Source organism: Mycobacterium persicum (assembly GCF_002086915.1).
GTDB classification, from domain to species: Bacteria; Actinomycetota; Actinomycetes; order Mycobacteriales; family Mycobacteriaceae; genus Mycobacterium; species Mycobacterium persicum.
Genome location: NZ_MWQA01000001.1, coordinates 3,107,919 through 3,165,122, shown reverse-complemented (window position 1 = coordinate 3,165,122; position 57,204 = coordinate 3,107,919). Strand labels below are relative to the sequence as shown.

At 65.9% G+C, this 57,204-nt stretch carries 53 protein-coding genes, 3 tRNA genes and 1 pseudogene (2 of these 57 running past the window's edge); 31 read left to right on the top strand and 26 right to left on the bottom strand.

Features of this window, described 5'->3' with window-relative positions; all coding sequences use genetic code 11:
- Both B4U45_RS14480 and B4U45_RS14475 read left to right on the top strand, forming a co-directional pair.
- Positions 1-232, top strand: the end of a protein-coding gene (locus tag B4U45_RS14480; RefSeq protein ID WP_075545942.1) for a PadR family transcriptional regulator. The gene continues 311 nt to the left of window position 1, outside the view; only the last 232 of its 543 coding nucleotides appear in the window; its start codon lies beyond the left edge, outside the window; the stop codon is at positions 230-232.
- Between the two features lie 73 nt (positions 233-305).
- Complete coding sequence (locus tag B4U45_RS14475) at positions 306-1,415, top strand: inositol-3-phosphate synthase (protein ID WP_075545941.1); 1,110 nt, start codon at positions 306-308, stop codon at positions 1,413-1,415.
- Between the two features lie 522 nt (positions 1,416-1,937).
- Here the strand turns inward: B4U45_RS14475 and B4U45_RS14470 are convergent.
- Positions 1,938-2,963 carry a hypothetical protein gene (locus tag B4U45_RS14470; RefSeq protein ID WP_131808265.1) on the bottom strand — a complete coding sequence of 342 codons (1,026 nt, stop codon included), beginning with the start codon at positions 2,961-2,963 and terminating at the stop codon, positions 1,938-1,940.
- Between the two features lie 601 nt (positions 2,964-3,564).
- Between B4U45_RS14470 and B4U45_RS14465 the strand changes: the two genes are divergently transcribed.
- From B4U45_RS14465 to B4U45_RS14435, 7 genes are all read left to right on the top strand, one after another.
- Positions 3,565-4,479, top strand: coding sequence for an alpha/beta fold hydrolase (locus B4U45_RS14465; protein ID WP_075545940.1), 915 nt, complete (start codon positions 3,565-3,567; stop codon positions 4,477-4,479).
- A 36-nt stretch (positions 4,480-4,515) separates the two neighbouring features.
- A complete protein-coding gene (locus tag B4U45_RS14460; protein WP_075545939.1) occupies positions 4,516-5,304 on the top strand; it encodes an LLM class F420-dependent oxidoreductase in 789 nt (262 codons plus the stop codon).
- Between the two features lie 121 nt (positions 5,305-5,425).
- Positions 5,426-6,190, top strand: a complete 765-nt coding sequence (locus B4U45_RS14455) for a GntR family transcriptional regulator (RefSeq protein WP_075545938.1) — start codon at positions 5,426-5,428, stop codon at positions 6,188-6,190.
- A 37-nt stretch (positions 6,191-6,227) separates the two neighbouring features.
- Complete coding sequence (locus B4U45_RS14450; protein ID WP_075545999.1) at positions 6,228-8,045, top strand: ABC transporter substrate-binding protein/permease; 1,818 nt, start codon at positions 6,228-6,230, stop codon at positions 8,043-8,045.
- Positions 8,042-8,788: an amino acid ABC transporter ATP-binding protein gene (locus tag B4U45_RS14445; protein ID WP_075545937.1), complete on the top strand. Its 747-nt coding sequence runs from the start codon at positions 8,042-8,044 to the stop codon at positions 8,786-8,788. The genes B4U45_RS14450 and B4U45_RS14445 overlap by 4 nt, the downstream gene beginning before the upstream one ends.
- A gap of 48 nt (positions 8,789-8,836) precedes the next feature.
- Positions 8,837-9,334: a MarR family winged helix-turn-helix transcriptional regulator gene (locus tag B4U45_RS14440; RefSeq protein ID WP_075545936.1), complete on the top strand. Its 498-nt coding sequence runs from the start codon at positions 8,837-8,839 to the stop codon at positions 9,332-9,334.
- 40 nt (positions 9,335-9,374) lie between these two features.
- Positions 9,375-10,040, top strand: a complete 666-nt coding sequence (locus tag B4U45_RS14435; RefSeq protein ID WP_075545935.1) for an SDR family oxidoreductase — start codon at positions 9,375-9,377, stop codon at positions 10,038-10,040.
- An 88-nt stretch (positions 10,041-10,128) separates the two neighbouring features.
- On the opposite strand, the gene leuS is transcribed toward B4U45_RS14435, so the two are convergent.
- Positions 10,129-13,056: a leucine--tRNA ligase gene (leuS, locus tag B4U45_RS14430; protein ID WP_219859420.1), complete on the bottom strand. Its 2,928-nt coding sequence runs from the start codon at positions 13,054-13,056 to the stop codon at positions 10,129-10,131.
- Between the two features lie 195 nt (positions 13,057-13,251).
- Between leuS and B4U45_RS14425 the strand changes: the two genes are divergently transcribed.
- Together B4U45_RS14425 and B4U45_RS14420 are read left to right on the top strand one after the other, a co-directional pair.
- Positions 13,252-14,310: an LpqN/LpqT family lipoprotein gene (locus B4U45_RS14425; protein WP_075545933.1), complete on the top strand. Its 1,059-nt coding sequence runs from the start codon at positions 13,252-13,254 to the stop codon at positions 14,308-14,310.
- A 65-nt stretch (positions 14,311-14,375) separates the two neighbouring features.
- Positions 14,376-14,726, top strand: a complete 351-nt coding sequence (locus tag B4U45_RS14420) for a hypothetical protein (protein WP_075545932.1) — start codon at positions 14,376-14,378, stop codon at positions 14,724-14,726.
- A 76-nt stretch (positions 14,727-14,802) separates the two neighbouring features.
- Here the strand turns inward: B4U45_RS14420 and B4U45_RS14415 are convergent, their stop codons facing one another.
- Positions 14,803-15,411, bottom strand: coding sequence for a YqgE/AlgH family protein (locus B4U45_RS14415; RefSeq protein WP_089025136.1), 609 nt, complete (start codon positions 15,409-15,411; stop codon positions 14,803-14,805).
- A 99-nt stretch (positions 15,412-15,510) separates the two neighbouring features.
- Here B4U45_RS14415 and B4U45_RS14410 point away from each other — a divergent pair, with 99 nt between their 5' ends.
- Positions 15,511-16,839, top strand: coding sequence for an MFS transporter (locus B4U45_RS14410; protein WP_240316725.1), 1,329 nt, complete (start codon positions 15,511-15,513; stop codon positions 16,837-16,839).
- 11 nt (positions 16,840-16,850) lie between these two features.
- Complete coding sequence (locus B4U45_RS14405) at positions 16,851-17,624, top strand: TIGR03084 family metal-binding protein (protein ID WP_075545931.1); 774 nt, start codon at positions 16,851-16,853, stop codon at positions 17,622-17,624.
- A gap of 69 nt (positions 17,625-17,693) precedes the next feature.
- Here the strand turns inward: B4U45_RS14405 and B4U45_RS14400 are convergent, their stop codons facing one another.
- The gene (locus tag B4U45_RS14400; RefSeq protein WP_089025135.1) at positions 17,694-18,014 is read right to left on the bottom strand and encodes a DUF2710 family protein; all 321 of its coding nucleotides are present in this window, start codon (positions 18,012-18,014) and stop codon (positions 17,694-17,696) included.
- Positions 18,015-18,071: 57 nt separating this feature from the next.
- Positions 18,072-19,304: a DUF5632 domain-containing protein gene (locus B4U45_RS14395; protein WP_083154497.1), complete on the bottom strand. Its 1,233-nt coding sequence runs from the start codon at positions 19,302-19,304 to the stop codon at positions 18,072-18,074.
- A gap of 80 nt (positions 19,305-19,384) precedes the next feature.
- Between B4U45_RS14395 and B4U45_RS14390 the strand changes: the two genes are divergently transcribed.
- Entirely contained in the window at positions 19,385-19,528 is a 144-nt protein-coding gene (locus tag B4U45_RS14390) for a hypothetical protein (protein WP_162877312.1), read from the top strand.
- Between the two features lie 4 nt (positions 19,529-19,532).
- Here B4U45_RS14390 and B4U45_RS14385 read toward each other — a convergent pair whose 3' ends face one another.
- The 6 genes from B4U45_RS14385 to B4U45_RS14360 form a co-directional block, all read right to left on the bottom strand.
- Positions 19,533-19,838 (bottom strand): DUF2694 family protein, encoded by a 306-nt coding sequence (locus tag B4U45_RS14385; protein WP_075545929.1) that lies wholly within the window; start codon positions 19,836-19,838, stop codon positions 19,533-19,535.
- Positions 19,839-19,845: 7 nt separating this feature from the next.
- On the bottom strand, positions 19,846-20,163 hold the full coding sequence (locus B4U45_RS14380; protein WP_075545928.1) for an ESX-1 secretion-associated protein: 318 nt from the start codon (positions 20,161-20,163) through the stop codon (positions 19,846-19,848).
- A 40-nt stretch (positions 20,164-20,203) separates the two neighbouring features.
- Positions 20,204-21,466 carry a DUF4226 domain-containing protein gene (locus B4U45_RS14375; protein WP_075545927.1) on the bottom strand — a complete coding sequence of 421 codons (1,263 nt, stop codon included), beginning with the start codon at positions 21,464-21,466 and terminating at the stop codon, positions 20,204-20,206.
- A gap of 62 nt (positions 21,467-21,528) precedes the next feature.
- Positions 21,529-21,891 carry a DUF4226 domain-containing protein gene (locus B4U45_RS14370; protein WP_075545926.1) on the bottom strand — a complete coding sequence of 121 codons (363 nt, stop codon included), beginning with the start codon at positions 21,889-21,891 and terminating at the stop codon, positions 21,529-21,531.
- Positions 21,892-21,936: 45 nt separating this feature from the next.
- Positions 21,937-22,758: a C40 family peptidase gene (locus tag B4U45_RS14365; protein WP_075545925.1), complete on the bottom strand. Its 822-nt coding sequence runs from the start codon at positions 22,756-22,758 to the stop codon at positions 21,937-21,939.
- The gene (locus B4U45_RS14360) at positions 22,755-23,561 is read right to left on the bottom strand and encodes a helix-turn-helix domain-containing protein (protein ID WP_075545924.1); all 807 of its coding nucleotides are present in this window, start codon (positions 23,559-23,561) and stop codon (positions 22,755-22,757) included. Before B4U45_RS14360 ends, B4U45_RS14365 begins: the two co-directional genes overlap by 4 nt.
- 155 nt (positions 23,562-23,716) lie before the next feature.
- Here B4U45_RS14360 and B4U45_RS14355 point away from each other — a divergent pair, with 155 nt between their 5' ends.
- The 4 genes and pseudogenes from B4U45_RS14355 (at position 23,717) to B4U45_RS14340 (ending at position 26,934) form a co-directional block, all read left to right on the top strand.
- Positions 23,717-24,133 carry a WhiB family transcriptional regulator gene (locus tag B4U45_RS14355; protein ID WP_075545923.1) on the top strand — a complete coding sequence of 139 codons (417 nt, stop codon included), beginning with the start codon at positions 23,717-23,719 and terminating at the stop codon, positions 24,131-24,133.
- 83 nt (positions 24,134-24,216) lie between these two features.
- A pseudogene (locus B4U45_RS14350) lies at positions 24,217-25,599 on the top strand (acyl-CoA dehydrogenase family protein).
- A gap of 52 nt (positions 25,600-25,651) precedes the next feature.
- Complete coding sequence (locus B4U45_RS14345; protein WP_075545922.1) at positions 25,652-26,638, top strand: pirin family protein; 987 nt, start codon at positions 25,652-25,654, stop codon at positions 26,636-26,638.
- Positions 26,635-26,934, top strand: coding sequence for a GNAT family N-acetyltransferase (locus B4U45_RS14340; RefSeq protein ID WP_075545921.1), 300 nt, complete (start codon positions 26,635-26,637; stop codon positions 26,932-26,934). Before B4U45_RS14345 ends, B4U45_RS14340 begins: the two co-directional genes overlap by 4 nt.
- Before the next feature lie 2 nt (positions 26,935-26,936).
- Here B4U45_RS14340 and B4U45_RS14335 read toward each other — a convergent pair whose 3' ends face one another.
- The 4 genes from B4U45_RS14335 to B4U45_RS14320 form a co-directional block, all read right to left on the bottom strand.
- Positions 26,937-28,472: a PPE family protein gene (locus tag B4U45_RS14335; RefSeq protein ID WP_083154494.1), complete on the bottom strand. Its 1,536-nt coding sequence runs from the start codon at positions 28,470-28,472 to the stop codon at positions 26,937-26,939.
- Positions 28,473-28,710: 238 nt separating this feature from the next.
- Entirely contained in the window at positions 28,711-29,952 is a 1,242-nt protein-coding gene (locus tag B4U45_RS14330; RefSeq protein ID WP_371686681.1) for an ammonium transporter, read from the bottom strand.
- Positions 29,953-30,235: 283 nt separating this feature from the next.
- Positions 30,236-30,502 carry a YdeI/OmpD-associated family protein gene (locus tag B4U45_RS14325; protein WP_075545918.1) on the bottom strand — a complete coding sequence of 89 codons (267 nt, stop codon included), beginning with the start codon at positions 30,500-30,502 and terminating at the stop codon, positions 30,236-30,238.
- 97 nt (positions 30,503-30,599) lie between these two features.
- Positions 30,600-30,682 (bottom strand) — tRNA-Leu (locus B4U45_RS14320).
- Positions 30,683-30,963: 281 nt separating this feature from the next.
- On the opposite strand from B4U45_RS14320, the gene B4U45_RS14315 reads away from it, so the two are divergent.
- From B4U45_RS14315 to pknB, 7 genes are all read left to right on the top strand, one after another.
- Entirely contained in the window at positions 30,964-32,643 is a 1,680-nt protein-coding gene (locus B4U45_RS14315; RefSeq protein WP_083154493.1) for a DUF3662 and FHA domain-containing protein, read from the top strand.
- 136 nt (positions 32,644-32,779) lie between these two features.
- A complete protein-coding gene (locus B4U45_RS14310; protein ID WP_023369070.1) occupies positions 32,780-33,247 on the top strand; it encodes an FHA domain-containing protein FhaB/FipA in 468 nt (155 codons plus the stop codon).
- A 97-nt stretch (positions 33,248-33,344) separates the two neighbouring features.
- Positions 33,345-34,880, top strand: a complete 1,536-nt coding sequence (locus B4U45_RS14305; protein WP_219859418.1) for a PP2C family protein-serine/threonine phosphatase — start codon at positions 33,345-33,347, stop codon at positions 34,878-34,880.
- Positions 34,877-36,286: an FtsW/RodA/SpoVE family cell cycle protein gene (locus tag B4U45_RS14300; RefSeq protein WP_075547706.1), complete on the top strand. Its 1,410-nt coding sequence runs from the start codon at positions 34,877-34,879 to the stop codon at positions 36,284-36,286. Before B4U45_RS14305 ends, B4U45_RS14300 begins: the two co-directional genes overlap by 4 nt.
- Positions 36,283-37,758 (top strand): D,D-transpeptidase PbpA, encoded by a 1,476-nt coding sequence (gene pbpA / locus B4U45_RS14295; protein ID WP_075547705.1) that lies wholly within the window; start codon positions 36,283-36,285, stop codon positions 37,756-37,758. Before B4U45_RS14300 ends, pbpA begins: the two co-directional genes overlap by 4 nt.
- Entirely contained in the window at positions 37,755-39,101 is a 1,347-nt protein-coding gene (locus B4U45_RS14290) for a serine/threonine-protein kinase (RefSeq protein WP_371686651.1), read from the top strand. The genes pbpA and B4U45_RS14290 overlap by 4 nt, the downstream gene beginning before the upstream one ends.
- Positions 39,098-40,978: a Stk1 family PASTA domain-containing Ser/Thr kinase gene (gene pknB, locus B4U45_RS14285; protein ID WP_075547704.1), complete on the top strand. Its 1,881-nt coding sequence runs from the start codon at positions 39,098-39,100 to the stop codon at positions 40,976-40,978. The genes B4U45_RS14290 and pknB overlap by 4 nt, the downstream gene beginning before the upstream one ends.
- On the opposite strand, the gene B4U45_RS14280 is transcribed toward pknB, so the two are convergent.
- Complete coding sequence (locus B4U45_RS14280) at positions 40,956-41,654, bottom strand: aminodeoxychorismate/anthranilate synthase component II (RefSeq protein ID WP_075547703.1); 699 nt, start codon at positions 41,652-41,654, stop codon at positions 40,956-40,958. The two genes, pknB and B4U45_RS14280, sit on opposite strands and share 23 nt — an antisense overlap.
- A 22-nt stretch (positions 41,655-41,676) precedes the next feature.
- Positions 41,677-42,420 (bottom strand): DUF881 domain-containing protein, encoded by a 744-nt coding sequence (locus tag B4U45_RS14275; RefSeq protein WP_075547702.1) that lies wholly within the window; start codon positions 42,418-42,420, stop codon positions 41,677-41,679.
- Between the two features lie 127 nt (positions 42,421-42,547).
- On the opposite strand from B4U45_RS14275, the gene crgA reads away from it, so the two are divergent.
- Entirely contained in the window at positions 42,548-42,829 is a 282-nt protein-coding gene (crgA, locus tag B4U45_RS14270; RefSeq protein WP_023369055.1) for a cell division protein CrgA, read from the top strand.
- Positions 42,830-42,984: 155 nt separating this feature from the next.
- On the top strand, positions 42,985-43,410 hold the full coding sequence (locus B4U45_RS14265; RefSeq protein WP_075547701.1) for a PH domain-containing protein: 426 nt from the start codon (positions 42,985-42,987) through the stop codon (positions 43,408-43,410).
- 10 nt (positions 43,411-43,420) lie between these two features.
- Here the strand turns inward: B4U45_RS14265 and B4U45_RS14260 are convergent, their stop codons facing one another.
- Positions 43,421-43,969 (bottom strand): peptidylprolyl isomerase, encoded by a 549-nt coding sequence (locus B4U45_RS14260; RefSeq protein WP_075547700.1) that lies wholly within the window; start codon positions 43,967-43,969, stop codon positions 43,421-43,423.
- Between the two features lie 155 nt (positions 43,970-44,124).
- Between B4U45_RS14260 and cwsA the strand changes: the two genes are divergently transcribed.
- On the top strand, positions 44,125-44,559 hold the full coding sequence (gene cwsA / locus B4U45_RS14255; RefSeq protein ID WP_075547699.1) for a cell wall synthesis protein CwsA: 435 nt from the start codon (positions 44,125-44,127) through the stop codon (positions 44,557-44,559).
- A 28-nt stretch (positions 44,560-44,587) separates the two neighbouring features.
- Complete coding sequence (locus tag B4U45_RS14250) at positions 44,588-45,571, top strand: amidohydrolase family protein (RefSeq protein ID WP_075547698.1); 984 nt, start codon at positions 44,588-44,590, stop codon at positions 45,569-45,571.
- Positions 45,572-45,620: 49 nt separating this feature from the next.
- On the opposite strand, the gene B4U45_RS14245 is transcribed toward B4U45_RS14250, so the two are convergent.
- From B4U45_RS14245 to B4U45_RS14235, 3 genes are all read right to left on the bottom strand, one after another.
- Positions 45,621-45,693, bottom strand: a tRNA-Ala gene (locus tag B4U45_RS14245).
- Positions 45,694-45,856: 163 nt separating this feature from the next.
- Positions 45,857-45,930, bottom strand: a tRNA-Ile gene (locus B4U45_RS14240).
- Positions 45,931-45,989: 59 nt separating this feature from the next.
- A complete protein-coding gene (locus B4U45_RS14235) occupies positions 45,990-46,871 on the bottom strand; it encodes a DUF3566 domain-containing protein (protein ID WP_075547697.1) in 882 nt (293 codons plus the stop codon).
- A gap of 320 nt (positions 46,872-47,191) precedes the next feature.
- Between B4U45_RS14235 and B4U45_RS14230 the strand changes: the two genes are divergently transcribed.
- On the top strand, positions 47,192-49,063 hold the full coding sequence (locus tag B4U45_RS14230) for a potassium transporter Kup (protein ID WP_083154548.1): 1,872 nt from the start codon (positions 47,192-47,194) through the stop codon (positions 49,061-49,063).
- 159 nt (positions 49,064-49,222) lie between these two features.
- A complete protein-coding gene (locus tag B4U45_RS14225; protein ID WP_075547695.1) occupies positions 49,223-49,465 on the top strand; it encodes a DUF1918 domain-containing protein in 243 nt (80 codons plus the stop codon).
- Positions 49,466-49,499: 34 nt separating this feature from the next.
- On the opposite strand, the gene gyrA is transcribed toward B4U45_RS14225, so the two are convergent.
- The 5 genes from gyrA to dnaN all read right to left on the bottom strand — a co-directional run.
- Positions 49,500-52,013 carry a DNA gyrase subunit A gene (gyrA, locus tag B4U45_RS14220; RefSeq protein ID WP_075547694.1) on the bottom strand — a complete coding sequence of 838 codons (2,514 nt, stop codon included), beginning with the start codon at positions 52,011-52,013 and terminating at the stop codon, positions 49,500-49,502.
- 34 nt (positions 52,014-52,047) lie between these two features.
- On the bottom strand, positions 52,048-54,075 hold the full coding sequence (gene gyrB, locus B4U45_RS14215) for a DNA topoisomerase (ATP-hydrolyzing) subunit B (RefSeq protein WP_075547713.1): 2,028 nt from the start codon (positions 54,073-54,075) through the stop codon (positions 52,048-52,050).
- Positions 54,076-54,331: 256 nt separating this feature from the next.
- On the bottom strand, positions 54,332-54,886 hold the full coding sequence (locus B4U45_RS14210; RefSeq protein WP_075547693.1) for a DUF721 family protein: 555 nt from the start codon (positions 54,884-54,886) through the stop codon (positions 54,332-54,334).
- A complete protein-coding gene (gene recF / locus B4U45_RS14205; RefSeq protein ID WP_075547692.1) occupies positions 54,883-56,049 on the bottom strand; it encodes a DNA replication/repair protein RecF in 1,167 nt (388 codons plus the stop codon). The genes B4U45_RS14210 and recF overlap by 4 nt, the downstream gene beginning before the upstream one ends.
- Positions 56,050-56,069: 20 nt before the next feature.
- Positions 56,070-57,204 carry the 3' portion of a DNA polymerase III subunit beta gene (gene dnaN / locus B4U45_RS14200; protein ID WP_075547691.1) on the bottom strand. The gene runs 65 nt beyond the window's last position, so the window shows 1,135 of its 1,200 coding nt (coding positions 66-1,200); the start codon falls outside the window, past its right edge; it ends in the stop codon at positions 56,070-56,072.

Here is a 57,204-nt window from a genome sequence, read left to right as displayed (position 1 = left end):
CAACCGCACTCCGGCCGAGGCGCGGATGCGCATCCTGGAAGGCCGTCGCCGCCAGGTCGAAGAGCGCCGAGAAGGCCTGCGCGAAGCGGTGGCACGGGCCAGCAGCTCGTTGGACCGCTACACCCGGCAACTGCACCAGCTCGGGCTCGAGTCCAGCGAGCGTGAAGTCAAGTGGCTCAACGAGCTCATCGCCGCAGAACGGGCAGCGCCCAATCACGCCGAACAGACGTGAACTCTGCACACCAGCCCCTGCACACAACCACACAAGACACTGCCCAAAGCTATGAGGTTAGGAGAACGCCCGAATGAGTGAGTACAAGCCGTTAGGGGCGCCGGAGGCGCAGCCTGAGGTACGGGTCGCGATTGTCGGCGTCGGCAACTGCGCGTCCTCGCTGGTCCAGGGCGTCGAGTACTACCACAACGCCGACGACTCCTCCACGGTGCCCGGGCTGATGCACGTGCGGTTCGGTCCGTACCACGTCCGTGACGTCAAGTTCGTGGCCGCGTTCGACGTGGACGCCAAGAAAGTCGGGTTCGACCTGTCGGACGCGATCTTCGCCTCGGAGAACAACACCATCAAGATCGCCGACGTGGCGCCGACCAACGTGACCGTCCAACGCGGTCCGACATTGGATGGCATCGGCAAGTACTACGCCGACACCATCGAGCTCTCCGACGCCGAGCCCGTTGACGTGGTCCAGGTGCTGCGGGACGCCAAGGTCGACGTGCTGGTCTCCTACCTTCCGGTGGGCTCGGAAGAGGCCGACAAGTTCTATGCCCAGTGCGCGATCGATGCCGGGGTGGCGTTCGTCAATGCGCTGCCGGTGTTCATCGCCTCCGACCCGGTGTGGGCCAAGAAGTTCGCCGACGCCGGAGTGCCAATCGTCGGTGACGACATCAAGAGCCAGGTCGGGGCGACGATCACGCACCGGGTGCTGGCCAAGCTGTTCGAGGACCGCGGCGTCCAGTTGGACCGCACGATGCAGCTCAACGTGGGCGGCAACATGGACTTCCTCAACATGCTCGAAAGGGAGCGCCTGGAATCGAAGAAGATTTCCAAGACCCAGGCGGTCACCTCCAACCTGCAGCGCGAGTTCAAGACCAAGGATGTGCACATCGGCCCGTCCGACCATGTCGGCTGGCTCGACGACCGCAAGTGGGCCTATGTGCGACTGGAGGGTCGTGCCTTCGGTGACGTGCCGCTCAATCTGGAGTACAAGCTCGAGGTGTGGGATTCGCCGAACTCGGCGGGCGTCATCATCGACGCGGTGCGCGCGGCGAAGATCGCCAAGGATCGCGGCGTCGGCGGACCGGTGATCCCGGCATCGGCCTACCTGATGAAGAGCCCGCCGCAGCAGTTGCCGGACGACATTGCGCGCGCCCAACTCGAAGAGTTCATCATCGGGGCCGACTAGTTCGGTCGGTTGGTGCCGAATGGACTTGGTGGGATAGGCGGTAAGCACGCTGCGGTCAGCTTGACGTGGCGGTTGGTGTTGGTGCAGTGGCCGGTTAAGGCCGGTCGCTAGCCATCGTCACGCGACCGCCGCGCACCCAACCGGGGCTGCAACGCACCATCGACCACTGCACCAGCCCCGGATTGCCGCAGCGGGATTAGCGTGGTCGTGTTCCATCGTGGCCATCGCGTCGTACGGGTTGAGTCCAGCACCCGCCGCTCGCCTCGGCCGCTCGCGGCGTCACCTCCCGGATCCGGTTCGGCCGCGTCGAGCACGCCAGCCCAGCGCGTATGTCCGCCAGCACGTCACCGCGCCAGGCCCGAACCAATTCCGAACCCTGATCATCAACCGTCGATAGAAACGGTTTTGCTAACGCCGGCCATACGCTACTCAGTCATGTTCCGAATATTATGGCCAGCAGCAGAAGTAGCCAAAGACGCAAGGGGCTGGTTGCTTGTTCATCGACTGTCCTGCGTGAAGCTTCTAATCGTCTTCACCTGCATCATCATCACGATAACGTGGATCATTATAATTGGGACGAATAATGTTATCGATATTTTCGGGAGAATATCTTTCTTCATCTGAGGCGGTCCATTGTGGTTGGTTTGGCTGCTCCCGTACAAAATCACGAAGCATGTCTAGTCTTTCTGGATCATATACTCTGTGCATAGTCCAGCGACTGTTCTGGGAATTGCTAACCACCTCGTTGTACCAATCTTGGTTTAGATCGTCGATATCTGCACCTGATCTAACAATGGAACGCGGCAGCAGTCCTTCCTCTGTCGTTACGACGAAATATTCCTGAAGTAGGTCGCCCGCACCGGGATCTTCTCTCCCAACGCCTTGCGAAGAAAATGGGTTGACCTGCCCTGAATCGGAATCGCGTACGCTACCATTCGCGTAGCCAGAGTCAAAGCTATCCGGCTCGCGTTCAATGTAGACCTCGGGCACACTCACTTCCATCAAGCGGGACGGATCAACGGACGAAATGGTAGGAGCTGAAGCTAGTACATCGAAATTGGTTGCTCCATTATTGCTTTCCTCGACCTGAGGATGGTAATGGCTATTCGGATCGTAGCTTGTGTCGTTGGGATTATAATCAGTGTAAATAAAGACCTGTATTCGCTCGGGCTCTGGGTTATGGCCTTCACCGTTGATTTCTTTGAGATTGCTCCCGCCGCCGCTGGGACTCACTGAGTCTGAGTTTCCGCCGGAGCCGCTACGGTCGGTAGAGCTAAAGTCGCCGCTCGAGCAAGTGTCTAACTTGAAGCCATCGTAGGCAGTTAATGCAATATCGAGTCTGCCAACATTAAACCGATCGAAATTGGCGGCATCAACTGCGGCGCTCCCACAGCACAAAGTCAGCGCCCCCAAAGTTGCAACTGCAACACCAATCTTCCGACGCTGTGTGACCGTCGCCTCTTCGGCCGTAGACCAATTGAACAGAACGGAATGGGATTCGGCCGTTGTCACATCGATAAAGTTGGCTGCTTTAATGTCCTCGGACATTAATGACTAATAGCCTTTCTAATAATGTTAGCTCTGCGGCCGGTTGTTGAATGGTTAAACGTAACCACTCCCGGACAGGGGTGCAAGCCGGATTGCGAGCCAGTCCGACTTTGCCTGTACAAAATGGCTACAGGTATGAACTCGTGGCCATTGGCGTCCGCAGTAAACGTAGGTAAAGCTGGATTTGCTGTTCGAATCCGGCAAGGGGCCACAACATTATGGGACAAATGCTCATTTACGTCAATTGCGATCAACGATCGATTCATATTCATAGCTTATGAAACTGCGCCTTGTCGACCCCAGCGTCTTTCCGGAAAGGTTGGCGCGGGGCTCGGTGGCCTTGATATAACCGCCAACCACAGCCAAATATCGACGCCAGCCGTCACCGGCGACCAGCGCGAACGGACACAAAGTGATCTGTCCACTTCAAAGGTTGCATGCGCTACCGGCCTAGATCTCTGCGCGCAGCGCATTGCCGAAACCCACGCAGCGTCCGGCATCACATAGCAGGCGGTCCGGCGGGTAGGTCGAACGAAGCGAACGACGGGACGTCAGAGTCATCCCCGCCTGGCACTTGGGCATGACTCGTAGAGTCAGAGCCGTGACCGAGATTTCCGACGACGAACTGGCCGGACTCTCCGAGTTCGATCTGCTGGCCGAAAACGCCGAGCAGGCCGGTGCCACCGGCGCGCTGCCGGAAGTAGCGCGGGTGGACGCCGACACCGCTGCCGGCAGAATCAGCGCGCTGCGCTGGGGCGGCGCGGCGCCGCGAGTGATCTTCCTCCACGGCGGCGGCCAGAATGCGCACACCTGGGACACGGTGATCGTCGGCCTTGGCGAGCCGGCGCTGGCGGTAGATCTGCCGGGGCACGGTCACTCCGGTTGGCGCGAGGACGGCGACTATTCGCCGCAGCACAATGCCGACGCCCTGGCCCCGGTGCTGCGGGAGCTGGCACCGGCGGCCGAATTCGTCGTCGGGATGTCGCTGGGCGGGCTCACCGCGATCCGGCTGGGCGCGGTCGCCCCCGAACTCGTCGACGAACTCATCGTCATCGACGTCACCCCGTCGGCGCTGCAGCGGCACGCCGAAATGACCGCCGATCAGCGCGGCACGGTCGCGCTGATGCACGGTGAGCGAGAATTCCCCAGCTTCCAGGCGATGCTCGACGTAACCATCGCCGCGGCGCCGCATCGCGAGGTGAAGGCATTGCGCCGCGGCGTGTTCCACAACTCCCGTCGACTCGACAACGGCAACTGGACCTGGCGCTACGACGCCATCCGCAGCTTCCCGGACTTTGCCGGCTTGTGGGATGACGTCGACGCCTTGTCGGCACCGATCACGCTCGTGCGCGGCGGCAAGTCGGGCTTCGTCAGCGACCAGGATGTCGCCGAATTGAGCAGGCGCGCAAGGCATTTCCGTGGTGCGCACACCGTTCCGGATTCGGGCCACTCGGTGCAAAGCGACCAACCGCGCGCGCTTGTCGACATCCTGCGCGCAGTGTTCGGCAGACGCTGAGCGTTTCGCCCAGAGCACCGGGCCTACCGTGGTCGTATGACCTCAGCCGTGCATCCCGATCTACCCATCCGCATCGGCGTGCAGCTCCAGCCGCAGCACGCCCCGCACTACGGCCACATCCGCGACGCCGTCCGCCGCTGCGAGGACATCGGCGTCGACATCGCCTTCAACTGGGACCACTTCTTCCCGCTCTTCGGCGATCCCGACGGTGCGCACTTCGAGTGCTGGACCATGCTCGGGGCGTGGGCCGAGCAGACGTCGCGCATCCAGATCGGCGCCCTGGTGACCTGCAACTCCTACCGGAATCCGGAGCTGCTGGCCGATATGGCCCGTACCGTCGACCATATTTCCGACGGCCGACTCGTGTTGGGCATCGGTTCCGGCTGGAAACAAAGGGACTACGACGAATACGGCTACGAATTCGGCACCGCCGGCAGTCGACTCGACGACCTGGCCGCCGCGCTCCCGCGAATCAAGGCCCGACTCGCAAAACTGAACCCACCGCCCACCCGTGATATCCCGGTGTTGATCGGCGGCGGCGGCGAACGCAAGACGCTGCGCCTGGTGGCCGAATACGCCGACATGTGGCACAGCTTCACCGCCGCCGACGAGTTCCCGGCCAAGGCCGCGGTATTGAACCGGCACTGCGCCGACGTCGGCCGGGATCCGGCCACGATCGAACGCTCGGCCGCGGTAACGGGCGGGATCGCTGACGCCGAAGCTCTGGTCGAGCTTGGGGTCACGCTGCTAACGGTCGGCTGCGACGGTCCCGATTACGACCTCACCGCCGCCGAGGCGCTCTGCAGATGGCGTGGCAGCCGTTAGTTGGCGTTTGCGTCGATTTCATCTGCCAAACGCCCGATAGCGCGCTGCCAGTCATGAGAAACTTGCCAGCGCCGATAGCCGGAGCGGCTGGAAGAGACTCGACGGAAACCGACGGATAGTGATGCCTAAGAAATATGGGATCAAAGAAAAAGACCAGGTTGTTTCGCACATCCTCGACCTGATCCTGACTGGCAAACTGCGCAGCGGCGACCGTGTCGACCGCAACGAAATCGCGCAGGGCTTGGGAGTCAGCCGCGTCCCGATACAAGAGGCACTGGTGCAACTCGAACACGACGGCGTCGTGTCGACTCGCTATCACCGCGGGGCGTTCGTCGAGCGGTTCGACGAAGCGACCGTCCTCGAACATCACGAGCTCGACGGCCTGCTCAACGGCATCGCTTCGGCGCGGGCCGCGGCCAACCCCACACCGCGGATTTTGGGCCAGCTCGACGCGTTGATGCGCTCGTTGCGCACGTCGAAGGAGCCGCGGACTTTTTCCGAAGTCGCGCACGAATACCGGCGAACGGTCAACGACGAGTACGCGGGGCCGCGGCTGCACGCCAGCATTCGTGCCTCGCAAAACCTTATTCCCCGCGCCTTTTGGCTGACCTACCAGAACGGCCGCGACGACATGCTGTCGTTCTACGAAGACGAGCACTCGGCAATACATCGGCGTGATCCGGAAGCCGCGCGGGCCGCATGTATCGGGCGATCCCAGCTGATGGCGCACACGATGCTGGCCGAACTATTCCGTCGCCGGGTGTTCACGCCGCACGGCGGGATCGGGCCGGACCAGTTTCCGGTACGCCTGACGGCCATGGTTCCGGAGCCGTCGGCTGTCGGCGCTCTGGCCGGCACTCGCGAGCCGTCGTCGATCGTGCTCTGAGCGACGCGCCATCCGGTCGGCCGATACGGTGGCGGTGATGAGTCCACGCGTGGGTCCCCGCACCAGAAGCGGGCTCAGGCTATTGGCCGCGGCCGCGACAATGCTGATCCTCGCCACCGCTAGCCTGGCAACCGCCGCGCCCGCGGCGGCAGACCGCCATCAGTGCGCCCCCGCCGGGGTGGAGAGTGCCACGGTTCTGCCCGGCAACCTGTCGAGGCCCGGTATGGCGGGCACCGACGACGACACCGACACCACCGCCACCGTCGTGCCGCTCAGCTCAATTGATGTCAACGCGCTGGGGCTGGGCACCCCCGGGGCGCTGACGGTGGGCACGCTCTCGGACGCCCCGCCGAACGTCTGCATCAACTCGACCGGACGGTTCACCGGCTTCGACAATGAGCTGTTGCGCGCCATTGCCGCCAAACTTGGCTTGCACGTGCGCTTCGTCGGCACCGACTTCTCCGGGCTACTTGCCCAGGTGGCATCGCGACGTTTCGACGTCGGCTCGGCATCGGTCAAGACCACCGATGCTCGCCGTCGCACGGTCGCTTTCACCAACGGCTACGACTTCGGCTACTACTCGCTGGTGGTGCCTCCCGGTTCGGCGATCACCAGTTTCACCGACCTCGCCGCGGGTCAGCGCATCGGCGTCGTCCAAGGCACGGTCGAGGAGTCCTACGTCGTCGACACCCTGCACTTGCAACCGGTGAAGTATCCCGACTTCGCCACCGTGTACGGGAGTCTGAAAACCCACCAGATCGACGCGTGGGTGGCACCGGCTAACCAAGCAGCGGCCGCCATGCGGCCGGGCGATCCGGCGGTGATCGTCGCGAACACCTTCAGCACCGACGATGTCGTGGGCTATGCGGTCGCCAAGGACAATCCCGCGCTCGTCGACGCGCTGAACTCGGGGCTGGACGCGGTGATCGCCGACGGAACCTGGTCGGATCTCTACAGCAACTGGGTTCCCCGCACGTTGCCGGCCGGCTGGAAACCCGGCTCGAAAGCCGTCGCTGCCCCGACGTTGCCGGATTTCGCCGCAATCGCGGCCAGTCAACACCGCAAGTCGCTCCAGCCCGCCGCGCCCAAGTCGACACTGGCGCAGCTTCGGGAATCCTTTTTCGACTGGGACATGTACCGGCAGGCCATCCCGACGCTGTTCGCTACGGGGCTACCCAACACATTGATCCTGAGTGTCAGCGCCAGCGCGATCGGGCTGGCAATCGGCATGGCGCTGGCCGTCGCCGGGATCTCGCAGAAGCGCTGGCTGCGGTGGCCGGCGCGGGTGTACACCGATATCTTCCGCGGCCTGCCCGAGGTGGTGATCATCCTGATCATCGGGCTGGGTGTCGGCCCGATCGTGGGCGGGCTGACCAACAACAACCCCTACCCGTTGGGCATCGCCGCGCTGGGATTGATGGCCGGCGCCTACGTCGGCGAGATCCTGCGTTCCGGAATCCAAAGCGTGGACCCCGGCCAGCTCGAGGCCGCTCGTGCCCTGGGTTTCAGCTACTCCGCGGCGATGCGATTGGTGGTGGTGCCGCAGGGAATACGGCGAGTGTTGCCGGCATTGGTCAACCAGTTCATCGCACTGCTGAAAGCCTCTGCCCTGGTGTACTTCCTGGGCCTGGTGGCCAGACAGCGCGAACTGTTCCAAATCGGCCGCGACCTCAACGCGCAAACCGGTAACCTGTCGCCGTTGGTGGCCGCGGGCATCTTCTATCTGCTGTTGACTATCCCGTTGACCCACCTGGTGAACTACATCGACGCGCGGCTTCGGCGCGGCCGCGCCAGGATCGATCCGCAGGATCCCTCCGAGGTCGTCAGCTCGACTATCGGCCAGGAGATGACGTGACCAGCGAGGCGCGCCGTTCGCCGGTTTCGTTGGTTGCCAAGGATATTCATCAGACGTTGGGCGGTAACGCGGTGCTGCGCGGTGTTGATATCGACGTACCGGCGGGCACCACCGCGGCGGTGATCGGCCCGTCGGGCTCCGGCAAGTCGACGTTGCTTCGCACCCTCAACCGATTGCACGAGCCGGACAGCGGCGACATCCTCCTCGATGGACGATCGGTGTTGCGGGACAACCCCAACGAACTGCGCCAGCGCATCGGCATGGTGTTCCAGCATTTCAACCTGTTCCCGCATCGCAGCGTGCTCGACAACGTGGCTCTGGCGCCGCGCAAGCTGCGCGGGCTGTCCGCCGGTGCGGCGAGGGACCTGGCGCTGCGCCACTTGGAGCGAGTTGGCCTGAAACACAAGGCCGCTGCGCGTCCCGGCATGCTATCGGGCGGCCAACAGCAACGTGTTGCGATTTCGCGCGCACTGGCCATGGCCCCGCAGGTGATGTTCTTCGACGAAGCGACCTCTGCGCTGGATCCCGAAATGGTCAAGGACATCCTGGGACTGATTGCCGACCTCGGCGCCGACGGAATGACAATGGTGGTCGTCACCCACGAAATGGGCTTCGCCCGCTCGACATCGGATGCGGTCGTCTTCATGGATCACGGCAAGGTCGTGGAAGCCGGTCCCCCGGAGCAGATCTTCGAGGCCGCACAGACCGATCGACTGCAGCGGTTCCTGGCCCAGGTGCTTTAGGCACCGCTGGCAGTCAGCTACCGCGATGTCGGGTTAGACTGCCGACTTATGGCGGACAGCGGATCCACCGCACCTGAGGTGACGGAATTGGCGGAGGGCCTGCACCGCGCACTGTCCAAGTTGTTCTCGATCTTGCGCCGCGGGGATCCCAATGGCGCGGTCGCCGGGGAGTTGACGCTGGCGCAGCTGTCGATTCTGGTCACGTTGCTCGATCGCGGTCCGATCAGGATGACTGACCTGGCCGCACACGAACGGGTGCGGACCCCGACCACCACCGTGGCTATCCGCCGGCTGGAAAAGATTGGGCTGGTGAAGCGCTCCCGCGACCCGTCCGATCTGCGGGCGGTGCTGGTCGACATCACGCCGCAGGGGCGGGCGGTGCATGCCGAGTCGCTGGCCAACCGGCATGCCGCCCTTGCCGCGATGCTCAGCCAGCTCCCCCACTCGGACCTCGACACGTTGATGAAAGCGCTGGCGCCGCTGGAACGCCTGGCCAGCGGTGAGCCGGCCAATGCCGCCGCCGGCGATGCCCGTGAACAGGCGTGAAAGCAACCGACCGGCAAGCTGATTGGTAACCGCTGCAGCCATGCCCACCGCACTCATCACCGGCGCCAGCCGCGGCATCGGTTCGGCGATTGCCACCGCCTTGGCGCCGACACACACCCTGCTGCTGGCCGGTCGGCCCTCCGAGTGTCTCGACGCTGTCGCGGAACGGTTGGGCGCCACCACTTTTCCACTCGACCTGGCCGATGCCGGCACGATCGAGGCCAGCTGCGAAGTGGTCGACGAACTCGACGTGCTGGTGCACAACGCCGGACTATCCATCCCCGGCCACGTCGGCGATTCGCACGTCGACGAGTGGCGTGCCACCTTCGACGTCAACGTCTTTGGCCCGGTGGCACTCACACTGGCACTGTTACCGGCGCTGCGGCACGCCCACGGCCAGGTGGTGTTCATCAATTCCGGTGCCGGGCGCAATGTTTCGCCGGGCATGGCGTCTTACTCGGCCAGCAAGTTCGCCTTGCGGGCCTTCGCGGACTCACTACGCGCCGACGAACCCGGCCTGCGGGTGACGACGATCTTCCCGGGCCGCACCGACACCGAGATGCAGCGCGAACTTGTCGAGTTCGAAGGCGGCAACTACGATCCCGCCAGGTTCCTGCGGGCCGAAACCGTCGCCGCGGTGGTCGCAAACGTGATAGCCACCCCGGCCGATGGTCACGTCCACGAGGTGGTCGTCCGGCCCCGCTAGCGCTCTAGCTGTAGCGGGCCGCCGAGCGTGCATTGCACGACGGATTTTCGGCGTGTCGCGTCGACCAATTCACATTCGGCGCGGGGATCTAGACCACCAGGTTGATCAGCCGGCCCGGAACCACAATGACCTTGCGGGGCGTGGCACCCGCCAGGAACGCCCGCACCTTCTCGTCGGCCAGCGCGGCGGCTTGGACCGCCTCGTCGTCCGCCTCGGCGGCCACCACGATCCGGCCACGCACTTTTCCGTTGACCTGCACCGGGTATTCGACGGTCTCGTCGACAAGGTAGGCCGGATCTGCCTCGGGGAAAGGGCCGTGCGCCAACGAGACGGTGTGGCCCAGCCGCAACCAGAGCTCCTCAGCCAGATGCGGAGCCAGCGGAGCCAGCATCAACACCAATGGCTCGACCGCCGTGCGAGGCACCGCATCACGATGCTCCTTGGTGAGGTGATTGGTGTATTCGATGAGTTTGGCGGCCGCGGTGTTATTACGAAGTGCCGCATAGTCTTCGGACACACCCGCGATCGTGCGGTGCAGTGCCCGCAGCGTGTCGGTGCCCAAATCGGTCCCGTCGACCACCCGCGTCTCGCCGGTGTCCTCCTCGACCACCAGCCGCCACACCCGTTGTAGAAAGCGGTGAGCTCCGACGACATCCTTGGTGGCCCACGGACGCGACGCCTCCAGCGGGCCCATCGACATCTCGTACACCCGCAACGTGTCGGCGCCGTACGCGTCGCAGATCTCGTCGGGCGATATCGAATTCTTCAGGCTCTTACCGATTTTGCCGAATTCCTGGAAGACCTCGATCTCGCCGCCGGAATCAGGGTAGAAAAAGCGCCCGTCGCGTTCGATCACTTGATCTGCCGGCACGTAGGATCCGCGTGCGTCGGTGTAGGCGAACGCCTGAATGTAGCCCTGGTTGATGAGCTTGCGATAGGGCTCCCGTGAGCTCACGTGACCCAGGTCGTACAAGACCTTGTGCCAGAACCGCGAATACAGCAGATGCAGCACCGCGTGCTCGGCGCCACCGACGTACAAGTCGACGCCGCCGGGGTCCTGCGGACCGTGTTCGGCCGGCCGCGGGCCCATCCAGTACGCCTCATTTTCCCTGGCGCAGAACCGCTCCGAGTTATGCGGATCGGTGTAGCGGAGCTCGTACCAGGAGCTGCCGGCCCATTGCGGCATCACGTTGGTGTCACGACTGTACCGCTTGAGGCCGTCGCCGAGATCCAGTTCCACGTGGACCCACTCGGTCGCCTTGGCCAGTGGCGGCGACGGCTCGCTGTCGGCGTCGTCGGGATCGAACAGCACCGGTGAATGGTCGGCCACCTCTGGCAATTCGACCGGCAGCGCGGCGTCATCGAGCGCATGCGGACGTCCGTCGCTGTCGTAGACGATCGGGAACGGCTCACCCCAATAGCGTTGCCGCGCGAAAAGCCAGTCCCGCAACTTGAATTCAATTCGGGCCCGGCCACGTGCCTCGGACTCCAGCCGCGCGGTGATAGCCTGCTTGGCTTCCGCGACGTCCATCCCGTCGAGGTGACCCGAGTTCACCAAGACACCGTCTCCGGTGTATGCGGCCTCCGAAATGTTGCCACCGCCAATGACTTCCACGACCGGCAGGCCGAACGCCCGGGCGAAGTCCCAGTCCCGCTGATCGTGGCCCGGGACCGCCATGATCGCCCCGGTGCCGTAGCCGGCCAGCACATAGTCGGCGATGAAGATCGGCACCGGTTCGCCGTTGGCCGGGTTGATCGCATAGCTTCCCAGAAAGACGCCGGTCTTCTCCCGGCTTTCCTGACGCTCCAGGTCCGACTTGGCCGCGATCGCATCACGGTACGCGGCGACGGCCTCGGCCGGTGTGGCGGCGCCGTAGGTCCACGAGGGGTTGACGCCGGCGGGCCAGGCGGGCACGACCAGTTCGTCGACCAGCTCATGCTCGGGCGCCAGCACCAGGTAGGTGGCGCCGAACAAGGGGTCGGGCCGGGGGGTGAACACCTCGATGTCGACTCGCGAACCGATCCGGTCACCCGTCGCGATAGTCGCCGAAAACAGCGCCACGGCTCCGGTCGAGCGACCAATCCAGTTGCGCTGCATGGTCTTGACTTGCTCCGGCCAGTCCAGCACGTCGAGGTCTTCGAGCAGCCGGTCGGCGTAGGCGGTGATGCGCATCATCCATTGCCGCAGCCGCTTGCGGAACACCGGGAAGTTGCCCCGGTCGCTGCGGCCGTCGGCGGTGACCTCCTCGTTGGCCAGTACCGTGCCCAGCCCCGGACACCAGTTCACCATCGAATCGGCCCGGTAAACCAGTCGATAGCTGTCGATCACGTCGGCCCGCTGCCCCGCCGACAACCTGGCCCACTGCCGCCCATCGTCGAGAGTTCTTGCGCCGGAATCGAATTCGGTACGCAGCTCGGTAATCGGACGAGCCTTGTTGGCTGCGGTGTCAAACCACGCGTTGTAGATCTGCAGAAAAATCCACTGTGTCCACTTGTAGAACTCGACGTCGGTGGTCGAAAAGCTGCGGCGGCTGTCGTGACCCAGACCCAGCCTGCCCAGCTGCCGGCGGAAGTTCACGATGTTGGCCTCGGTCCGGGTACGCGGGTGCGTGCCGGTTTGCACGGCGTACTGCTCCGCGGGCAACCCGAAGGAGTCGAACCCCAATGCGTGCAGTACGTTGTGGCCCTTCATCCGGTGGTACCGAGCGAAGACATCGGTCGCGATGTAGCCCAACGGATGTCCGACGTGCAATCCCTCGCCGGACGGATAGGGAAACATGTCCTGGACGAAGAGCTTGTCCGCGGGTACCGGCGAACCGTCCGCGGGAGCCAACGACCCGACCGGGTTGGGCACGTTGAACGTCCCCTGGCGAGCCCAGCTGTCCTGCCAGGTCCGCTCAAGCCCCGCCGCCAGCTCTGCGGTGTAGCGGTACCGCGGGGCGTCGGATTCCGCGTCCCTGACACTGGACGTGCCACCGGAGGCGCTGCCCGGCGTCGTGGTCGGCGATTCGGTCACGCCCAACAGGGTATAAGGACGCCCCTTGCAGGTCGGTGGCCAAGCCGCCGGCCACGGGTTGGTCTCGGTTGCATTGCACACCGGTCAGAGGTTCATCCCAGCTCGATTTCGGCACTATTGGCGCCTCTAAGAGTTCGTTAAATTCAGCTCGATGACGGGCATTGACGCCCGCATAGTTCGGAGGGACCGACGCACATGATCCACATCGCGCGTACCTGGCGGGTCGTCGCTGGGGGCATGGCTGCCGGTTTCGTCGGCGTCGTACTCGTCGCGGGCGGGAAGGCATCGGCCGAACCGCTGTATCCCCAACCGCCGCTCCCCGCGCCGGTTCCGGTGCAACCGGCGGCGCCGCCCGTCCAGAACCTCACCGCGGTTCCCGGCGGTGTCGGCAACAGATTCGCCCCGGTTCCCGCGCAGGCGCCGGCGCCCGCGCCCGTGGTGTCGGCGCTACCCCCGGCGGCGGTGGCGCCGACGCCGCCGGCGGTCACGCCCGCCGTAGCCGGGACCTTACGAGAGTTCCTCCTGAGCAAGGGGGTCAGGTTCGAGCCGCAGCGGTCGCAGGGGTTCAAGGCGCTCGACGTCACCCTGCCGATGCCGCCTCGATGGACTCCGGTACCCGACCCCAACGTGCCCGACGCCTTCCTGGTGATCGCCGACCGGGTCGGCGGTAACAGCGTCTACACGTCCAACGCGCAGGTAGTGGTCTACAAGCTGGTCGGCGACTTCGACCCGGCGGAGGCCATCACGCACGGTTTCGTCGACAGTCAGAAGCTGCTGGCGTGGCGGACGACCAACTCATCCATGGCCGACTTCAGCGGCTTCCCGTCGTCGATCATTGAGGGCACGTACCGCGAGAACGACATGACGCTGAATACCTCGCGCCGCCATGTCCTTGCCAGTTCGGGGGCTGACAAGTACCTGGTGTCGTTGTCGGTGACCACCGCGGCCTCGCAGGCGATCGCCGATGCACCTGCCACGGACGCCATCGTCAACGGTTTCCGGGTGACGGCCCCCGGGACGGTCGGTCAGGCGCCCGCCCAAGGGGGAGCAGCGACTGCGCCCGCTCCCCAAGCTCCCGCGCAGGCCTTCGCGCCCGCTCCCCAGGCTCCCGCGCAGGCGACGCATTCGGCTCCAGTGGCAGCCCCAGCCCCGCAGGCGACGGCGCCGCACGTCAACCCGGCATCACCGTCGCTGCCCGGGGTAATAACCACGCTGCCGCCGCTGGTCACCCTCACACCCGTCCCGTCGCACTGAGTCCTGGAGCCCCGCTGGGCGGATCGGGTCGGGCGGACCCACCGGCGAACTCGTATTGTGAGTCCATGCTGATCGCGGGTGTGCTGTGCGTGTGTGCGGCGGCGGCTTCCGCCGTCTTCGGGGTCTGGTCGCTGTCCCATACCCGCACCACCGATCCGACGCAGATGGCGCTGCGCGCCATGGCCCCTACCCAGTTGGCGGCCGCGGTCATGCTGACCGCCGGAGGTGTCGTGGCACTTGCGGCGGCTGCGCCAACGGCTTTGGTGGTGCTGGCCGTTTGCGTGGCGGGCGCGTTCGGCACGCTGGCCACCGGCTCATGGCAGTGCGCCCGCTACGCGCTGCGCCGGGAGGCAGCCCGAACCAGGTCGACTGATTGCGGCGACGATTGCGCCGCCTGCACGTTGTCCTGCCGATGAATTCGACAGTGCGCCGTCGGTTTTCCTGACGCGTCATCCGCGTGGCCGGACCCGCGGAGCGAGCTGTGGCGTGGTCTTAGTTGCGGCTGAGGTCGATCGGATGGGTGGCCAACAGCGAAAGCGGTAACGGCTGCCGCCGCAAGACCTGCCCCCACAGGTCGGCTCTGGGCGGAACCAAGACGTCAGATGGCAACGCCGACAACACAATCCAGTCATCACGCTCGATTTCGCCCTCGAGCTGACCGATAGTCCAGCCCGAGTACCCGGCGAAGATCCGCACACCTTCTACCACCGGTGCTAGTAGGTCGGGTTCGGCGTCCAGATCCACCATCGCCATGCGGCCCGCAACATGGCGTAGACCTGGCGCCCCGTCCGGATCCGCACCGACCCGCAGTACCGCCAGGCACAGGGCGGCGTCGCGCTTGACCGGGCCCCCGATGAACATCGTCTTCGGTTTGGCCGCGAGTTTGGCCCACTGCGGCAAGACGTTGTAGACCGCCGTCTCGCTGGGTCGGTTGAGCACCACACCCAGGGTGCCGCCCTCGTTGTGCTCGACGATGTAGATCACGCTGCGCCGAAAGGTCGGCTCCAACAGATCGGTGTTGGCCAGCAGCAAAGTACCCGCTCGCACACGTTGTGCGGCGGGTGCCATGTAGTCCTCGGGATCATCCTGCGGCGCCACCACACCATCATCGCACTGACCAAAGCAACACCGGGCCAAACAAGCATGGTCGCCAGATATTTGTACTGTGATTGGGTCGGCACAGCGCGAAACCAGCATTGCCTGCGCCCGATCGTGGAAGTGGGTTTTGTGATTCGCAGCCAAACGCAAGCCAGCGCACCGGCCGCACTGTGGCGGTCGATACGTGCGCTGCCCGACTTCGGGCGACTGCTGCAGCTTCGCATAGCGAGTCAATTTGGTGACGGTCTCTTCCAGGCGGGACTCGCGGGAGCGCTGCTGTTCAATCCCGACCGGGCCGCCGACCCGATGGCGATCGCACGGGCTTTCGCGGTGTTGTTTCTGCCGTATTCACTGCTGGGCCCGTTCGCCGGCGCACTGATGGATCGCTGGGACCGGCGGCTGGTGCTCGTCGGCGCCAACATCGGCCGGTTGGCCTTCATCGCCGGGATTGGCGCGATCCTGGCGCTTCGCGGCGGCGATCTCTTGCTGCTGATCGGAGCGTTACTGGCCAATGGTTTGGCCCGGTTCGTAGCATCGGGCTTATCGGCATCGTTGCCCCATGTGGTGCCACGCGAGCAGGTGGTCACGATGAACTCGGTGGCCACCGCATCCGGGGCGGTCGGGGCCTTCCTGGGCGCGAACTTCATGCTGTTGCCCCGGTGGCTGGCCGGCGGCGGCGATCACGGCGCCGCCGTGGTCGTCTTCACCGCCATTGTTCCGGTGCTGATTGCGTTGCTGCTATCGCTGCGGTTCGCCCCGCGGGTACTCGGTCCGGACGACACCAAGCGCGCGATTCATGGGTCGGTCGTGTACGCGGTGATCACCGGCTGGCTGCACGGCGTGCGTACCGTTGTGCAACAACCGACGGTTGCCGCTGCGCTGTCCGGCCTGGCCGCACACCGGATGGTGGTCGGCATCAACTCGCTGTTGATCTTGCTGCTGGTGCACCACATGAAAGATGCGGACGTCGTAGGGTTCGGCACTGCCCTGGTGTTCTTCGCTGCCACGGGTCTCGGGGCATTCCTGGCTAACGTGTTGACCCCGGTCTTGATCCGGCGGTGGGGGCGCTATGCGACGGCCAACGGCGCCCTGATCGCGGCCGCGACAATCGAAATCGCCGGCGCCGGCCTGGTGATCCCGATCATGGTGGCATGCGGGTTCCTGCTGGGGGTGGCCGGCCAGGTGGTCAAGCTCTGTGCCGATTCCGCGATGCAGATCGACGTCGATGACGCGTTGCGCGGGCACGTGTTCGCGGTCCAGGATGCGTTGTTCTGGGTCTCCTACATCGCCTCGGTTACCGTTGCCGCGGCGTTGATTCCAGATGACGGGCACGCACCCACGTTTGTGTTGTTCGGCTCGGTGATCTATTTGGCCGGGCTGGTGGTTCACAGCATTGTTGGCCGACGGGGACAGCCGGTCAACGGCGACTAGGGGAGGTACTGATGGCGGGTCCGGGTCCGATCGTCGCTGACCTGCGGGCCGAAAGCGACGACCTCGACGCGCTGGTGGCGCCTCTTCCGCCGCAGCGATGGGCCGAGCCGACACCGGCGCCGGGCTGGACCATCGCGCACCAGATCGGCCACCTGTTGTGGACAGATCGGGTGGCGCTGACCGCGGTCACCGACGACGCCGGCTTTGCCGACATACTGACCCAGGCGGCTGCTGATCCTGCCGGCTTCGTAGACGACGGCGCCGAACAGCTCGCGGCCCGGCCGCCGGGCGAGCTGCTCGACGACTGGCGGATGACCAGGGGCAGGTTGCACGAGGCGCTACTGAAGGTCGCCGACGGTCGCAAACTACCGTGGTTCGGGCCGCCGATGAGCGCGGCGTCGATGGCTACCGCGCGATTGATGGAGACCTGGGCGCACGGACTCGACGTCGCCGACGCACTCGGAGTCAGTCGGCCCCCCACCGACCGGCTGCGCTCAATAGCGCATCTTGGTGTCCGCACCCGGGACTACGCGTTCTTCGTCAACAACCTGACCCCGCCGGCCGAGCCTTTCCGAGTCGAGTTGCGCGGTCCGGACGCAGACACCTGGTCCTGGGGGCCGGCCGATGCCGCCCAGCGCGTCACCGGATCCGCCGAGGATTTCTGTTTCCTGGTCACCCAGCGGCGGGCGTTGGCCACCCTCGACGTCGCCGCGGTAGGGGAGGATGCGCAGCGGTGGTTGACGATCGCTCAAGCCTTCGCCGGCCCTCCCGGCCGCGGGCGATGAGCGCGCGCCAGTGCGCGAAGAGAGCCTCGGCCCATCGGCCCCGCCGCGGGCGATGAGCGCGCGCCAGCGTCAGTGCAGCGAGCCGCCGTAGCGTGCCTGGTTTTCGGCCTCTGCTTCCTCGCGCAGCGCCGCGATCGCGGCGTTCAGCCGGTCGGCCAGTTCTGCGTGGGAATAGCCGGTCATGACGCCGGGATGCAATCTCAACTTGAGCAACCGCCCATCCGAATTGGCGACCGCGTGAATATCTCCCAGATCCACGCTGTAGGTGACGGTTTCCGCCTGTGCGACAAGCGCTTCCCACTTGTCGGCGGCCTCGCTGAGCTCACGAAGAACCGATTCGACGAGGTCCTTATCGCTCAGTTCCGCGCGATCACCAGACCCCGGCACCAAAACAGTATGTCGACGGCTCCAACCAGCGTCAATTCAACGGCCCGCCAACTTGACCGGCTATCGGCTGAGTTCACGGAACCACGCGAAGTGATAGTTGGCTGATACCGGATCTCCGGTAACCCCGCTTTCGGTGGCCGCCAACAACATACAGTTGAGCAACAGCGCGGGATCGACATTCGGGTACTGCGCCACAACCTCATGCCGAGCGGTATCGAGATGCACTCGCAGCAGGTCGATTTCGTCTTCACCGACACCACCTCCGGCTGCCGCGGCCTGGGTCAGCAGGTGCACGATCCGCGGCAGTCCGTCGCGCCAGCGGGTAGCCCCGCTCAGCTCCGATACCAGATCGTCCAACGTCGGTAACTCCCGCGGCCTGGACGAGGACGTGGTCGGAGTGAAGTCGCTCGTCCAGCCCAAGAGGTCCCCAGGGCGATAGGTCGCCAGGCGCGCCGTCGTACCGATCAGCTGTGCGACGCCGCCGCTGCGACGCTTCGGCTGCAGCAACTGCACACCTTCGGGGAGCATGACCCCAGGAGGTACCCACCCGTGGGCCAGGTCGGTGACCAGCACCGTCATCCCGTCCGCGCGCTGCCCGACCGCCCAGTTCAACCGCGGTTCCTGACGAGCCACGAAGGTCAGCAGCCGCTGCAGCCGTTCGTCGTCGGACTCGGGCGCGGCCACGCCCCGCGCCGGCGTCACCGATTCGGCCACAATGACCTCCGCTTCAGGAGGCGCGACCGGTTGGACTTGTTCCTTCTCGTGGGCGACCGGTTGCTCTTCCCCCGGGGACTCCTCGACGACAGGAAGCACTCGGGTACTGGCGGGGTCGTCAGCGGAACCCGGCCGTTCATCCTTGATGGCGGGGAGCACCCGGGTCCGCTCCAGATCCGTCCCGCCCAAATCCGCGGGGACTGACGGACGCGCGACGACCGGCGGCGCAGGATGTGCGCGCAGTTGCCGCAGTGTCGACTCGACTCGTCGCACCGCCCGCGCGCGAGCCTCGTCGATCACCGCGGCTTCGGCCGCGCGGCGGGCGGAATCAAGCATCACCGCTGACCTGAGGGTCCTCAACTCATCGTTGGCAGAACTGACGATCCGGTCTAAGTCGGCCTTCAGATACGCTGCCAGCGCGGCGGTTTCGGCGTTGTTCGGCGAGAGCTCGGCAGGCCAGATCCCGCCGATCACCCACGGGGTGCAATCGGGGGGAGAGCTGAAAGCCGGAATCGTGAGGGATTCCTCCGTCGCTCTCCGCAGGCGCTGGCGCGCCGACCGCCTGCCGAAGATCGCCACCGGCTAAGCGTACCGGGACCCTGCGAGCCTCCACAGACGCCTGAATTGTGCCGGCTTCATGGCCTGGGTAGCGTAAAGCCATGGCTGATTCTGCGCTGCAGCAGCAACTCGACGAGGTGCGGACCTTGCTGTCCCGCGCGCGAGAGTTGTTCGGCGCCAATCCCATCGAACCGCCCACCGATATCGTCCCGGATCCCGAGACCGCCAAGACCTGGATGCTCTAGAGCCTCAGCGCCGCCGCCGGCGCAGATGGTGCGCCAGGAGTTTTTCAATCGCCGCGTCGAGATCTTGGTCGCTCGGAACGCTGGGGGACGGCGTATGCCCAGCCGCGATGATCTCGTCGCGTACTTCCAGCAACGCTTTGAGGCAGGAAACGTCTGCGGTCAGCAGGATGCCCTCGGCCAAAGTCTCGGCATCGGTATCCATGGCGCCCTCACTCAGCGCGACGCTGTGCATGTAGCCACCGCGACAGGAGCGAACCAGGATGTGCCCGCTGGGGTGCACGGTGTCGAAAGCAGGATTGGCGTCCGTCATCGACCGGTCATCGATCGGGGTCGAAGACTTTGCTGAAGTCCCGTACCGCGTCTTGGTCGTGGCGTTCCCACATGGCGGCCGACGTCCTCAGGCTCTGGGCGATATCGGCATGGTCATCGGCTTGCTGCTCGTAACACAGGCGCCGCAACTCGAGGAGTTCACGGCCGGCGCCCCGAAGTTCGGCGAAGATCGGTCCGAGCGACTCCAGGCTCTCCAGGATCGCGGCATGCGACGACGGTACGGTGCGCAGATACTCCGACGTCTGCTGGTGATGGGCGGCGGCTTCACGTAAGTGCGCCGGCACCACATGGATTCGATCTGCCATCCGCGTCTCCTTTGGTGTGCCGGCGCTCAGGCCGGCGGGGTCAGTATTGCGAAGCGGCCGAGGGAGCCGCCGGCCGGGTCGGTGTCGGTACGCCGGCCCGGGCCGGCCCGGTCGGAGTGGCCGCGGCGGGCGGATGCTCCCAGCCTAGGAAGCTTGGCCCGCCGATGCTGGAAACCTGTTGAATCTGGCCGTCGAGCAGTGCCTTGTTGCGGCCAAGCGCGAGCGCATGCCGATCGACGAACAGGCCGATGTCCCCAGGTTCGAGCCGAGCCGGGTCTATCGGGTCGGTGACCGCCGTGCCCGGCGGCGGCAGGGCAATTCCCTGCTGCTGGAACGCATCTGGGATCGGCAGTCCGCCGGCTGCGGCCTTGATGGCCGCTGCCAGTTGGGGGTTGGCGGCGGTGACCGTCTCACCGTTGGGCAACGTGACGGTCGTCGGACCGGTCGGCGGCGAGTCGGGCTTGTCCGGCGATGGTTGCGCGTCGGTGTCTTCCTCATGCTCCCGGTCTTCTTTGGGGTCATCGGGGTGACCCGCTCGCTCATGGTCGGGATCGCCGGAGTCCAGTTCGGGTTCGTCGCGATCGGCGAGTCCTGGTTCAGATCCCCGGAGTAATCCCGAAAGCGGAGACCCACCCCAACCGAGGCCGGGCGTCGGCGAGGTTGCCCCTGCCGGTAACCCCGGCATCGGTAGGCCGCCCAGATTGGGCATGCCGGGCGTCGTCGGCGCCATCTGCGGCGGCGGGGAACTGGCGCCGGGCATCGAGGTGTCCCCGTCCGGCAGTGCCGGATCGTCGAACAACAACGAATCGAGAAGCGGGTCGTCCGACAGCAGATCCGCCGGATGACCGCCATCATCGCCGGCTGCGCGTGCGGGCGTCGCCGGCCCCGCACCGGGCTCGTCCTTCGAGGCGTTGTACAGCGACGTCCACGCCGCCATGAGGGTCGCCTTGGACGTGTCGTCGAGGCTGGCGTTGGCGACCACCTCACGGATATCTCTGAGCTTGCCGATCAGGAACCGCTGGAAATCGCGGGCCCCCGCCGGTGTGTCCAGATCCGATCGCGTCCGGACCGCCGCTTCGGTCTCCTGCTGGAGTTGGTTGAGCGCGTCGCGACCCTCGACAGCGGTCAGGTGTGCGTTCAGGATCGCCGAAATGACTTGCAAGTCGAGCTGGGAGCTCGCCGAATTCTGATGTGCCAGAGCGGCTTCCGCTCCTGCGATTGCGTCGGCGGCGCTCGCCTGACCGGCATCCGGCGGTGCGGATGCGGATTCGCCCCGCTGCGGGCGATCAAGCGACCCTGCCATGCCGCGTGACAGTACCCAGGCGCTCGGGTGCCCACAATTCACCTCCGCACGCCGATCCGAGCCTAGCCCCCGGGGCCGGCATACTGCGCCAGCAATCGGGCCAGCACAGCACTTTTGGTGCGATCCAGCTCGCGGGCGTCGGCCACGATCGCGGTGATCTCGCGTTGCTTGTCGAGCAGGAATCGCTGAAACTCCCGGGCTCCGATGGAGGTGTCGACGGCAAGCTCCCCTTGGTCCGAAACGGCGCGCTCGATGTCGGCTGCAATCGCGTCCAGCCGACGGATACTCTCCCGCATCGCGGCGTGTGCGCCGGCAAGCGCCTCGGCCAGCGCGCGGTCGGCCTCGGCTATCGCCTCGTATTGCCGACCCAGCACCGCCTGCCGCGCCGCGATGGCATCCGGAGAGGATCCGGCTTGGTCCGACATGAGTTCAACCTTCCCATCCTGCCCGCCCGACCGGGCGTTAATCAGTCACAGCGGTCTGCGGATCTGCACGTTGCTGCCCAACCGGCTGACCCGCACCGAGGCACCGGCGTACGGCGCCTCGACGACCAGGTTGTTGCCAATCGCCAGCTGGACATGTCCCGGATGCGGAAAGACGAGATCACCAGGCCGCACCTGGGAACGCGGCACCGCTATCCCGTCATGTATCTGTTGATAGGTCGTGCGGTCCAGGTGAACACCTGCCTGCGCGTAGGCCCATTGGACCAACCCGGAACAGTCGAATTGGCCGGGTCCCGTCGCGCCCCACACATACGGGCAGCCCAGTCGTGACAGCGCGGCCCGCACGGCGATCGCGGCTCGGCCGCCCACTGCCCGGCTGCCGTATCGCGACATCCGGTACCGAAGCGCGCGCAACGCGGCCTGATGCCGTCGTGCCCGCAGGCGGGCCGACACGACATGCGCTCGTTGCGCGCGCAACCGTGCTACGCGCCGACGGAGGGCCTCGCGCTGGGCGATTGGGGTCACCGGTGTCGCGGCCGCGTCGATGCGGGCCTGCTCGACGATGCTGCCGGTGAGCTGGCGAGCCCGCTCGCGGTCCCGGTGCGCACCGGCGATGACCGCCGCAACGGCCGTATCGGTTCGGGCCGCAGACAACAGGGCGTCCCTGCCGTCGGTGGCCCGGTGTTCATACCGACCCCGGGAACCATCGATATTGAGCCCGGCGGCGCGCTGCAGCAGTTGCTCGTGGTGTGCGGTCTCAACGTTCAGCGTCGGTGGGAGACCACCTAGACCGCTGCCGCCGAAAAGCCGGTGGGCGCGGCTCAACACCTCGATTTCGGTGTGGCTCACTGGACTTGTTCTCCCCCGTGGTGGTGTGTCTGTCCCGGGCCGGCCGTCTCCATGTCCTCGGCAGCGGCCATTGCGTCCACGAAGGCCCGTACGCGGGGCAGCGCGCCCGGGGGGATGGCTCCTCGATTGCGGATATCCCACATTTCGTCGGTGCTCACTCCGATCAGCGCCGCTATGACGGCTTCGGGTAGCGGCGACTGCGCGCATGCTCGATCGAATCGCGCGCTCAAACTGGTCGACATCCGCTCCAACAGCGTGCTGCGCATGGCCTCGAGCGCCTGCAGATGGTGCATCAGTCGGTCGCTGGACTCCGAGCCGGCGTTGACCGCCACCCGCCAGGAGCTTGCCGCCAGCATCTCCGCTTTCACGCACTGTGACACCACAGACAGAATATACGTCTCATATTCATTTGATGTCGTCGCCGGCAGCCTATCGATGACGGATCTGAGGGTATCGAGCTGGGCTTCGGCGTAACCCTCGAGCACATCGGTGTCGCCGTGACGGTCGACCACCACGGTGCCGGGGCGTGGCGGCGACGTTGCCGCAGCGGGCTGGGCTGCCATAAGCCGAGCCAGTTCGGCATCGGCATCTGCGGCGACCAACAGCCGAGAATAGGTGCCGGGAGGCAGTCCCAGTCCGTTTTCGACCTTCTGAACTGTACCTTTATGCGGCTTGCGAGCGCCGCGCTCCAAATAGCTGAGCCCCATGATGCTGACGCCCGTTGCAGCAGCCAGGTCGGCTAGCGACCAGTCGCGCGACTCGCGCAATGCGCGGATGGCCGCGCCAGCCGATTCACGGCTCACCGCGGGCTCCGGCCATAACCGGATATTACACAGTGCCGGCGCGTATTCGCTTTGATATACGTTTTTGTCGCGTTTCGCTTGCGGTCGGGGCCATCCTGTGTATACGCTTTTGCCTACGTTTCGGAGGAGTTTCGCAGCAGAAGGAGACAACAGACATGGCTACCCCGTGCACAGGCAACCCGGAACTGTGGTTCGGCTACCCCGACGACGACAGCGGCGACGGCGCGGCGAAGGCCCGCGCCTATGAGCGGTCGGCCACCGAGGCTCGAATTCAGTGCCTGCGCCGCTGCCCACTGGCGCAGCAGCGCCTGTGCGCCGAACGGGCCGTCAAGTATCGCGAGGAGTACGGCGTGTGGGCCGGTGTCAAACTTCCCGGAGGCCAGTACCGCAAGCGGACGCAATTGGCTCAGGCTCACGAGGTACTGCGGCGGATCGCCGCCGGTGAGATCAATGCCAGACAACTGCCGGAGAACGCTGCCCTGCTGGCGCGCACCGAACGCGACGCCCGGCCGGTGACCGCGGTGGTGTTGCACCTACCGGCGGCACAAGTAGGCCCGCGCTCGGCGGCGTAGCGGGACGGCGAGGCCAATCAGTTTGCTGAGTTGGCTTTCGGGGTAGATCCGGGTAACCGTGAGTTCGACCCCGAAGGCGATCCATGACGTTCGACCTGACACCGACGGCAGCACAACACGATCTGGCCCGGCGCACGCACGAGTTCTCCGAAGAGGTGATTCGGCCGGTGGCGCTGGATTACGACCAGCGCCAGGAGTTTCCCTGGCCGGTGCTCGAGGAGGCAGCCCGGCGCGGGTTCTACAGCCCGCTGTTCTACCGCGATCTGATCGGCGATCCGACTGGCCTGTCGCTACCGATGTTCATGGAGGAGCTGTTCTGGGGGTGCGCCGGAATCGGCCTGGCGATCGTCATGCCCGCGTTGGCGCTGTCGGCGATCGGCCAGGCCGCCTCCCCCGAGCAGATGCTGCAGTGGGCGCCGGAATGTTTCGGCACCCCAGGTGATCTCAAACTCGCGGCGCTGGCGATCTCAGAACCCGAAGGTGGCAGCGACGTCCGCAATCTGCGCACCCGGGCCCGTCGCGACGGTGACGACTGGATCATCGACGGACACAAGATGTGGATTGGTAACGGGGGGATCGCCAACGTGCACGTGGTCAACGCCGTGGTCGACGAGGAGCTCGGCCACCGGGGTCAGGCGCTGTTCGTCGTGCCCGGAGGGACGCCGGGACTGGAACTGGTGCGAAAGCTCGACAAGCTGGGTTGCCGCGCTTCGCACACCGCCGAGTTGCGCTTGAACGGTGTCCGGATCCCGGGCGCGAACCTGCTTGGCGGGCAGGAAAAGCTTGAACACAAGCTTGCCAGAGCCCGCGAAATCGTTGCCGGCGCAAAGCGTTCCAGCTCAGCGACGTTGGGCACTTTCGAGCAGACCCGCCCTATGGTGGCCGCCCAGGCGATCGGGATTGCCCGCGCCGCATTGGAGTACGCGACGTCGTATGCCACCGAGCGCGAGGCGTTCGGCGGGCCGATCATCGACAATCAGGGCATCGCATTTCCATTGGCGGACTTGGCAACTCAAGTCGACGCTGCCCGGCTGCTGACGTGGCGGGCCTCCTGGATGGCGGCCAACGGAGTACCCTTCGAGCGGGGCGAGGGCTCGATGTCGAAGCTGGCCGCCAGCGAGGTCGCCGTCAAGGCCACCGAACGCGCGATCCAAACCATGGGCGGCTGGGGCTACATCACCGATCACCCGGTGGAAAAGTGATATCGAGATGCCAAGCTGTACACCATCTTCGAAGGCACCAGCGAAATCCAGCGGATGGTCATCTCGAACGCGCTCGGCGCTGCCGTCGACACCCCACCGCTGCATGTCGTACTCGAGCCGTCCGGGGGACCGCTGAACCGGATCTTCGGTCGGGGCACGCCGCTGAGGTCGCGCGCCGCCGGCGCCGCGCTGTCGATGCGGGACCGGCTCCCCGAACCGGTGACGCGGGCGGCCATGAAGGTGCTGCGGCCGGCCGGCCGGTGAGTCGGCGTAGGGTCGCGGCAGCGGGCCGCACAGCGCATGACGAAGGGCGACGATGAGCAACCTCGAAGCCGCACCGACTGAAGTTGCCTGTAGCGCTTCCCGGACCGCGGGTATCGAGGTGCTGCACCCGCGCGAGGTTCCCTTGGGCGGACCACGAGCGATCCCGGTACAGCGCACCCTGCCGCAGCGGCAGCGAACGCTGATCGGTGCCTGGTGTTTTCTCGACCACTACGGCCCCGGGACCGGACCCGCCGCGCGGATGGACGTCGCACCTCATCCGCACACCGGGCTGCAGACGGTGAGCTGGTTGTTCAGCGGCGAGGTGGAACACCGCGACAGCGCAGGTGTGCACGCGATAGTCCGGCCCGGCGAGCTGAACCTGATGACCGCAGGCGCGGGGATTTGTCATTCCGAAGTGTCGCTGCAATCCGGCCCGGATGCGGCCCTGCACGGCGCCCAGCTGTGGGTGGCCCTGCCTGACGTGGCGCGCCACACGGGGCGAGACTTCGTGCACTACGCGCCCGAACCGATTGCGCTGCCGGGTGCCCAGGCGCGGGTATTTCTGGGCGAGCTTGCCGGAAGCCGTTCGCCCGCACATACGTTCACGCCGCTGCTGGGCGCTCAGATCGATCTGGAACCCAACACTGCGCTGGACATCGACGTCGAGCCGGCATTCGAGCACGGGGTGCTCTGCGATGCCGGCGAGATCGAGATCGACCGGACTGGGCTCGCGGTCGGCGACCTGGGCTACCAAGGTCCGGGCCGCACTGCCCTGCACCTGGCCAACGCCGGGGTCCGCCCCGGACGGGTGCTGCTGCTGGGCGGCCCGCCCTTCACCGAGGAATTGGTGATGTGGTGGAACTTCGTCGGGCGCAACCACGACGAGATCGTCACCTATCGGCAGCTGTGGCGAGCCCGCGACGAACGCTTCGGCGCCGTCACGGGATACCTGGGCACGCTGGCTCGGCTGCCTGCCCCGCCACTGCCCGCTACCCGGCTGCTTCCCAGGCAAGCGTCGAACCGAAAGGATGCCGGATGACCACCGACAAAACCGGTGCGGAGACCACGGTCACCGCCGAGCAGGGCAGGTACACGATCGCGGTCGAGGGTAGAACCGTTGGCTTCGCCAGCTACCTCGACCGTGGCGGTCAGCGGGTCTTCGACCACACCGAAGTCGACCCGAAGTTCGGCGGTCGCGGGCTGGCGACCATTCTCGTCGAGAAAGCGCTGGAGGAGGCGCGAGCGGACGGCAAGCGCATCGTCCCGGTCTGCTCCATGGTCGTCACGGTGCTCAACAAACATCCCGAATACGCCGACATCACCGACCCGGTCTAAGTCTAAGTCCGCGCGTCCGGGCCGTCGGAGTCCCACGTGGCCGGCAGTATCGGGCCGGCCGGACCGTCATCAAAGCTGTGGGCGGGCAGCGTGACCAATCCGGCCGCATCGGCGTTGCCCTTGGCCGCGGTGCCGCCGAAGCCGATCGCGCCGGCCCCGCGGCTGGATGCGGCGGCCCGCAGGTCGCCAACCTCGTCAGCGCCTTCAGGGAGGTCGTTCCCGGCGTCGCCGTCCATATCCATGAACTCATCGGCGTACTGACGCTGCGGCGCCGTCGTCTTGCGTCGGCGACGAGCACGCCGTTGTTCGCGCGCCGAGACCGCCGCGGCCGGGGCGGACACACCGACCGACGGCGCCTTGGCGCCGCTGTTATGGGTCAACGCGGGAGGGAAGCCTTCGTCAGGGTCGAAGCCGCCCACGGCATAAGTCGCCGCCGGGGCCGCCGCTGCGGCGGGCGCAGTGGCGGCACCCGCCGTTGTCGAGGCAGCAGGCGCGGCGACCGGAGCGGTGACACTCGACGCCACACCTACCGCCGGCCAGGCCACCGGGTGCCCGGCCGACGCCACGGTCCCGCCGGCCCCACCGGCGATGTCACCCGCTGCGGCAGCCGCCGGAAGTTGAACCGCGAGCTGCTCGCCCACACCGATCACTACCCGCAGAATCGTCCCCAGCAGCGGATCGAGTATCAGTTGGGGATAGGTGAGTGACGCCCCCACCCAGGAGAAGGCCTGGTAGGCAACGGCAAACAGGAACGGCCCCCAGGTAACCAACGCCTGCGACGGATTGGTCAAGAAATCGGTGATCAACTGCATGCCGTTGCCCACCGGGTCCTGCAGGAAATTGGTGATCGGCGCATAGAGCTGCTCGACATAGTCGATGTATGCCTGCAGCAGTTGCGAAACCAGGTCCGCGAGGTTCAGTTGGTTGCCGGCGTCGGTGGCCCGCGCCAGGGCCGCCAGCCGGGCGGGGTCGGCGGCGTCGCTGGTATCCGCCTTGAGTAGCGGCGGCGCGGGCGAGGTGGCCGGGACGGAGTCCGCGGCAACGTTCGACACTGTTTGATAGATACTCATCGTGGTGGCGGCCTGGACCCACATGCGGAGGTAGTCCGCCTCGTTGAGCGCGATCGGGATCGTGTTGATCCCGAAGAAATTGGTCGCGACCAGCACACCATGCACAACATGGTTGGCGGCCAGCTCGCCCAGGGTCGGCATGCTCGCCAGCGCCGCGGTGTAGGCCTGGGCGGCGACGTGGTGCTGTAGCCCGGCGGCAATGCTCTTGCCGCGGGCCTGCTCGAGCCACGCCAGGTAGGGGGCATGCGCGGCGACGTACTGTTCGGCGCTCGGGCCCTGCCACGAACCGCCCTGGACCGCGGTCAGTACGGCCGCGAGTTCGGCGATCGCCGAACCGTATTCGTCGCTCAGCAGCTGGTAGGCGCCCGCGGCGGCCAGAAACGGCCCCGGACCGGGCCCAGTGGACAACAGCGCGGAGTGCACCTCGGGCGGCGATGCCATCCAGACCGGCCAGACCGGCGCCGTCATGACCTGTCCTGCCTCAGCACCCCGGCGCTGGCCACAGCGAACGTCGTCATCGGCTATCCCCCCGGCGCGTTGGCCCTTCGGCCGTCCGGGTGCTCGACCATGCGCACGGCCGCGGGCGAGTGCTTCGCTACCTCACGCCAATTAACCCGCCAATGCGTCGGCTAAACCGATGCCGACCGACTTGTGTGCCAGTCGCCGTCAGCGACAAGCACGCCCACCCCGATAACGCATGCGCGGCTCAGATGTCTTCGTCCTCGTTCGGTCGCGGGCGAGGCCCGCCGCCCAACGACGGGCGCCGGGGAGCCTGGTGCCCGTAGACGCCCTCCGGATAGGCGGTCTCGGCGTGTTGGGTCAGGTCCACACCGCTCACCTCGTCTTCTCGGCTGACCCGGAATCCCATGGAACGCTCGATCAGCAGGGCGAGCACATAGCTGACCGTGAACGCGTAGAGAGCTACCACCACCATCGCCAGCGCCTGCTTGCCGAGTTGACCCATCCCGCCCCCGTAGAAGATTCCCTTCGGGCCTTGGGTCATCACCGCGGTGGCGAGCAGCCCGATCAACAACACACCGACCACTCCGCCGACGAAGTGCACCCCCACCACGTCAAGAGAGTCGTCGTAGTTGAGTTTGAACTTCACCGCGATCGCGAAGGAGCACACGACGCCCGCCACCAGCCCGACGATGGCGGCGCCCAGGGTGTTCACCGTGCCGCACGAGGGCGTGATCGCCACCAAGCCGGCGACGACCCCGGAGGCGGCGCCGAAGGTGGTCGGCTTGCCGTCCCGAAACTGTTCCACCGCAAGCCATCCCAGCATGCCCAGACAGCCGGCGACCAGGGTGTTGAGGAAGATCGCGGCGGCCAGCCCGTTGGCGGCCAGCGCCGAACCGGCGTTGAACCCGAACCAGCCGAACCACAGCAGTCCCACACCGAGGAGGACGAACGGCAGGTTGTGCGGGCGCATGGCTTCTACCTTGAAGCCGATGCGCGGACCCAATACCAGCGCCAATGCGAGCGCCGAGGAACCTGAGACGATCTCGACGACCAGCCCGCCCGCATAGTCGAGCACCCCCATCTTGAACAGCCACCCGCTCGGTGCCCACACCCAATGCGCGATAACGCAATACACCGCCACCGCCCAGATGGGCACGAACACCATCCAGGCCGCGAACTTGGCCCGGTCGGCGATGGCGCCGCTGACCAGGGCGGCGGTGATGATCGCGAAGGTCAGCTGGAAGGTGGCGTACAGCAGTTCGGGCACCGACCCGTGCAAAGTCTGCGGGCTTATGCCGAGCATCCCGGCGTGCGCCAGCCCGCCCAGAAATCCGCCCGCGCCGCCATCGGAGAACGCCAGGCTGTAACCGACCAGCAACCACGCCACCGTCACCAGTGGTATGGAGATGAAGCTCATCATGATCATGTTGAGCACGCCGGTGGTGCGGACCATGCCCCCGTAGAAAATCGCCAGCCCGGGCGTCATCAGCAGCACCAGCGCGGTGCTGGCCAACAGCCACGCGGTGGCGGCGGGATCGATGTCCAACTGTGCGGCTCCTTCGATAGTCGTCGATAAAACTGCCGGCGCGCATTGTCGCCGTTGACGGATAGACGGTAGACGCTGTTGACGAAGGCGACCATCCATGTGATCCATGTCGCCATTGCGTCATTTCGAGCCGATGCAACGGCTATGACCGCCGTCCGTAACCGACGGCCGGGTGTCCTGACGTATCGCCAGCGGCGGTGCGCGACAAGGCGGTGTCGAGCCGCTAGCTGCCAGTACGCTCGCGATGCCGGCACCCGGCCCAGCAGCAGGGGCGGCGCTTGCCTTCTTCCAGCTCCTCCTGGGTCCGGCGGATGCGCCGCTGTCGGGTCGTCGCTTGTTTGGCATCCTCGACCCAGCAGATGAACTCGTTGCGCGCCAACGGCGTGATGTCGTTCCACGCAGCCAGGGCCGTGGCGTTGGCGATCAACGCGTTACGCAGGTCGGTGGGCAGCCCATGCACGACCCCGCCGGGCACTTGGGCACGACTCACCGGGCCACCTTAACTTCTCGGGGAAGATTTGCGGTTCAGGGAGGCGGTGGATGAACCGCGGCGGGGTGCACTACCCGGCGCGGTTCACTCGCAACAGTGGGCGAAGGGGGACTTGAACCCCCACGTCCCGAAGGACACTGGCACCTGAAGCCAGCGCGTCTGCCATTCCGCCACTCGCCCGAAACAACCGGAGGACCATACCACTGTAGTAGGCACACGCCCCAACCGCCGCCGGCAGGTCGACAACCCGCGGCGGGGGAGCGAGCCCGGACGAAGCGGGACTCGCTCGGTCCTTGGCCGTCCCTGCTACCGGCCTGTCACCTGCGCGATGTTTTCTCAGGATTCTCACGGTGCCACTGCGTCACGGTGTCCCGATAGCATGTTTCGTGACCACGAGATGCGGGCAAGTCGTTTGCCTCGCGCCGACGATGACCGGAATCTAGTGAGGCGAGCGCTGAAAAATGGGTAGCCAGAAGGGCCTGGTTCAGCGCATCGAGCGCAAACTCGAGTCAACCGTCGGGGATGCATTTGCCCGGATGTTCGGGGGATCGATCGTCCCGCAAGAGGTGGAAGCCCTGTTGCGGCGGGAAGCCGCGGATGGTGTGCGCGCACTCGAGGGAAATCGCCTTTTGGCGCCCAACGAGTACATCATTACCCTCAGTGTGCACGACGCGGAGAAATTGGGCGCAGACCCCGATCTCACGTCGACGGCATTTGCTCGGTACTTGGCGGACTATATCCAAGAACAGGGGTGGCAAACGTATGGTGATGTGGTGGTCCGGTTCGAGCAATCGCCGAACCTGCATACCGGCCAGTTCCGCGCCCGCGGGACTGTTAACCCCGACATCGAGCCCCGCCCGACGGTCACCGCTTACGCCCGGCCACAATCGAACCACGCGTTTGGCGCAGAACCAGGAGTACCACCGATGACTGACAATCCGAGCTACCGCGGCGGTCCGGGGCAGGGGCCCGACGAGTACTACGACGACCGGTACGCGCGTCCGCAAGAGGAGCCACGCAGTGGCTCGCCCGGCGGGCCGGACCCGCGCGGTGGATATCCGCCGGAGGGTGGCGGCTACCCACCCCAGCCCGGATACCCGCCGCCACCACGTCAGCCGGACCAGGGCGGCTACCCAGAACAGCGCGGCTACCAAGACCAGGGCGGCTACCCAGAACAGCGCGGCTACCAAGACCAGGGCGGCTACCCAGAACAGGGCTATCAGGACCAGGGCGGCTACCCAGAACAGCGCGGCTACCAGGACCAGGGTTACCCCTCGTCGTACGAGCAGCGTCCGCCCGGCTACTCCGGCCCCGGCTACGACCAGAGTTACCGCCAGGGCGGCGGTTATGGCCAACCACCCGGCGGCGGCTACGGCCAACCACCCGGCGGCCAGCCCGGCTACGGCCAACCACCGAGCGGCTATGGCCAACCACCCGGCGGCGGCTACAGCCAACCACCCGGCGGCCAGCCCGGCTACGGCGGTTACGGCGACTATGGCCGTGAACCCGCGCGTCAGGAGGACGGTGGTTACGGCGCTCCTGGTGGTCCCGGCGCTCCGCCTCAGGCCCCGCAGGAACCACAGCGGCCGGCATATCCAGATCAGGGCGCCGGCTACGAGCAGGGCGGCTACGACCAGGGCTATCAGCAGGGCGGCGGATACGGCCGCCAGGAATACGGATCGGGCGACTACACCCAGTACGCCGAAACGCCAGCCCCCGGCGGCTACCCCGCCCCGTCCGGCGGGTACGCCGAGCCGGCTCGCGACTACGACTATGGCCAGGCGGCGGCTCCCGACTACGGCCAGCCGGCGGGCGGCTACGGCGGTTACGGGCAAGGCGGCTATGGATCACCCGGAAATACGGTGACCCTTCAGCTCGACGACGGCAGCGGCCGCACCTATCAGCTGCGCGATGGCTCCAACATCATCGGGCGCGGGCAGGACGCTCAGTTCCGGTTGCCGGACACCGGCGTCTCACGCCGGCACTTGGAGATCCGTTGGGACGGGCAGGTCGCGCTCCTGACGGACCTGAACTCCACCAACGGCACGACCGTCAACAACGCACCGGTACAGGAGTGGCAATTGGCCGACGGCGACGTGATCCGCTTGGGCCATTCCGAGATCATCGTCCGCATTCACTGAACCCTCTGGGCACAATGCTGCCTCGCTTCCCTCGCACCGACCGCCCGACCAGTATCGTGACTTTGCTGCACTTCTCGGCATCACCGGCGCGGGGCTGGCAGCGCCGAGACGGACGCCAGGACGGAAAGGACGCCAGATGCAGGGGTTAGTACTGCAACTGACGCGTGCCGGCTTCTTGATGCTGCTCTGGCTGTTCATCTGGTCGGTGCTGCGGGTGCTGCGCACCGATATCTACGCACCCACCGGCGCCGTCATGGTGCGCCGCGGGCTGGCGTTGCGCGGCACGCTACTACCGTCGCGCCAGCGCAGGCAGACCGCCCGCTACCTCGTCGTGACCGAGGGCGCGCTGGCGGGCGCGCGCATCACGTTGAGCGGACAGCCGGTGTTGATCGGACGCGCCGACGATTCCACCCTGGTGTTGACCGACGACTACGCCTCGACACGGCACGCCCGGCTCTCTCAGCGGGGATCGGAATGGTACGTCGAGGACTTAGGATCGACCAACGGCACTTACCTTGACAGGGCGAAGGTGACGACTGCGGTACGAGTTCCGATTGGGGTGCCGGTTCGGATCGGCAAGACGGCAATCGAGTTGCGCCCGTGACCCGCGCCGGCGCCGAAGCAGTGGGGGTACCACCCGCTTCCGGGGGACGCAGCGATGAGGTGGGGGCGCCAACCGCTTGCGGGGGAGAGCTGCGCTCGTGACCCTGGTCCTGCGATATGCGGCCCGCAGCGATCGCGGCCTGGTACGCGCCAACAACGAAGACTCCGTCTACGCCGGAGCGCGGCTGCTGGCGCTGGCCGACGGCATGGGCGGCCACGCCGCCGGCGAAGTGGCGTCCCAACTGGTCATCGCCGCACTGGCCCACCTCGACGACGACGAGCCCGGTGGTGACCTGCTCGGCAAGCTCGAGGCCGCGGTTCGCGCCGGCAACTCGGCGATCGCCGCCCAGGTCGAGATGGAGCCCGACCTCGAGGGCATGGGGACCACCCTCACCGCGATCCTCTTCGACGGCAACCGGCTCGGTCTGGTGCACATCGGCGACTCCCGCGGTTATCTGCTGCGCGACGGCGAGCTGACCCAGATCACCAAGGACGACACGTTCGTCCAAACCCTGGTCGATGAGAATCGGATCACCCCCGAGGAGGCGCACAGCCACCCCCAACGCTCGTTGATCATGAAGGCGCTGACCGGCCACGAGGTCGAACCCACGCTAACCATGCGCGAAGTCCGGGCCGGTGACCGCTACCTACTGTGCTCGGACGGGCTATCCGACCCGGTGAGCGACGAGACCATCCACGAGGCCCTGAAGATCCCGGACGTTGCCGAAAGCGCCTACCGCCTTATCGAACTCGCGCTGCGCGGTGGCGGCCCGGACAACGTGACCGTCGTGGTGGCCGATGTCGTCGACTACGAGTACGGCCAGACCCAGCCGATTCTGGCCGGAGCGGTATCCGGTGACGACGATCAACTGACCCTGCCGAACACGGCCGCGGGACGCGCCTCTGCGATAACCCCCCGCAAACAAGCCGTCAAGCGGGTTCCGCCGTCGGCCGAGACTTTCCACCGGCATCGCTGGTCGCGTCGGCGGATCATGCTTGTCGCGGTGCTGGCGGCGGTCCTAGTTGTCGCGGCGTTGTTCATCGGTCGCGCGATCATCCGCAACAACTTCTACGTCGCCGAATACCACGGCACTGTGTCGATCATGCGCGGGATCCAAGGGTCCCTGCTGGGCATGCCCCTGCACGAGCCGTATCTGCTGGGCTGTTTGAACGCACGCAACGACCTATCCCAGATCAGCTACGGCCAATCCCTGGACCACCTCGACTGCCATCTGATGAAGTTGGAAGATCTACGTCCGTCCGAACGCGCGCAAGTGCAGGCCGGACTCCCCACCGGCTCCCTGGACGGCGCCATCACCCAACTGCGTGAATTGGCCGCCAACTCCCTACTGCCGCCGTGTCCGCCGCCGCGCGCCACCTCGCCACCCGGCCCACCCACCCCGACCACCGCCAGCGGCACCCCCGAACCGAGCATCACATCCTCGTCAACGTCCCCGACCACCCCGACCACTTCGCCCGCTGGGGCCCCGTCCACCACTACCGGAAGTGCCGGCCCCAACCACGCGAGCACTTCGCCGACAGCGCCCGCGTCACCGTCAACCACATCGCCGACCGTGACCGCGCTTCCGCCACCTCCTCCGCAGCCGGGCATTGACTGCCGGGCGGCGGCATGACGGCACCGCTGCAGGCGCCGGTGACGGTGACGCCCCCGTTGCCGACCCGGCGCAACGCCGAACTGCTGCTGTTGTGCTTCGCCGCGGTGGTCACCGTCGCCGCGCTGCTGATCGTGGAAGCCAACCAAGATCGCAGCCTCCATTGGGATTTGGTCAGCTACGGGCTGGCCTTCCTGACGCTGTTCGGCTTCGCGCACCTGGCTATCAGACGCTCCGCCCCGTTCACCGACCCCCTGCTGCTGCCGGTGGTGGCGCTGCTCAACGGGCTTGGGCTGGTGATGATCCACCGCCTCGACCTCGTCGACGACGAGGTCGGCCACCACAGTCATCCCAGCGCGAACCAGCAGATGCTGTGGACCCTTGTCGGCGTAACTTCTTTTGCGCTGGTGGTGACCTTTCTCAAGGATCACCGCCAGCTCGCCCGCTACGGCTACACCTGCGGGTTCGCCGGTCTGGTCATGCTCGCCATACCCGCACTGTTGCCCGCGAGGTGGTCTGAGCAGAACGGCGCCAAGATCTGGATTCGGTTGCCCGGCTTCTCGATTCAGCCGGCCGAATTCTCCAAGATTTTGCTGCTGATCTTCTTTTCCGCGGTGCTGGTCGCCAAGCGCCGCCTGTTCACCAGTGCCGGCAAACATCTGATGGGCATGACCCTTCCCCGCCCGCGGGACCTTGCGCCGCTGCTTGCGGCTTGGGTGATCTCGGTGGGGGTCATGGTCTTCGAGAAGGACCTCGGCACGTCGCTGCTGCTGTATGCGTCGTTTCTGGTGGTCGTCTACCTGGCCACCCAGAAGTTCAGCTGGGTCGTCATCGGTCTGGCCTTGTTCGCGGCGGGCAGTGTCGTGGCGTACTTCGTCTTCAGCCACGTCCGGATCCGGGTGCAGACCTGGTGGGATCCGTTCGCCGACCCCGAGGGCAGCGGCTTCCAGATGGTGCAATCGCTGTTCAGCTTCGCCACCGGCGGCATCTTCGGCACCGGGCTGGGTAACGGCCAACCCGATACCGTGCCCGCGGCATCGACGGACTTCATCATCGCCGCCTTCGGCGAGGAACTCGGCTTGGTCGGTCTGGCCGCCATCTTGATGCTCTACACGATCGTCATCATCCGCGGCCTGCGCACCGCGATCGCCACCCGCGACAGCTTCGGCAAACTACTGGCCGCGGGTCTGGCATCGACGCTGGCCATCCAGCTGTTCATCGTGGTCGGCGGCGTCACCAAGCTCATTCCGCTGACCGGGCTGACTACACCGTGGATGTCCTACGGTGGGTCGTCGCTGCTGGCCAACTACGTGCTGCTGGCCATATTGGCGCGCATCTCCCACGGAGCCCGACGTCCGCTGCGCACCCGCGCCCGAAATACGACGCCGATCGCGGCGGCCGGTACCGAGGTGATCGAGCGGGTATGAACGCCTCTCTGCGCCGGATCTCGGTGACCGTGATGGCGTTGATCGTGCTGCTGCTGCTCAACGCCACGATGACGCAGGTCTTCACAGCCGACGGGTTGCGCGCCGATCCGCGCAATCAGCGGGTCCTGCTCGACGAGTATTCGCGCCAGCGCGGCCAGATCACCGCGGGCGGGCAACTGCTGGCCTACTCGGTGGCCACCGACAGTCGCTTTCGTTTCCTGCGGGTCTATCCCAACCCCGAGGTGTACGCGCCGGTCACCGGGTTCTACTCACTGCGTTATTCCAGTACCGGGCTGGAACGCGCCGAGGACCCGCTGCTGAACGGGTCGGACGAGCGGTTGTTCGGCCGGCGACTGGCCGACTTCTTCACCGGGCGCGACCCGCGCGGCGGCAACGTCGACACCACCATCAACCCCCGCGTCCAGCAGGCCGGCTGGGACGCGATGCAGCAGGGCTGCGGCGGCCCCTGCAAAGGCGCGGTGGTGGCGCTGGAGCCGTCGACCGGCAAGATCTTGGCGCTGGTGTCGTCGCCGTCCTATGACCCCAACCTGCTCGCGTCGCACGATCCCGAGGTCCAGGCGCAAGCCTGGCAGCGGCTTCGCGACAACCCCGACTCGCCGTTGACCAACCGTGCCATCGCCGAAACGTACCCGCCGGGTTCCACCTTCAAGGTGATCACCACCGCGGCGGCGCTGCAGGCCGGAGCCACCGACACCGAGCAGCTGACCGCCGCCGCCGAGATTCCGCTGCCCGGAAGCACGGCGACATTGGAGAACTACGGCGGCACGACGTGCGGCGCCGAGCCGACCGTGTCGCTGAGCGTGGCATTCGCCAAGTCGTGCAACACCGCTTTCGTTCAGTTGGGCATCCTGACGGGCGCAGCCGCGCTGCGCAGCACGGCGCAGGCGTTCGGCTTGGACACCTCGCCGGACCCGATACCGTTGCAGGTGGCCGAGTCGACCATCGGCCCGATCGAAGACACCGCCGCATTGGGTATGACCAGCATCGGGCAGAAGGACGTCGCGCTGACCCCGCTGCAGAACGCTGAGGTCGCGGCGACCATCGCCAACGGCGGGATCACCATGCGGCCGTACCTGGTGGACAACCTCCGCGGGCCCGACCTGGCCAACATCAGTACCACTGCGCCATATCAGCAGCGGCGCGCGGTGTCGCCGCAGGTCGCCGCTAAGCTAACAGAGCTGATGGTCGGCGCCGAGAAAGTCACACAGCAGAAAGGGGCCATCCCCGGCGTGCAGATCGCATCCAAGACGGGTACCGCAGAGCACGGCACAGACCCCCGTCATACTCCGCCGCATGCGTGGTACATCGCCTTCGCGCCGGCACAGGCGCCCAAGGTTGCCATCGCGGTGTTTGTGGAGAACGGGGGCGATCGCCTGTCCGCGACCGGTGGTGCGCTGGCCGCGCCGATCGGACGGGCCGTGATCGAGGCTGCGCTGCAGGGGGGCCCATGAGTCCCCGAGTTGGTATGACGCTGTCCGGCCGCTACCGCCTGCAGCGGCTCATCGCCACCGGCGGCATGGGGCAGGTCTGGGAAGCGGTCGACAGCCGGCTGGGCCGGCGGGTGGCCGTCAAGGTGCTCAAGAACGAGTTCTCCTCCGACCCGGAGTTCATCGAACGGTTCCGGGCCGAGGCCCGCACCACGGCCATGCTCAACCACCCGGGGATCGCGGCCGTGCACGACTACGGCGAGAGCCAGATGGACGGCGAGGGCCGCACCGCGTACCTGGTGATGGAGCTGGTCAACGGCGAGCCGCTGAACTCGGTGCTCAAGCGCACCGGCCGGCTGTCGCTGCGGCATGCGCTCGACATGCTCGAGCAGACCGGCCGCGCTCTACAGGTTGCGCACGCGGCCGGACTGGTGCACCGCGACGTCAAGCCGGGCAACATCTTGATCACGCCCACCGGCCAGGTGAAGATCACCGACTTCGGGATCGCCAAGGCCGTCGACGCGGCGCCGGTGACGCAGACCGGAATGGTGATGGGCACCGCCCAATACATCGCGCCCGAACAGGCTCTGGGTCACGACGCGACCCCGGCCAGTGACGTATATTCGTTGGGAGTTGTTGGCTACGAAGCGGTTTCGGGTAAGCGGCCGTTCACCGGTGACGGCGCCCTAACGGTGGCGATGAAGCACATCAAAGAACCGCCGCCGCCACTGCCCGCCGAGCTGCCGCCCAATGTGCGAGAACTCATCGAGATCACGCTGGTGAAAAACCCGCAGATGCGCTATCGCAGTGGGGGACCGTTCGCCGACGCCGTCGCCGCGGTACGGGCCGGCCGGCGGCCGCCACGGCCCAGTCAGTCACCGCCGCCCGGGCGGGCCGCGCCGGCAGCGATTCCGTCGAGCGCGCCGGCCCGGATTGCGGGCAACCCCACCAGCCGGGCCACGGCCCCGCGCCGGTCCCGGCCGGCGACCGGAGGAAACCGGCCACCCGCGCGGCGTACGTTCTCGTCGGGCCAGCGGGCGTTGTTGTGGGCTGCCGGCGTCCTCGGGGCGCTGGCGATCATCATCGCGGTGCTCATCGTCATCAATTCGCGTGGCGACAACCAGCCGCAGTCACCGCCCCCGACCGTGACCGACACCGGAACCCCCCCGGCCAGCCAGACGCCGACCGGCCAGGGGTTGCGACCCGGTGCGACGGGTTTCGGCCGCCTCGACAATGACGGCCGTGACGGTTCGCAATGGGGGCGCTTCCGGCCGCCGGGGGCGAGCCGGGCAGACCAACTTGGCCGTACAGTCGCGCCGCGACCGACTCACCACGCGTCGCTGGACCGATACGAGACATCGCGATGACCACCCCCCGGCACCTTTCCGATCGCTATGAACTGGGCGACATCCTCGGCTTCGGGGGAATGTCCGAGGTTCACCTGGCCCGCGATCTGCGTCTGCACCGGGACGTGGCGGTGAAGGTGCTGCGCGCCGATCTGGCCCGCGACCCCAGCTTTTACCTGCGCTTCCGGCGGGAGGCACAAAACGCGGCGGCACTGAACCACCCGGCGATCGTGGCGGTGTACGACACCGGCGAAGCCGAAACGTCCGCCGGTCCGCTGCCCTACATCGTCATGGAGTACGTCGACGGCGTCACGCTGCGTGACATCGTGCACACCGAAGGCCCGATGCCGCCGAAGCGGGCCATCGAGGTGATCGCCGACGCCTGCCAGGCGCTGAACTTCAGCCACCAAAACGGCATCATCCATCGCGACGTCAAGCCGGCCAACATCATGATCAGCTCGACAAATGCGGTGAAGGTGATGGACTTCGGCATTGCCCGGGCGATCGCCGACAGCGGCAACAGCGTCACCCAGACGGCCGCGGTGATTGGGACGGCGCAATATCTGTCCCCCGAACAGGCTCGCGGTGATGCGGTCGATGCGCGATCCGATGTCTATTCGTTGGGGTGCGTGCTGTATGAAATCCTGACCGGCGAACCGCCGTTCACCGGTGACTCGCCGGTGGCGGTGGCCTACCAGCACGTCCGCGAAGACCCCATCCCGCCCTCGGAACGCCATGAGGGAATCTCCGCCGACCTGGACGCCGTCGTCCTCAAGGCGCTGGCCAAGAACCCGGAAAACCGCTACCAGACCGCGGCGGAAATGCGCGCCGACCTGGTGCGGGTGCACAACGGTGAGCCACCGGAGGCACCCAAGGTGCTCAGCGGCGCCGAGCGACGCTCGTTGCTGGCGGCCACACCCGGACATCCCGCGGGTCCGCGCACCGATCCGCTGCCTCGCCAGGTCCTCGACCACACCGATCGGGACCGCACCACCCCTTCGGTGGGCCGCTGGGTCGCCGTGGTCGCGGTGCTGGCGGTGCTGACGATCGCCGTCACGATCGCCATCAACACCTTCGGCGGCAACACCCGCAAGGTGCAGGTGCCCGACGTGCGTGGCCAGGCATCCGCCGACGCCATAGCCGCGTTGCAAAACCGCGGCTTCAAAACCCGCACGCTGCAGAAACCGGACTCGACGATCCCGCCGGACCACGTCATCGGGACCGACCCGGCTGCCAACACCTCGGTGGGTGCGGGGGCCGACATCACCATCAATGTCTCCACCGGACCCGAGCAGCGTGAGCTGCCCGATGTCTCGTCGCTGACCTACGCCGAAGCGGTCAAGAAGCTGACCGCCGCCGGCTTCAGCAAATTCAAGCAGGCCGCCTCGCCCTCCTCACCGGAGATGGCGGGCAAGGTCATCGGTACCAACCCGCCGGCCAACCAAACCTCGGCGATCACCAATGTGATCACGATCATCGTCGGCTCCGGCCCCGAGGCCAAACAGATTCCCGACGTCGCCGGTCAGACCGTCGACCTGGCGCAGAAGAACCTCAACGTCTACGGCTTCACCAAGTTCAGCCAAGCGCAGGTGGACAGCCCGAAGCCGGCGGGCGACGTGGTCGGCACCAACCCACCCGCCGGCACCACCGTTCCGGTCGATTCGGTGATCGAACTACAAGTGTCCAAGGGCAACCAATTCGTCATGCCCGACCTGTCCGGAATGTTCTGGACCGACGCCGAACCCCGGCTACGCGCACTGGGCTGGACCGGGGTGCTGGACAAGGGGCCCGACGTCGACGCCGGCGGATCCCAGCACAACCGGGTGGTCTACCAGAGCCCGCCCGCCGGTTCCGGCGTCAACCGGGACGGCATCATCACGCTGAAGTTCGGTCAGTAGTCCCGGCTGTGCCGGCCGCTGCGGTCGGCAGGTGCGGCCGGACGGCGGTGAGCACTTCGTTTTCCAGCCGGCGCACCAACGTGTCGTCGCGCGCCCAGCCGCAATAGGTCAGCCAGTTGGCCAGCATCCGGTGTCCGCCCTCGGTCAGGATCGACTCCGGATGGAACTGCACACCGTGAATCGGCAACTCGCGGTGACCCACTCCCATGATCACCCCGCTGCGGGTATGGGCGGTGACCTCGAGCTCGGCCGGCAGCGATTCCGGAAGGATGGTCAGCGAGTGATACCGGGTTGCCGTGAATGGGTCCGGAAGTCCTTGCAGTACACCGACATTCGTGTGGTAGACGCTGCTGGTCTTGCCATGCAACAACTCCGGCGCGCGGTCGACGGTGGCCCCGAACGCCACGCCGATGGCCTGGTGTCCCAGGCACACGCCCAGCAGCGGGGTTCGTGCCGCCGCGCACGCCGCGACCATGCTCACCGACGCCCCCGCGCGTTCCGGCGTGCCGGGGCCTGGACTGAGCAGCACACCGTCGAATTGCTCGGCGATGGCGCTCTCGTCGGCGAGGCGGGCGTCGTCGTTGCGCCACACTTGCGCCTCGACGCCCAACTGGCCCAAGTATTGGACCAGGTTGAACACGAAGCTGTCGTAGTTGTCGACGACCAGAATCCGCATCGTGACAGGTTACCGTCCGGCCTCAGTAACCCACGGGCCCCAGCGGCTGCGCAAAGTGCATCCGCACCGGTTCGGAATGTCCGACGACCTGTACGTCGGACTTGACCTCTTCGTGGTAGCCCAATCCGAACCGGACCACGTATTGCTTGTAGAGGGTCACTAGCGGAGCCGCGGCCAAGGCTGCTTGGATCGCAGCGGGATTACCGATCGCGGTGATCGTGTAAGGCGGGCTGTAGGTGCGTCCGTTCAGCAGCAGGGTGTTGCCGACGCAACGCACCACCGAACTCGCGATAATGCGCTGGTCTTGCATCTGGATCGCCTCGGCGCCCGCGCTCCACACCGCGTTGAAGACGGCATCGATGTCCTGCTGGTGCACCACCAGGTCGTCGGGGGAGGCGTCGCGCGGGAAGCGGCCATGGGCGTCGCGCTGCGCATCGTTGAGCGTCACTACCACGCCAGGGCCGTGGACCGGGTCCATGCCGGCCACACCGGCCAGTTCGGCGGCCCGCCTGAGCATCGCCGCCAAGGCAGTATCCGACGACGGAGTGTGCGTGGTCTCGATCTGTTTGGTCAGCGCGTCGCGCTGGGCATCCAGCCGGTTCACCGACGACTGGGCGTGGCGGACCAGGTCGACCAGCCGCGGCGCGTCGCTACGGCGAATCTCCGCGCCGCCGGAAACCCCATGCGTCGCGGCCAGCAACAACCCGGCGAGCAGGCAGACCAGCGGAACACCGAAACGCCACGGCGAGCGGCGCTCATCGGTCATCACGTCTCCGTTTCCTGGTCGCGAGGCCAGTTGGGCTAGTCTCGTAGCCAAGCTTTGGCTGCAGCTGCAGTCGCAATCGTTGCACTTTGTCCGCTCACCGTGTTGTTGAGGTATCCCGAGGTATTACATGCCCAAGTCAAAGGTCCGCAAGAAGAACGACTTCACCGTCAAGCCGGTGAGCCGCACGCCCGTGAAAGTAAAGGTCGGACCGTCCAGTGTGTGGTTCGTCTCGTTGTTCATTGGGTTGATGCTGATCGGCCTCGTGTGGTTGATGGTCTTTCAGTTGGCCGCACTCGGCAGTCAGGCCCCCAAGGCGCTGCAGTGGATGGCGGATCTGGGCCCGTGGAACTACGCCATCGCGTTCGCTTTCATGATCACCGGTTTGTTGCTCACCATGCGGTGGCACTGAGCAGCACCGCGCCCGAAATGAATTTATTTCAGGTCGGGTTGGTTACTGATCCAGCAACGTTGTGGTTCGTCAATCACATGGATGTAGTTTATCCCCACTGTTGATAGCGTCTGTGGATAACCGGGTCTGCGGTGGTCGGAGGGTCTGGATAGCGCATGCAGCAAACACAATGGTCGCCTCCGGCGGCGGGAATCGCTGGCTGCGGCGTTGCCGGGGTATTGATGGCTATCGGTTCTGTGACCTTGGTCACAGAACCGCCGGGACGCGTGCTGGCCATGGTTGCCGCACTGGGTTTGATCTTGTTTGCCGGCGTTTCCTGGCGGGCACGGCCGAAGCTGGCAATCACCGGCGAGGGGCTGGCGATCCGCGGGTGGTTGCGGACGCAGCTATTGCGACGGCCCGAGATCAAGATCATCCGGATCTCTCAGTTCCGGCGTTACGCGCGCAACGTTCGACTTCTCGAGATCGAGACGGTCAACGACCGACTGTTCATCTTGTCCCGTTGGGATCTTGGGACCGATCCGCTGAACGTGCTCGACGCCCTTACCGCGGCCGGCTATGCCGGCCCGGGGCGCGGGTAGCGCGGCGGTTTCACGAGATGGTGATCGACTCGATCACCACTGGGTCAGTGGGCCGATCGTTACCGTCGGTGGGTGTGGTCGCGATGGCGTCGACGACGCGCTGCGACTCCGGATCGGTCACCTCACCGAAGATGGTGTGACGCCGGTTCAGGTGCGGAGTCTTGCCGACGGTGATGAAGAACTGTGAGCCGTTGGTGCCGGGCCCGGCGTTGGCCATCGCCAGCAGGTAGGGCTTGTCGAATTGCAGTTCGGGGTGGAACTCGTCAGCGAACTTGTAGCCTGGCCCACCGCGGCCGGTGCCGGTCGGGTCACCGCCCTGGATCATGAAGCCGTTGATCACCCGGTGAAAGACCGCGCCGTCGTAGAACGGCCCGGAAGTGCTTCCCGATGCATTTTGGGTCGAGTAATCTTTGGTGCCCTGCGCCAGGCCGACGAAGTTGGCGACGGTCTTGGGTGCGTGGTTTCCGAAGAGGGCGACCTTGATGTCTCCGCGGTTGGTGTGCAGCGTGGCGGTGGCAGTCTGAAACGGGCTGTTAGTCACGGGATCACAGTGTGCCATTACCCGGTGGCGCGGCCGCAGCCGGTGTCACCCGACGCGAACGGCGCGGTATTGAGGCAATGGGCCCGCGGACGTCCTTGTGGTGGCAGTGTGTGGGGGTATCGGAGTGGCTCTGGGCTAGGGCATCGACCAGCCAGAAACCAGAAAGGCGGCAGATGAGCGAGATGGTGGAAACCCGATTGACGCCGAGAGAGCGACTGACCCGGGGCCTGACCTATTCGACGGTTGGCCCCGTGGACGTGACCCGTGGCGTCGTCGGACTCGGAGTTCAGTCCGCGCAGTCGACCGCCTCGGAACTTCGTCGCCGGTATCGAGAAGGCCGGCTGGCCCGCGAGATCGCCGCCGCTCAAGAAACGCTCGCCCAGGAACTGGCCGCTGCCCAGGAAGTGGTGGCAAACCTGCCTCAGGTACTTCAAGAAGCACGGCGGTCCCAGCGCCGCGGCAACAAGAAGCGGGTGTGGGTGATCGCCGGAGCGGCAACCGTCGTCGTCGTAGCGGGCGGTGCGGTGGCATTTACCATCGTGCGGCGCTCGTCGCGCCCGGAGCCCTCGCCGCGCCCGCCGAGTGTAGAAGTCCAGCCACGCCCGTAGGGCACTGCATCACCGGGCCAGGCATGCGATGTCGTTGATCGCGTTGGAAGAGCATTACGCGTGGGATCCGGTCAGCGCCGACAATGTCGTCGGCAGCTGGCTTCGGCTGCACAATCGCATCGCCTACGAGCGGCTGTACGACCGGGGACCATTGCGGCTGGAGCAGATGGACGCCGCGGAAATTGACTTCCAGATCCTCTCGCTGTTCGACCCCGGCGTGCAGGCCGACGATGACGTCCACCGTGCCGTCGACAGTGCGCGTCGCGCCAATGACGACTTGGCCCAGACGATCACCGCGATGCCGGACCGATTCGGTGCGTTCGCGACCCTGGCGCCCCAGGACCCGCGGGCCGCGGCGGCCGAGTTGAACCGCGCCGTCAGCGAATTGGGTTTCGTCGGCGGGCTGATCAACGGGCACACTCAGGGCCGTTATCTCGACGACCCGGCCTACTACGGGTTGTTCGAAGCCGCCGAAGCGCTGCAGGCACCGATCTATCTGCATCCGACCACGCCGCATCCCGCGGTGATGGACGCCTGGTTCAAGCCCTACCTCGGGGCCGGCCTGCACCTGGCGTCGTGGGGTTTCGGCGTGGAGACCGGCACGCATGCGCTGCGGCTGATCTACTCGGGCCTGTTCGACCGCTTTCCGCGGCTGCAGATGATCTTGGGTCACCTGGGCGAGATGCTGCCGTTCGCCGCGCACCGGATCGACCGCTACTACGGCCTTGCCGGTGATCCGGACGCCGGCCGAAAACTGCGCCGGTTGCCGTCGGAGTACCTGCGCTCGAACTTCTATGTGACCACCAGCGGCAACTTCTCAGCGCCGGCGTTTGCTTGCACGCTGGAAGTCATGTCTGCCGATCGGGTGATGTTCTCGGTCGATTATCCGATGGACGACAACATGGCCGGCGCGAAGTTCCTCGCCGACTTCCCGTTCGACGACGAGCTGCGACGAAAAGTCGCCGCCGGCAACGCGCAGCGGCTGTTCAAGGGCAAGATCCCGGCACTGTAGATGCGCGTCAAACGGTGCCGCTGCGCTTTTGATCTGTGGAGCTGTCCTGTGGAGCCTAGGGGAATCGAACCCCTGACACCCGCCTTGCAAAGGCGGTGCTCTACCAACTGAGCTAAGGCCCCTCGTCATTGCGAACCGCGTCCCGAGACGGGTAACCAGACTCCGGATCCGGCGCCACGTGCCACACTTCGGCGCCGCGCCGTGCCCGCACCGCCGCCACCACCGCAGCGATTGCTGCCAGTGATAACGCGAGCCTCACGCAACACCTTGACGGGCACATGGTCGTGGGCCTAGGAGGACTCGAACCTCCGACCTCTTCGTTATCAGCGAAGCGCTCTAACCGCCTGAGCTATAGGCCCGGATTCCGGATACGGCCGAGCGACGAGATTACCGCAATCGCCGCCCCACCCCCAAAATGCTAATCCCGGTCGGCCAGCGTCACCTCGATGCCGCCGATCAGATCCGTGGTGAGGTTGTAGACGAACGCCCCAATGGTGGCCATCGCGGTCATCAAAACGATGTTCACCAAACCGATCAGTACGGCGCCGCCGAAGATCGTGCCGCTCGAGACCAATTCCGCGCTGCTGCCGCTGGTGTTGTTGAGCAGGTCGCCGACGTTGCTGTTGAGCTTGGCCCACACGCCCATGCCGCCGAGCACCAGGTACAGGAACGCCACCGAGATCATCCAGACGAAGAACAGGGCCACCGACAGCAGCAGCGACACCTTCAGCGTGCTCCATGGATCGATCCGCCGGATCTGCATGCTGGCCCGCACCGGTCCGCGGCCGCGCCGGGGTGAAACGTGCACCCGGGATTCCCGGGGTTCGGTGGTCACCGGACGGCTCGCGGCGGTAGCAGGTGCCGGCGCGTCGACCGGACGGTCCGGCGCGGACCTGCGCTGTGCCCGAGGGATAGGTCCCGACAGATCGGGCAACTCGCTGGCGTAGGCCTCAACCGGTGGACCGTCATTGCGGGCCGGAAGGTCGTCGGGCTCCGGTGGGCTGGTTTTCACCGCCCCGGACGGGGCGCCCGACGGCGCCGAGGTACCGGTGATGAAGCGGTTCAACCGGGCGTCGACGGCCGAGCTCGGGCTGGGTGGCCGCACGTCGGTCGGCGGATCGTTCGGTTGCCACTGCCCCGGCTGAGACGGCCAGGCGCCGCCTCGGTGCCGCGACGCAGCGTCTGCGGGCTCTGCCGCGCGGCCCGTCGTCGCCCGGTGTGCACCGGCACGCTCGGACACCGCATCCCCATTCGGTAAGTCGCCCGTATTGGGGGCGCCCGGCTCGTTCGGTGAGGTCACCCCGACTCCTAACATGTGTACCCAGGTCGCTGAGTCTAGTTGCCGTGGTGTTCGGCGGCGGATCCGCCATCCGGATCGTCACCGGGAGGTGACGACATCGCCGCCACGCCACCGATGCAGCCGCCAAGCCCGGTGTCACCGCCGACCTGGTGTCCGGCCCGTCTAGCCGGACGGCGCCCGACCGGGCATCCGCGGATTACGATCGATCCGCCGCACCGCAACCGTCACAATCGAAAGTACGAGGACTCGCCGTGAAAGCGGACTCGCACACCGCGTCCCCTTTACAGTCGGCCACCGGCGGGCCCCAGGCCAGTGTCGCCATGGTCGTCGGCGGGCTCGGCGTTGTCTTCGGCGACATTGGCACCAGCCCCATCTACACGATTCAGACGCTCTTCAGCCCCAGCGACCCACACCCCGTGCCGATCACCCAGGCCAACGTCTTTGGCATCGTGTCGTTGATCTTCTGGTCGGTGATGATCATCGTCACGCTGACCTACATCACACTGGTGATGCGTGCCGACAACAACGGTGAAGGCGGCATCATGGCGCTGATCACCTTGATCCGGCGCGGCGGCGGCGCGCGCGGTCGTCGCACCGCGAAGACGTTGGCCGCGTTGGGAATCTTCGGCGCGGCACTGTTTTTCGGCGATAGCATGATTACCCCGGCGATATCCGTGCTGTCGTCGGTAGAGGGTCTCAAGGTGATCGAGCCAGGTCTTAAAGATTGGATCGTGCCCATTACCGCGGTAATCATCGTGGCGTTGTTCGCCGTGCAACGTCACGGCACCGAAGCGGTCGGGCGGCTATTCGGACCGGTCATGATCGCCTGGTTCGTGGTGATCGGCGCGTGCGGGTTATCCGGCGTCGCCGACAACCCGGAGATTTTGAAGGCGCTGTCGCCGACCTATGCGTTGGCGTTCATGGCCGGTCACTTCCACATCGCCTTCTTTTCTCTGGCGGCGGTTGTCCTGTCGGTCACCGGAGCCGAGGCGCTCTATGCCGACATGGGTCACTTTGGTCGCCGGTCCATCTCGCTCGGATGGATGCTTCTCGTGCTGCCGGCATGCACGCTGAGTTATTTCGGTCAGGGCGCGCTGGTGCTTCGCGACCAGACCGCGGTGCGAGCTCCCTTCTTTCTGCTCAGCCCGGAATGGGCGCGGATCCCAATGGTTTTGCTCGCCACGGCCGCAACCGTGATCGCCTCGCAGGCGGTGATCACCGGTGCGTATTCGGTGGCATCCCAGGCCGCTCAGCTGGGCTACCTGCCGCGGCTGCGCATCGAACACACCTCGGCATCGACGATCGGTCAGATCTATGTGCCGTGGATCAACGGCGTGCTCATGGTCGCCGTGCTGACCCTGGTATTCGCGTTCCGCAGCTCGGCGGCGCTGGCTTATGCGTTCGGGATGGCCGTCACCGGAACGATCACGATCGTTACACTGCTGTTCCTCTACATCGCCCGAACCCGGTGGGGCATTCCGCTATGGCTGGTGCTGATCGGCGGCGGCGCGTTGCTGCTGGTCGATTTGATGTTCCTGGCCGCCAACCTGACCAAACTCGTGCACGGCGCCTGGCTACCGCTACTCATCGGCCTGGCCGTGTTCACCGTGATGACCACCTGGCAGCAGGGCCGGGTGATCGTCACCCGGGTGCGAGAGCGGGACGAAGGGCCGTTGCGGGAGTTCGTCGAGGAGCTACGGCAATATGATCCGCCGCTGGTGCGCACTCCGGGAACGGCGGTATTCCTCAACCGCGGCACCAAGACGGCGCCACTGGCGATGCGAGCCAACGTCGAGCACAACCGCGTCCTGCACGAAAACGTCGTCATCATGTCGATCGACACGATGCCGGTGCCGCGAGTGCCGGATGCAGAACGCACGACTATCGACAGCCTCGGCTACTCGCAGGACGGAATCATTCACGTCAGCGCCCGCTTCGGATACATGGAAAGGCCCAACGTCCCGCACGCTCTGAGCCTGCTCGACGCCAAGGAGACGGAGGGCTTTCTCGACGTCGACACGGCTTCCTACTTCTTGTCGAAGATCGAATTGACGGCCGGGGCGGAAGCCACCATGTCGTCTTGGCGCAAGCGCCTGTTCATCGCCACGTCGCACATCACCGCCGACGCCGCCGCGTATTTCAGCCTGCCGCTCGACCGAACAGTGATCATCGGTTCACGTATCGAGATCTGACACCGGATCACTTGCGCCGCGGCGGTCTCTCGCAACGGAGCGTATAGACGCTAACGGTGGATTTCGCGCGCACTTCCGTTTGGCGACCGCCGCGCGCACCATGGAGAGATCGGCGGTTCTCACAAGACGGGTCGTCACAAGACGGGAAGGAAGCGCGCGATGAAGGCAAAAGTCGGCGACTATCTCGTGGTCAAGGGCACCACCACCGAAAGACATGACCAACATGCCGAGATCACCGAGGTGCGTTCCCAAGACGGCTCGCCGCCATACGTGGTGCGTTGGCTGGTGACCGGGCACGAGGCGACGGTGTACCCCGGGTCCGATGCGGTCGTCGTCAGCGCCGCCGAACACGAGGAGGCCGCACGACGCGCTGCCGGCCGGGCCGGACGGACCGCGACATAGCCGGAACGTCGCTGGGCTTCGCCGCGGCTATGTGCTACTTGGCCGAGCCGTTGCCGTCGTCGGTTTCTGCGACCGCCTCCTCGCTTTCCTCGGCGTTGCGTGCGATGGCCAACAGGGTGTCGCCCTCGCCCAGGTTCATCAAGCGGACACCCTTGGTCTGACGTCCCGCCTTGCGAACCTGTCGTGCCGCCGTCCGGATGACGCCACCTCCGGAGGTGATTGCGTACAGCTCGCTGTCGTCGTCGGCGATCAACGCTCCGACCAGCCTGCCGCGCCGACGGTCATACATCACGGTCAGTACCCCTTTGCCGCCGCGGCCCTGCACCGGGTACTCCTCGATCGCGGTGCGTTTGGCGTACCCGCCGGACGTGGCGACCAGCAGATAGGTGCCTTCGCGGACCACGTTCAGCGACAGCAGCCGGTCGTCGGCGTTGAATCGCATGCCCTGTACCCCGGAGGTGGCCCGGCCCATCGGGCGTAGCGCCTCGTCGGTGGCCGAGAACCGGATCGACTGCCCGTTGGCCGAAACCAGCAACAGGTCGTCCTCGGCCGAGCACAGCACCGCCCCGACCAGCTCGTCGCCATCGCGCAGGTTAATCGCCACGATGCCGCCGGAGCGGTTGGAGTCGAAGTCGGTCAGCTTGGACTTTTTGACCAGCCCGTTCTTGGTGGCCAGCACCAGATACGGCGCATCCTCGTAACCCCGGATCTGGATGACCTGGGCGATGCGCTCCTCGGGCTGGAAGGCCAACAGGTTGGCGACGTGCTGGCCCCGCGCGGTGCGCGAGGCCTCCGGCAACTCGTAGGCCTTGGCCCGGTACACCCGGCCCTGGGTGGTGAAGAACAAAATCCAGTCGTGGGTCGAGCAGACGAAGAAGTGCGCGACGATGTCGTCCTGCTTGAGACCGGCGCCCTGTACGCCCTTGCCGCCGCGCTTTTGGCTGCGGTACAGATCGGTCTTGGTGCGTTTGGCATAGCCGGTTTCGGTGATGGTGACGACGACGTCCTCGCGGGCGATCAGGTCTTCGTCGCTGACGTCGCCGTCGGCGGCGACAATCCGGGTGCGACGGTCGTCGCCGTGCTTGTCGACGATCTCACCGAGTTCGTCGCGCACGATGCCGCGCTGTCGCTCGGGCTTGGCCAGGATGTCTTCCAAGTCGGCGATCTCGGCCTCGATCTTGGCGAGGTCGTCGACGATGCGCTGACGTTCCAGTGCCGCCAAACGCCGCAGCTGCATGTCGAGGATCGCCTGGGCCTGGATCTCGTCGATGTCGAGCAGCTCGATCAACCCGGCCCGGGCGATGTCGACGGTCTCCGACGCCCGGATCAGCGCGATCACTTCGTCCAGCGCGTCGAGCGCTTTGACCAGCCCGCGCAGAATGTGGGCCCGCTCGTTGGCTTTTCGCAGCCGGTAGCGGGTGCGCCGGATGATGACGTCGAGTTGGTGCTCGACGTAGTAGCGGATCATCTGGTCGAGCCGCAGCGTGCGCGGCACCCCGTCGACGATGGACAGCATGTTGGCGCCGAAGCTTGTCTGCAACTGCGTGTGCTTGTAGAGGTTGTTGAGCACCACCTTGGCCACGGCGTCGCGTTTGAGCTCGACGACGATGCGCACACCGACCCGTTCGCTGCCCTGGTCTTCGATGTTGGCGATGCCGGCAAGCTTGCCGTCGCGGACCTGCTCGGCGATCGAGGTGATGAAGTTGTCGTGGTTGACCTGATACGGCAGCTCGGTGATTACCAGCGACGTCCGGCCGCGCGAATCTTCTTCCACCTCAACGACTCCGCGCATCCGGATGGAACCGCGACCGGTCTTGTACGCGTCGGCGATGCCCTGGGATCCGACGATCAGTCCGGCGGTGGGGAAGTCGGGACCCTTGACCCGCTCCATGACCGCGGCCAGCGTCGTCTCTTCGTCGGCGTCGTAATTGTCCAGCGCCCAGAACACCGCGTCGGCGAGTTCGCGCAGGTTGTGCGGCGGGATGTTGGTGGCCATGCCCACCGCGATGCCGCCGGAACCGTTGGCCAGCAGGTTGGGGAACCGGCTGGGCAGCACCGTCGGTTCCTGCACGCGGCCGTCGTAGTTGGGGATGAAATCGACTGTCTCCTCGTCGATTTCACGCAGCATCTCCATGGCCAGCGGGGTCAGCCGGGCCTCGGTGTAGCGCATCGCCGCCGGTGGATCGTTGCCCGGCGAACCGAAGTTGCCCTGACCGTCGACCAGCGGATAGCGCAGCGACCAGGGCTGCGCCATCCGCACCAGGGTGTCGTAGATCGACGCGTCGCCGTGCGGATGGTAGTTGCCCATCGTCTCGGCGACCGACCGTGCCGACTTGGCGTGGCTGCGATCCGGACGGAACCCCGAGTCGTACATCGCGTACAGCACTCGCCGGTGCACCGGCTTGAGTCCGTCGCGCACTTCCGGCAGGGCGCGGCCGACGATGACGCTCATCGCGTAATCGATGTAGCTGCGCTGCATCTCCTGCTGAATGTCGACCGGCTCGATCCGCTCGGCAGAATCGTCGGGCGGCAGCGTCGTGTCTGTCATCTATTCCTCGTTTGCAACGGTGCGCGGGCACGCTTTAGACATCTAGGAAGCGAACGTCCTTGGCGTTGCGGGTGATAAAGCTTCGGCGTGCATCCACGTCCTCACCCATCAGGATGGAGAACAGCTCGTCGGCGGCCGCGGCGTCGTCCAACGTGACTTGACGCAGTACCCGCACCGACGGGTCCATGGTGGTTTCCCACAATTCCTTGGCATCCATTTCGCCCAGGCCCTTATAGCGCTGGATGCCGTCTTCCTTGTTGATCTTCTTGCCGGCCTTGAGCCCTGCCTCCAGCAACCCGTCACGCTCGCGATCGGAGTAGGCGAATTCGGGGTCGGAACGTTGCCATTTCAGTTTGTACAACGGCGGCTGGGCCAAGAACACGTGCCCGTTCTCGATCAGCGGACGCATGAAGCGGAACAACAACGTCAACAACAACGTCGAGATGTGCTGGCCGTCGACGTCTGCGTCGGCCATCAGCACAATCTTGTGGTAACGCAGTCTCGCGATGTCGAATTCGTCGTGGATTCCGGTACCCAGCGCGGTGATGATCGCCTGGACTTCGGTGTTCTTCAACACCCGGTCGATGCGGGCCTTCTCGACGTTGATGATCTTGCCGCGCAACGGCAGGATGGCCTGGAACATCGAGTCGCGGCCGCTCTTCGCCGAGCCGCCGGCCGAATCACCCTCCACCACATACAATTCGGACTTGCGCGGGTCGGTCGAGCGGCAGTCGGCCAATTTCCCCGGCAGTCCGCCCAGATCGGTTGCGCTCTTGCGGCGCACCAACTCCCGCGCCTTGCGAGCGGCAATCCTGGCCTGCGCTGATGAAACTGCCTTGTTGACAACGGTTTTGGCATCGGCGGGGTTGGCCTCGAACCAATGGGTGAGCTGTTCGTTGCACACCTTCTGCACGAACGACTTCACCTCGGTGTTGCCCAGTTTCGTCTTTGTCTGACCTTCGAACTGCGGCTCGCTGACTTTCACCGAAATCACCGCGGCCAACCCTTCCCGGATGTCGTCGCCGGTGAGGTTGGGGTCCTTGTCCTTGAGTAGTTTGCGGTCCTTGGCGTACTTGTTCACCACGGAGGTCAGCGCGCTGCGGAACCCCTCTTCGTGAGTCCCACCCTCATGGGTGTTGATGGTGTTGGCGAAGGTGTGCACTGACTCCGAGTACCCGGCATTCCACTGCATCGCGATCTCCACCTCGTGGCCGGGGCCCTTACCGGAGAAGTCGACGATGCTGCTATGGATGGCATTCTTGGTGCGGTTGATGTGCTTGACGAAATCAACCAGCCCTCCGGGATAGTGGAAGGTGCGCTTCTTGACCTTGTGCGGGGCGGCGGATTCGGCCGCCTTCTCCCTGGCCGACTTCGGGGCCTCGGCGACGTCGCTGACCACCTCGTCGACGACCTCGTCTTGGCTGACCCGCTGATCGGTCAGGTTGATGGTGAGCCCCTTGTTGAGAAACGCCATCTCCTGCAACCGTCGTGCGACGGTTTCGAAGTCGTACTCGGTGGTCTCAAAAACGTTGGGGTCGGCCCAGAATCGTACCGTCGTGCCGGTCTTCTTCGTCGGCGCGCCTTGCTTGAGTCCCATCGGCTCGGATTTCTCGTAGACTTGCGACCACTCATAGCCGTCGCGTTTGATCTCCACCTCCAGCCGGGTGGACAGTGCGTTGACCACCGAGACACCGACACCGTGCAGTCCGCCCGAAATCGCGTAGGCGTCGGAATCGAACTTCCCGCCGGCGTGCAGCTGGGTCATCACCACGTCCACGGTCGGTATTCCGGAGGCGTGCATCGCAACCGGGATTCCGCGGCCGTCGTCGGTCACCTCGACACCGCCATCCTCGAGCAGCACCACGGTGACGGTGGCCGCGTAACCGGCCATTGCCTCATCGACCGCGTTGTCGACCACCTCCCAAATGAGATGGTGCAGGCCGCGCTCACCGGTCGAGCCGATGTACATGCCGGGGCGTTTGCGGACGGCCTCTAGTCCCTCGAGAATCGTGATGGATGCAGCGCCGTATTCGTCTTGGGCCTTCTTCTTCTGGGCAGCCACGGTCCGAATGTTCTCCTCGGGGTTGCACATGCGAGCGGTCCAGTCACCGCAGCGGGTCGTATATCTACTCTACCGTGAGCACCTGTCCGCACCGATTCTCTAGGTGCGTTTCCACCTATCTAACTGCGCCGTGCGCTCAATATCTTGTTGGAGGACGCGTCCGGACGTCGGGGATACGGGTCCGCTTCGTCCTGGTGGATTTCAGACGTGGACGACAGGGAGCTCGGGCCGCCGCTTGATCGACCCGGGTCATGGGCTAGCCATAGGTGTCGCGAGGCCCCCTACCGGCGATGTGTCGCGGCCCTTTGCGCCACGACGGTGCGGCCGGACCGGTGATTTTCAGCGTGGTCACCACTCCGTTACCCACCGCAGCAGCGATTTTGGCCAGTAGTTGGGACTGCATGATCCGCAACTGCGTGGCCCATGCGGTCGATTCGGCGGTCACGCTGAGCACACCGTCGTCCAGCGAGGTCGGAGTCGCATGGTCGGCGATCTGCTGGCCGACCACCGCGGCCCACTGGCCCAGCACGGTGCCTTCGGCGACACGTCCGGACCAACCGCGCTTCTTCGCCAGTTCGCGGGCCAGCCTGCCCAACGGTTGCGGATCGCGAACATCGGGTCCCGGACCCGACCAGCTTCGGCGCTGTCCGGCGACGCGTCGCGATGAAACAGGCTGCGCCACCGGCCCGCGCCCGAGATCCCGTCCCCGGGCACGAGCGGCGGCCCGAGCCTCTGCGAGGGTACGTCGAACCAGGTCGATACCGTTGTCGGGTTGTTGGGTGTGCTCCGGGCTCGATTGCTCACCGTTCATGCGGACACCACCGATATTCGTCCATCGTCACCCTCACGCAAGTCGATCTGCACCCGTTTCGCGTCCCAACCCGCCGGAATGTCTTCCGGCACCGCCGCGGTCACCACAACCTGTTCGGCCGACTCCGCCACGCTCGCCAGGGCCCTACGGCGCCTGGTATCCAGCTCGGCAAAAACGTCGTCCAACAACAACACCGGGTCACTACCCTCGACCCGCAACAATTCATAGGCGGCCAGCCGCAGCGCGACCGCCATCGACCACGACTCCCCATGGCTGGCAAAACCTTTGGCGGGCTGGTCGCCCAACCGCAATTCCAGGTCGTCGCGGTGCGGGCCGACCAGACATACCCCACGTTCTACCTCGGCATCACGACGCGCGGCCAGTGCCGCCAACAGCCGGGCCTCGAGGCACCCGCGATCGGCAGTCCCGTCAGGTTCGTCGGATCCGGGGAGGACCGACGTCATGCTGGCGCGGTACTCGATGGACGCCGTGCGTGACTCCGGCGCGAGCAGTTGATAGGCCTTCGCTACCTCCGGGGCCAATTGACTCACCAAATCCATACGGGCGGCCATCAATTCGGCGCCGTGCTCGGCCAGCCGGCTATCCCAGACATCCAGGGTGTCCAGCACCCCGCGGTCGCCTCGATACCGCGCGCCCGCTACCGATTTCAATAGCGCGGTACGCTGCCGCAGCACCTTGTCGTAGTCGGCCCGCACCGCGGCCACGGCCGGGCGGCGCACTGTGGCCAAATCGTCGAGGTAGCGGCGTCGTTCTGCCGGATCCCCGCGGACCAATGCCAAATCCTCGGGAGCGAACAGCACCGCTCGCAACACCCCGACCACTTCACGAGTGCTGCGCACCGGTGACCGGTTCAGCCGGGCCTTGTTCGCCCGTCCGGCGGCGATCTCGAGGTCCACCGCGCATTCCCGACCGTCGCTGACCACGATCGTCGAGATCACCGCACGGTCGGCGCCGGCCCGAATCAGCGGCGCGTCGGTGCCGACCCGATGTGAACCTAAAGTGCTCGAATACCACAGTGCCTCAATGAGATTCGTCTTTCCAAAGCCGTTCGGACCAACGAACACGGTCCGCCCCGGATGCAATTCGAGGTCCGCGTGCGCCCACGAACGGAAATCACGCAATCCCAAATGCCGGACGTACACCTACTTCGGCACCACAACGATCAGCCCGGCAACCGAACCGGCATCAGCAGGTAGACGTAGTCCGTCGGCACCGCCGGGAAGGGACCATTACCCGTCGGCGTGCCATCCTCGGCTGATGCGGGACGCAGCAGAGCGGGTTTTCCCGGGGTGGTGAAACCAAACGACACCCGCTCGGAATGCAACGACCCCAGACCGTCGGTCAGATATGTCGGGTTGAACGCGATCGTCAACGGTTCACCGGCGAAGTCGACAGCAAGGTCTTCCTCGGCTCGTCCGACATCGTCGGCGCCGGCGGAAAGCCGCAGCGTCCCTTCGGCGAATTCCATACGGACCTGCGCGCCACGATCGGCAACCAGCGCGACCAGTTTGATCGCTTCGGTCAATTCCGCCACATCCGCGGTGGCCACCGCGGTGTGCTCGGCCGGCAGCAGTTGGCGAAATTTCGGAAACTCCGCGTCCAGCAGCCGCGTTGTGCTGCGCTTGCCGTTACCGCTGATCCCCAGCAGCCCGTCCTTGCCGACGCCCGTGCCGGCACCCAATGACAACCGGACATCAGATCCGTCACTGTTGGCTTTGGCGGCCTCGGCCAAGGTCTTGGCCGGTACCAGCACCGACGCTTCGACCTCAGGCGACAACGCGGTCCAGGTCAATTCGCGTACCGCCAGGCGGAACCTGTCGGTTGCCGCCAAAACAACCGTCTCACCCGAGATCTCGACGCGGATGCCGGTCAACATCGGCAGTGTGTCGTCACGGCCGGCCGCGATGGCGACCTGGCTGATGGCCTCGGCGAACAGATCTGACGGCAACGTGCCGGTGTCATCGGGCAACGTCGGCAGCGTCGGGTAGTCCTCCACCGCCATGGTCGGCAGCGAGAACCTGGCATTTCCGCAGGTCAAGGCGACCCGGTTGCCGTCGACGTAGAAATCGACCGGCTTGTTGGGCAAGGCGCGCGTAATGTCGGACAACAGCCGGCCTGAAACCAAAACGCTTCCCGGAGAAGCTATTTCGGCAGCAACCTGTACTTCGGCGGAAACCTCGTAATCGAATCCGGAAATTGTCAGCCCGTCGTCTGAGCCCGTCAACAACACACCTGAAAGCACCGGCACGGCCGGCCTGGTCGGCAGATTCTTCGCCACCCACGACACCGCCTCGGCG

Bases quoted from the DNA above. Each gene is read 5' to 3' on its own strand.
- B4U45_RS14475 (WP_075545941.1), top strand. From the start codon at position 306: ATGAGTGAGTACAAGCCGTTAGGGGCGCCGGAGGCGCAGCCTGAGGTA.
- B4U45_RS14470 (WP_131808265.1), bottom strand. From the start codon at position 2,963: ATGTCCGAGGACATTAAAGCAGCCAACTTTATCGATGTGACAACGGCC.
- B4U45_RS14460 (WP_075545939.1), top strand. From the start codon at position 4,516: ATGACCTCAGCCGTGCATCCCGATCTACCCATCCGCATCGGCGTGCAG.
- B4U45_RS14455 (WP_075545938.1), top strand. From the start codon at position 5,426: ATGCCTAAGAAATATGGGATCAAAGAAAAAGACCAGGTTGTTTCGCAC.
- B4U45_RS14450 (WP_075545999.1), top strand. From the start codon at position 6,228: ATGAGTCCACGCGTGGGTCCCCGCACCAGAAGCGGGCTCAGGCTATTG.
- B4U45_RS14440 (WP_075545936.1), top strand. From the start codon at position 8,837: ATGGCGGACAGCGGATCCACCGCACCTGAGGTGACGGAATTGGCGGAG.
- B4U45_RS14435 (WP_075545935.1), top strand. From the start codon at position 9,375: ATGCCCACCGCACTCATCACCGGCGCCAGCCGCGGCATCGGTTCGGCG.
- B4U45_RS14425 (WP_075545933.1), top strand. From the start codon at position 13,252: ATGATCCACATCGCGCGTACCTGGCGGGTCGTCGCTGGGGGCATGGCT.
- B4U45_RS14420 (WP_075545932.1), top strand. From the start codon at position 14,376: ATGCTGATCGCGGGTGTGCTGTGCGTGTGTGCGGCGGCGGCTTCCGCC.
- B4U45_RS14405 (WP_075545931.1), top strand. From the start codon at position 16,851: ATGGCGGGTCCGGGTCCGATCGTCGCTGACCTGCGGGCCGAAAGCGAC.
- B4U45_RS14390 (WP_162877312.1), top strand. From the start codon at position 19,385: ATGGCTGATTCTGCGCTGCAGCAGCAACTCGACGAGGTGCGGACCTTG.
- B4U45_RS14385 (WP_075545929.1), bottom strand. From the start codon at position 19,838: ATGACGGACGCCAATCCTGCTTTCGACACCGTGCACCCCAGCGGGCAC.
- B4U45_RS14380 (WP_075545928.1), bottom strand. From the start codon at position 20,163: ATGGCAGATCGAATCCATGTGGTGCCGGCGCACTTACGTGAAGCCGCC.
- B4U45_RS14375 (WP_075545927.1), bottom strand. From the start codon at position 21,466: ATGGCAGGGTCGCTTGATCGCCCGCAGCGGGGCGAATCCGCATCCGCA.
- B4U45_RS14370 (WP_075545926.1), bottom strand. From the start codon at position 21,891: ATGTCGGACCAAGCCGGATCCTCTCCGGATGCCATCGCGGCGCGGCAG.
- B4U45_RS14355 (WP_075545923.1), top strand. From the start codon at position 23,717: ATGGCTACCCCGTGCACAGGCAACCCGGAACTGTGGTTCGGCTACCCC.
- B4U45_RS14345 (WP_075545922.1), top strand. From the start codon at position 25,652: ATGAGCAACCTCGAAGCCGCACCGACTGAAGTTGCCTGTAGCGCTTCC.
- B4U45_RS14340 (WP_075545921.1), top strand. From the start codon at position 26,635: ATGACCACCGACAAAACCGGTGCGGAGACCACGGTCACCGCCGAGCAG.
- B4U45_RS14335 (WP_083154494.1), bottom strand. From the start codon at position 28,472: ATGACGGCGCCGGTCTGGCCGGTCTGGATGGCATCGCCGCCCGAGGTG.
- B4U45_RS14330 (WP_371686681.1), bottom strand. From the start codon at position 29,952: ATGACGCCCGGGCTGGCGATTTTCTACGGGGGCATGGTCCGCACCACC.
- B4U45_RS14315 (WP_083154493.1), top strand. From the start codon at position 30,964: ATGGGTAGCCAGAAGGGCCTGGTTCAGCGCATCGAGCGCAAACTCGAG.
- B4U45_RS14310 (WP_023369070.1), top strand. From the start codon at position 32,780: ATGCAGGGGTTAGTACTGCAACTGACGCGTGCCGGCTTCTTGATGCTG.
- B4U45_RS14300 (WP_075547706.1), top strand. From the start codon at position 34,877: ATGACGGCACCGCTGCAGGCGCCGGTGACGGTGACGCCCCCGTTGCCG.
- pbpA (WP_075547705.1), top strand. From the start codon at position 36,283: ATGAACGCCTCTCTGCGCCGGATCTCGGTGACCGTGATGGCGTTGATC.
- B4U45_RS14290 (WP_371686651.1), top strand. From the start codon at position 37,755: ATGAGTCCCCGAGTTGGTATGACGCTGTCCGGCCGCTACCGCCTGCAG.
- pknB (WP_075547704.1), top strand. From the start codon at position 39,098: ATGACCACCCCCCGGCACCTTTCCGATCGCTATGAACTGGGCGACATC.
- B4U45_RS14280 (WP_075547703.1), bottom strand. From the start codon at position 41,654: ATGCGGATTCTGGTCGTCGACAACTACGACAGCTTCGTGTTCAACCTG.
- B4U45_RS14275 (WP_075547702.1), bottom strand. From the start codon at position 42,420: ATGACCGATGAGCGCCGCTCGCCGTGGCGTTTCGGTGTTCCGCTGGTC.
- crgA (WP_023369055.1), top strand. From the start codon at position 42,548: ATGCCCAAGTCAAAGGTCCGCAAGAAGAACGACTTCACCGTCAAGCCG.
- B4U45_RS14265 (WP_075547701.1), top strand. From the start codon at position 42,985: ATGCAGCAAACACAATGGTCGCCTCCGGCGGCGGGAATCGCTGGCTGC.
- B4U45_RS14260 (WP_075547700.1), bottom strand. From the start codon at position 43,969: ATGGCACACTGTGATCCCGTGACTAACAGCCCGTTTCAGACTGCCACC.
- cwsA (WP_075547699.1), top strand. From the start codon at position 44,125: ATGAGCGAGATGGTGGAAACCCGATTGACGCCGAGAGAGCGACTGACC.
- B4U45_RS14250 (WP_075547698.1), top strand. From the start codon at position 44,588: ATGTCGTTGATCGCGTTGGAAGAGCATTACGCGTGGGATCCGGTCAGC.
- B4U45_RS14230 (WP_083154548.1), top strand. From the start codon at position 47,192: ATGGTCGTCGGCGGGCTCGGCGTTGTCTTCGGCGACATTGGCACCAGC.
- B4U45_RS14225 (WP_075547695.1), top strand. From the start codon at position 49,223: ATGAAGGCAAAAGTCGGCGACTATCTCGTGGTCAAGGGCACCACCACC.
- gyrA (WP_075547694.1), bottom strand. From the start codon at position 52,013: ATGACAGACACGACGCTGCCGCCCGACGATTCTGCCGAGCGGATCGAG.
- B4U45_RS14210 (WP_075547693.1), bottom strand. From the start codon at position 54,886: ATGAACGGTGAGCAATCGAGCCCGGAGCACACCCAACAACCCGACAAC.